This is a genomic window from Sulfuricurvum sp., assembly GCF_031427015.1.
GTDB lineage: Bacteria > Campylobacterota > Campylobacteria > Campylobacterales > Sulfurimonadaceae > Sulfuricurvum.
The window spans coordinates 460500-518170 of sequence record NZ_JASJOW010000003.1 but is presented as its reverse complement, the minus strand read 5'-3'; the positions used below and the strand labels follow the sequence as shown (position 1 = coordinate 518170).

Annotated in this window: 62 protein-coding genes and 1 other RNA gene (2 of these 63 cut by a window edge); 17 read left to right on the top strand and 46 right to left on the bottom strand. The window is 42.2% G+C overall.

Going from position 1 to position 57671, the window contains the following annotated elements; all coding sequences use genetic code 11:
• The 4 genes in view from RMO68_RS07890 to RMO68_RS07875 are tightly spaced (each overlapping or abutting the next) and all read left to right on the top strand, a layout consistent with a single transcriptional unit that may run on beyond the window.
• Window positions 1-155, top strand: the 3' portion of a protein-coding gene (locus RMO68_RS07890) for a DUF4118 domain-containing protein (protein WP_310440181.1). 871 nt of this gene lie to the left of the window's left edge; the window shows 155 of its 1026 coding nt (coding positions 872-1026); its start codon lies beyond the left edge, outside the window; its stop codon occupies window positions 153-155.
• Window positions 152-874, top strand: a complete 723-nt coding sequence (locus tag RMO68_RS07885; RefSeq protein WP_310440180.1) for a response regulator transcription factor — start codon at window positions 152-154, stop codon at window positions 872-874. The genes RMO68_RS07890 and RMO68_RS07885 overlap by 4 nt, the downstream gene beginning before the upstream one ends.
• Window positions 859-2199 (top strand): TrkH family potassium uptake protein, encoded by a 1341-nt coding sequence (locus tag RMO68_RS07880; RefSeq protein WP_310440313.1) that lies wholly within the window; start codon window positions 859-861, stop codon window positions 2197-2199. Before RMO68_RS07885 ends, RMO68_RS07880 begins: the two co-directional genes overlap by 16 nt.
• Window positions 2200-2850, top strand: coding sequence for a TrkA family potassium uptake protein (locus tag RMO68_RS07875; protein WP_310440179.1), 651 nt, complete (start codon window positions 2200-2202; stop codon window positions 2848-2850).
• Window positions 2851-2854: 4 nt separating this feature from the next.
• Here RMO68_RS07875 and RMO68_RS07870 read toward each other — a convergent pair whose 3' ends face one another.
• A complete protein-coding gene (locus RMO68_RS07870) occupies window positions 2855-4741 on the bottom strand; it encodes a PilZ domain-containing protein (protein ID WP_310440178.1) in 1887 nt (628 codons plus the stop codon).
• Between the two features lie 134 nt (window positions 4742-4875).
• Between RMO68_RS07870 and gltX the strand changes: the two genes are divergently transcribed.
• The 3 genes from gltX to RMO68_RS07855 are packed head-to-tail and all read left to right on the top strand — an operon-like array spanning window position 4876 to window position 8110.
• Entirely contained in the window at window positions 4876-6174 is a 1299-nt protein-coding gene (gene gltX, locus RMO68_RS07865) for a glutamate--tRNA ligase (protein WP_310440177.1), read from the top strand.
• Window positions 6171-6458: a YggT family protein gene (locus RMO68_RS07860; protein WP_310440176.1), complete on the top strand. Its 288-nt coding sequence runs from the start codon at window positions 6171-6173 to the stop codon at window positions 6456-6458. Before gltX ends, RMO68_RS07860 begins: the two co-directional genes overlap by 4 nt.
• Window positions 6455-8110, top strand: coding sequence for a transglycosylase SLT domain-containing protein (locus RMO68_RS07855; RefSeq protein ID WP_310440175.1), 1656 nt, complete (start codon window positions 6455-6457; stop codon window positions 8108-8110). Before RMO68_RS07860 ends, RMO68_RS07855 begins: the two co-directional genes overlap by 4 nt.
• On the opposite strand, the gene RMO68_RS07850 is transcribed toward RMO68_RS07855, so the two are convergent.
• Window positions 8019-8504 carry a hypothetical protein gene (locus RMO68_RS07850; RefSeq protein WP_310440174.1) on the bottom strand — a complete coding sequence of 162 codons (486 nt, stop codon included), beginning with the start codon at window positions 8502-8504 and terminating at the stop codon, window positions 8019-8021. The genes RMO68_RS07855 and RMO68_RS07850 overlap by 92 nt on opposite strands.
• 106 nt (window positions 8505-8610) lie before the next feature.
• Between RMO68_RS07850 and mobB the strand changes: the two genes are divergently transcribed.
• The 5 genes from mobB to RMO68_RS07825 are packed head-to-tail and all read left to right on the top strand — an operon-like array spanning window position 8611 to window position 13097.
• Window positions 8611-9117 (top strand): molybdopterin-guanine dinucleotide biosynthesis protein B, encoded by a 507-nt coding sequence (gene mobB, locus RMO68_RS07845; protein ID WP_310440173.1) that lies wholly within the window; start codon window positions 8611-8613, stop codon window positions 9115-9117.
• Window positions 9114-9959, top strand: a complete 846-nt coding sequence (locus tag RMO68_RS07840; RefSeq protein ID WP_310440172.1) for a class 1 fructose-bisphosphatase — start codon at window positions 9114-9116, stop codon at window positions 9957-9959. The genes mobB and RMO68_RS07840 overlap by 4 nt, the downstream gene beginning before the upstream one ends.
• Entirely contained in the window at window positions 9943-10134 is a 192-nt protein-coding gene (locus RMO68_RS07835; protein ID WP_310440171.1) for a hypothetical protein, read from the top strand. The genes RMO68_RS07840 and RMO68_RS07835 overlap by 17 nt, the downstream gene beginning before the upstream one ends.
• Window positions 10135-10146: 12 nt before the next feature.
• Window positions 10147-12096: a methionine--tRNA ligase gene (gene metG / locus RMO68_RS07830; RefSeq protein WP_310440170.1), complete on the top strand. Its 1950-nt coding sequence runs from the start codon at window positions 10147-10149 to the stop codon at window positions 12094-12096.
• The gene (locus RMO68_RS07825; protein ID WP_310440169.1) at window positions 12093-13097 is read left to right on the top strand and encodes a hypothetical protein; all 1005 of its coding nucleotides are present in this window, start codon (window positions 12093-12095) and stop codon (window positions 13095-13097) included. Before metG ends, RMO68_RS07825 begins: the two co-directional genes overlap by 4 nt.
• Here RMO68_RS07825 and RMO68_RS07820 read toward each other — a convergent pair.
• Together RMO68_RS07820 and queC are read right to left on the bottom strand one after the other, a co-directional pair.
• Entirely contained in the window at window positions 13094-13795 is a 702-nt protein-coding gene (locus RMO68_RS07820) for a SprT family zinc-dependent metalloprotease (RefSeq protein ID WP_310440168.1), read from the bottom strand. The genes RMO68_RS07825 and RMO68_RS07820 overlap by 4 nt on opposite strands.
• On the bottom strand, window positions 13725-14390 hold the full coding sequence (gene queC, locus RMO68_RS07815) for a 7-cyano-7-deazaguanine synthase QueC (RefSeq protein WP_310440167.1): 666 nt from the start codon (window positions 14388-14390) through the stop codon (window positions 13725-13727). The genes RMO68_RS07820 and queC overlap by 71 nt, the downstream gene beginning before the upstream one ends.
• Before the next feature lie 187 nt (window positions 14391-14577).
• On the opposite strand from queC, the gene ybeY reads away from it, so the two are divergent.
• Window positions 14578-15000, top strand: coding sequence for an rRNA maturation RNase YbeY (gene ybeY / locus RMO68_RS07810; protein ID WP_310440166.1), 423 nt, complete (start codon window positions 14578-14580; stop codon window positions 14998-15000).
• A gap of 3 nt (window positions 15001-15003) precedes the next feature.
• Here the strand turns inward: ybeY and mrdA are convergent, their stop codons facing one another.
• Genes mrdA through RMO68_RS07720 form a run of 18 tightly spaced genes read right to left on the bottom strand, consistent with a single transcriptional unit; the run spans window position 15004 to window position 31617 of the window.
• Complete coding sequence (gene mrdA, locus RMO68_RS07805; protein ID WP_310440165.1) at window positions 15004-16806, bottom strand: penicillin-binding protein 2; 1803 nt, start codon at window positions 16804-16806, stop codon at window positions 15004-15006.
• Entirely contained in the window at window positions 16803-17258 is a 456-nt protein-coding gene (locus RMO68_RS07800; protein ID WP_310440164.1) for a hypothetical protein, read from the bottom strand. The genes mrdA and RMO68_RS07800 overlap by 4 nt, the downstream gene beginning before the upstream one ends.
• Window positions 17225-17686, bottom strand: a complete 462-nt coding sequence (locus RMO68_RS07795; protein ID WP_310440163.1) for an N-acetyltransferase — start codon at window positions 17684-17686, stop codon at window positions 17225-17227. The genes RMO68_RS07800 and RMO68_RS07795 overlap by 34 nt, the downstream gene beginning before the upstream one ends.
• Window positions 17683-18294, bottom strand: a complete 612-nt coding sequence (yihA, locus tag RMO68_RS07790; protein WP_310440162.1) for a ribosome biogenesis GTP-binding protein YihA/YsxC — start codon at window positions 18292-18294, stop codon at window positions 17683-17685. Before yihA ends, RMO68_RS07795 begins: the two co-directional genes overlap by 4 nt.
• Complete coding sequence (gene lptA, locus RMO68_RS07785; RefSeq protein WP_310440161.1) at window positions 18291-18785, bottom strand: lipopolysaccharide transport periplasmic protein LptA; 495 nt, start codon at window positions 18783-18785, stop codon at window positions 18291-18293. Before lptA ends, yihA begins: the two co-directional genes overlap by 4 nt.
• Before the next feature lie 10 nt (window positions 18786-18795).
• Window positions 18796-19305: an LPS export ABC transporter periplasmic protein LptC gene (gene lptC, locus RMO68_RS07780; RefSeq protein WP_310440160.1), complete on the bottom strand. Its 510-nt coding sequence runs from the start codon at window positions 19303-19305 to the stop codon at window positions 18796-18798.
• Window positions 19306-19797 carry an HAD-IIIA family hydrolase gene (locus tag RMO68_RS07775; protein WP_310440159.1) on the bottom strand — a complete coding sequence of 164 codons (492 nt, stop codon included), beginning with the start codon at window positions 19795-19797 and terminating at the stop codon, window positions 19306-19308.
• Window positions 19794-20366 (bottom strand): imidazoleglycerol-phosphate dehydratase HisB, encoded by a 573-nt coding sequence (hisB, locus tag RMO68_RS07770; RefSeq protein ID WP_310440158.1) that lies wholly within the window; start codon window positions 20364-20366, stop codon window positions 19794-19796. The genes RMO68_RS07775 and hisB overlap by 4 nt, the downstream gene beginning before the upstream one ends.
• Before the next feature lies 1 nt (window position 20367).
• A complete protein-coding gene (locus RMO68_RS07765; protein ID WP_310440157.1) occupies window positions 20368-21171 on the bottom strand; it encodes a septal ring lytic transglycosylase RlpA family protein in 804 nt (267 codons plus the stop codon).
• Window positions 21164-22384: a lytic transglycosylase domain-containing protein gene (locus RMO68_RS07760; protein WP_310440156.1), complete on the bottom strand. Its 1221-nt coding sequence runs from the start codon at window positions 22382-22384 to the stop codon at window positions 21164-21166. The genes RMO68_RS07765 and RMO68_RS07760 overlap by 8 nt, the downstream gene beginning before the upstream one ends.
• Window positions 22385-22400: 16 nt before the next feature.
• A complete protein-coding gene (locus tag RMO68_RS07755; protein ID WP_310440155.1) occupies window positions 22401-23177 on the bottom strand; it encodes a TatD family hydrolase in 777 nt (258 codons plus the stop codon).
• On the bottom strand, window positions 23174-24715 hold the full coding sequence (locus RMO68_RS07750; protein WP_310440154.1) for an AAA family ATPase: 1542 nt from the start codon (window positions 24713-24715) through the stop codon (window positions 23174-23176). Before RMO68_RS07750 ends, RMO68_RS07755 begins: the two co-directional genes overlap by 4 nt.
• Window positions 24715-25569 carry an NAD(+)/NADH kinase gene (locus RMO68_RS07745; RefSeq protein ID WP_310440153.1) on the bottom strand — a complete coding sequence of 285 codons (855 nt, stop codon included), beginning with the start codon at window positions 25567-25569 and terminating at the stop codon, window positions 24715-24717. The genes RMO68_RS07750 and RMO68_RS07745 overlap by 1 nt, the downstream gene beginning before the upstream one ends.
• A 58-nt stretch (window positions 25570-25627) precedes the next feature.
• Complete coding sequence (locus tag RMO68_RS07740) at window positions 25628-26509, bottom strand: phosphatase (RefSeq protein WP_310440152.1); 882 nt, start codon at window positions 26507-26509, stop codon at window positions 25628-25630.
• Window positions 26510-28639: a hypothetical protein gene (locus tag RMO68_RS07735; RefSeq protein WP_310440151.1), complete on the bottom strand. Its 2130-nt coding sequence runs from the start codon at window positions 28637-28639 to the stop codon at window positions 26510-26512.
• A gap of 11 nt (window positions 28640-28650) precedes the next feature.
• A complete protein-coding gene (gene ilvA, locus RMO68_RS07730) occupies window positions 28651-29862 on the bottom strand; it encodes a threonine ammonia-lyase (protein ID WP_310440149.1) in 1212 nt (403 codons plus the stop codon).
• A 9-nt stretch (window positions 29863-29871) separates the two neighbouring features.
• Window positions 29872-30303, bottom strand: a complete 432-nt coding sequence (locus tag RMO68_RS07725; RefSeq protein WP_310440148.1) for a CoA-binding protein — start codon at window positions 30301-30303, stop codon at window positions 29872-29874.
• Window positions 30304-30348: 45 nt separating this feature from the next.
• A complete protein-coding gene (locus tag RMO68_RS07720) occupies window positions 30349-31617 on the bottom strand; it encodes a citrate synthase (RefSeq protein ID WP_310440147.1) in 1269 nt (422 codons plus the stop codon).
• A gap of 129 nt (window positions 31618-31746) precedes the next feature.
• Here RMO68_RS07720 and RMO68_RS07715 point away from each other — a divergent pair, with 129 nt between their 5' ends.
• Entirely contained in the window at window positions 31747-33252 is a 1506-nt protein-coding gene (locus RMO68_RS07715; RefSeq protein WP_310440146.1) for an FAD-dependent oxidoreductase, read from the top strand.
• Between the two features lie 26 nt (window positions 33253-33278).
• Here the strand turns inward: RMO68_RS07715 and RMO68_RS07710 are convergent, their stop codons facing one another.
• Entirely contained in the window at window positions 33279-33413 is a 135-nt protein-coding gene (locus RMO68_RS07710; RefSeq protein WP_310440145.1) for a hypothetical protein, read from the bottom strand.
• A gap of 109 nt (window positions 33414-33522) precedes the next feature.
• On the opposite strand from RMO68_RS07710, the gene RMO68_RS07705 reads away from it, so the two are divergent.
• Both RMO68_RS07705 and RMO68_RS07700 read left to right on the top strand, forming a co-directional pair.
• Window positions 33523-33768, top strand: coding sequence for a type II toxin-antitoxin system Phd/YefM family antitoxin (locus RMO68_RS07705; protein ID WP_310440144.1), 246 nt, complete (start codon window positions 33523-33525; stop codon window positions 33766-33768).
• Window positions 33765-34163, top strand: a complete 399-nt coding sequence (locus tag RMO68_RS07700; RefSeq protein ID WP_310440143.1) for a type II toxin-antitoxin system VapC family toxin — start codon at window positions 33765-33767, stop codon at window positions 34161-34163. Before RMO68_RS07705 ends, RMO68_RS07700 begins: the two co-directional genes overlap by 4 nt.
• A gap of 47 nt (window positions 34164-34210) precedes the next feature.
• Here RMO68_RS07700 and RMO68_RS07695 read toward each other — a convergent pair whose 3' ends face one another.
• From RMO68_RS07695 to mltG, 15 genes are all read right to left on the bottom strand, one after another.
• Window positions 34211-35308, bottom strand: a complete 1098-nt coding sequence (locus RMO68_RS07695; protein WP_310440142.1) for a hypothetical protein — start codon at window positions 35306-35308, stop codon at window positions 34211-34213.
• Between the two features lie 111 nt (window positions 35309-35419).
• Complete coding sequence (locus RMO68_RS07690; protein ID WP_310440141.1) at window positions 35420-35731, bottom strand: DUF2442 domain-containing protein; 312 nt, start codon at window positions 35729-35731, stop codon at window positions 35420-35422.
• Between the two features lie 10 nt (window positions 35732-35741).
• Window positions 35742-35999: a DUF4160 domain-containing protein gene (locus RMO68_RS07685; protein WP_299989990.1), complete on the bottom strand. Its 258-nt coding sequence runs from the start codon at window positions 35997-35999 to the stop codon at window positions 35742-35744.
• Between the two features lie 52 nt (window positions 36000-36051).
• Window positions 36052-36383, bottom strand: an RNA gene (rnpB, locus tag RMO68_RS07680) — RNase P RNA component class A.
• 83 nt (window positions 36384-36466) lie between these two features.
• Window positions 36467-37030 (bottom strand): 2-oxoacid:acceptor oxidoreductase family protein, encoded by a 564-nt coding sequence (locus RMO68_RS07675; protein WP_310440140.1) that lies wholly within the window; start codon window positions 37028-37030, stop codon window positions 36467-36469.
• A gap of 9 nt (window positions 37031-37039) precedes the next feature.
• Complete coding sequence (locus RMO68_RS07670; RefSeq protein ID WP_310440138.1) at window positions 37040-37894, bottom strand: 2-oxoglutarate ferredoxin oxidoreductase subunit beta; 855 nt, start codon at window positions 37892-37894, stop codon at window positions 37040-37042.
• Window positions 37894-39045 carry a 2-oxoglutarate synthase subunit alpha gene (locus tag RMO68_RS07665; RefSeq protein WP_310440136.1) on the bottom strand — a complete coding sequence of 384 codons (1152 nt, stop codon included), beginning with the start codon at window positions 39043-39045 and terminating at the stop codon, window positions 37894-37896. The genes RMO68_RS07670 and RMO68_RS07665 overlap by 1 nt, the downstream gene beginning before the upstream one ends.
• The gene (locus RMO68_RS07660; protein WP_310440135.1) at window positions 39045-39374 is read right to left on the bottom strand and encodes a 4Fe-4S dicluster domain-containing protein; all 330 of its coding nucleotides are present in this window, start codon (window positions 39372-39374) and stop codon (window positions 39045-39047) included. The genes RMO68_RS07665 and RMO68_RS07660 overlap by 1 nt, the downstream gene beginning before the upstream one ends.
• A gap of 23 nt (window positions 39375-39397) precedes the next feature.
• The gene (locus RMO68_RS07655) at window positions 39398-39697 is read right to left on the bottom strand and encodes a heavy metal-associated domain-containing protein (RefSeq protein WP_310440134.1); all 300 of its coding nucleotides are present in this window, start codon (window positions 39695-39697) and stop codon (window positions 39398-39400) included.
• On the bottom strand, window positions 39694-40569 hold the full coding sequence (gene sucD, locus RMO68_RS07650) for a succinate--CoA ligase subunit alpha (RefSeq protein WP_310440133.1): 876 nt from the start codon (window positions 40567-40569) through the stop codon (window positions 39694-39696). The genes RMO68_RS07655 and sucD overlap by 4 nt, the downstream gene beginning before the upstream one ends.
• A 3-nt stretch (window positions 40570-40572) precedes the next feature.
• Window positions 40573-41742: an ADP-forming succinate--CoA ligase subunit beta gene (gene sucC / locus RMO68_RS07645; protein WP_310440132.1), complete on the bottom strand. Its 1170-nt coding sequence runs from the start codon at window positions 41740-41742 to the stop codon at window positions 40573-40575.
• Between the two features lie 20 nt (window positions 41743-41762).
• Window positions 41763-43154 (bottom strand): class II fumarate hydratase, encoded by a 1392-nt coding sequence (fumC, locus tag RMO68_RS07640; RefSeq protein ID WP_310440131.1) that lies wholly within the window; start codon window positions 43152-43154, stop codon window positions 41763-41765.
• The gene (gene mdh, locus RMO68_RS07635; RefSeq protein WP_310440130.1) at window positions 43151-44113 is read right to left on the bottom strand and encodes a malate dehydrogenase; all 963 of its coding nucleotides are present in this window, start codon (window positions 44111-44113) and stop codon (window positions 43151-43153) included. The genes fumC and mdh overlap by 4 nt, the downstream gene beginning before the upstream one ends.
• Before the next feature lie 132 nt (window positions 44114-44245).
• The gene (locus RMO68_RS07630) at window positions 44246-46441 is read right to left on the bottom strand and encodes an NADP-dependent isocitrate dehydrogenase (protein WP_310440129.1); all 2196 of its coding nucleotides are present in this window, start codon (window positions 46439-46441) and stop codon (window positions 44246-44248) included.
• A 101-nt stretch (window positions 46442-46542) separates the two neighbouring features.
• A complete protein-coding gene (mltG, locus tag RMO68_RS07625; RefSeq protein WP_310440128.1) occupies window positions 46543-47433 on the bottom strand; it encodes an endolytic transglycosylase MltG in 891 nt (296 codons plus the stop codon).
• Here mltG and RMO68_RS07620 point away from each other — a divergent pair.
• On the top strand, window positions 47417-50575 hold the full coding sequence (locus tag RMO68_RS07620) for an AsmA-like C-terminal domain-containing protein (RefSeq protein ID WP_310440127.1): 3159 nt from the start codon (window positions 47417-47419) through the stop codon (window positions 50573-50575). The two genes, mltG and RMO68_RS07620, sit on opposite strands and share 17 nt — an antisense overlap.
• 1 nt (window position 50576) lies before the next feature.
• Here RMO68_RS07620 and RMO68_RS07615 read toward each other — a convergent pair whose 3' ends face one another.
• The 8 genes from RMO68_RS07615 to secA all read right to left on the bottom strand — a co-directional run.
• The gene (locus RMO68_RS07615; RefSeq protein ID WP_310440126.1) at window positions 50577-51779 is read right to left on the bottom strand and encodes an ArsS family sensor histidine kinase; all 1203 of its coding nucleotides are present in this window, start codon (window positions 51777-51779) and stop codon (window positions 50577-50579) included.
• Window positions 51780-51782: 3 nt separating this feature from the next.
• The gene (locus tag RMO68_RS07610; protein WP_310440125.1) at window positions 51783-52454 is read right to left on the bottom strand and encodes a response regulator transcription factor; all 672 of its coding nucleotides are present in this window, start codon (window positions 52452-52454) and stop codon (window positions 51783-51785) included.
• Complete coding sequence (locus RMO68_RS07605; RefSeq protein ID WP_310440124.1) at window positions 52447-52821, bottom strand: Spy/CpxP family protein refolding chaperone; 375 nt, start codon at window positions 52819-52821, stop codon at window positions 52447-52449. The genes RMO68_RS07610 and RMO68_RS07605 overlap by 8 nt, the downstream gene beginning before the upstream one ends.
• A gap of 11 nt (window positions 52822-52832) precedes the next feature.
• The gene (locus tag RMO68_RS07600) at window positions 52833-53936 is read right to left on the bottom strand and encodes a cytochrome b/b6 domain-containing protein (protein WP_310440122.1); all 1104 of its coding nucleotides are present in this window, start codon (window positions 53934-53936) and stop codon (window positions 52833-52835) included.
• 19 nt (window positions 53937-53955) lie between these two features.
• On the bottom strand, window positions 53956-54492 hold the full coding sequence (locus tag RMO68_RS07595) for a diheme cytochrome c (RefSeq protein WP_310440121.1): 537 nt from the start codon (window positions 54490-54492) through the stop codon (window positions 53956-53958).
• Window positions 54493-54507: 15 nt separating this feature from the next.
• A complete protein-coding gene (locus tag RMO68_RS07590; protein WP_310440120.1) occupies window positions 54508-54915 on the bottom strand; it encodes a DUF1924 domain-containing protein in 408 nt (135 codons plus the stop codon).
• A gap of 104 nt (window positions 54916-55019) precedes the next feature.
• Window positions 55020-56219 carry an ABC transporter permease gene (locus tag RMO68_RS07585; RefSeq protein WP_310440312.1) on the bottom strand — a complete coding sequence of 400 codons (1200 nt, stop codon included), beginning with the start codon at window positions 56217-56219 and terminating at the stop codon, window positions 55020-55022.
• On the bottom strand, window positions 56213-57671 hold the 3' portion of the coding sequence (gene secA, locus RMO68_RS07580; protein WP_310440119.1) for a preprotein translocase subunit SecA. 1109 nt of this gene lie beyond the right edge of the window; the window shows 1459 of its 2568 coding nt (coding positions 1110-2568); its start codon lies beyond the right edge, outside the window; the stop codon is at window positions 56213-56215. The genes RMO68_RS07585 and secA overlap by 7 nt, the downstream gene beginning before the upstream one ends.

Below are 57671 nucleotides of genomic sequence, written 5' to 3'. Positions count from 1 at the left end.
TCGGCGGCAGCGGTATCGGATTATCGATTTGCCGCGATATCGTGAATGCACATAGTGGGGTTATTGAGGCCTATAATGTTCAAAACGGTGTTTGTTTTGAAATCCGATTTCCCGTCAACAAATTGCCCTCAGAGGGATTAAAAGAGTTACTATGAGAGTTCAGGAACTGATTTTAATTATTGAAGATGATGAGGCAATCTCAAAAATGGTGAGTTTCTCACTTCATCAACAGGGGTATAAAACGCTCGTTACTTCCGATATTAAAAGTGCGATACGTTTATTAAACGCTAATAGCCCTGATTTGATTCTTCTCGATCTTGGGCTTCCTGATGGAGATGGAAAAGGGTTAATTAAAACTATACGAGCAGAACTCTCCATTCCGATTATCGTCGTATCGGCAAGACATGAAGAAAAAGAGGTGATCGCTTCCCTCGACGCAGGTGCGGATGACTATGTTATGAAGCCGTTCTCGATTGATGAACTGCTCGCTCGTATACGTTCGGCACAACGCCGATTTTTAGGTTTACAGCCTATGGTAAATGTTATACTATGCCATGATATAAAACTTGATATCGAACACCATCTTGCTTGGAATGGTGATGAACTTTTAAAGTTGACTCCGACGGAGTTCAATTTGCTCAAATATTTTATTCTTCACCGCAATCAGGTACTTCCGTATGCGCGTATTCTAAAAGATGTATGGGGTGTCGGCTATCAAAATGAGATGCAGTATCTTCGTACCTATATCAATACATTACGAAAAAAAATTGAAGCCGACACGGCGCGCCCTACCTATATTCAAACCGAATTGGGGATCGGATATCGGTTTATTTGTGAACATTTTGACAATACCATCTCATTAGAAAAGGATTAACAATACATACGCATGAAATTAAACTCATCGTTTACAGCTTTATCGGATTGATATTGCTAGGAACGCTACTGTTATTAATGCCATTTGCACATTATGGCGAGATTCGTTTTATCGATGCACTTTTCACCTCTACCTCGGCGGTATGTGTTACTGGGCTGATCGTTAAAGATACCCCAGTTGATTTTACCCCTATCGGGCAGGTCATTATCATGCTTCTAATACAAATAGGGGGGTTGGGGTATATGACCGCAGTCACCTTTTTAGCGGTAATGCGTCGTCAAAAACTCGGACATCGTGATCGTTTAATATTGCAAGAATCACTGAATTATCCGGGTATGGATGGATTGGTACGATTTTTAAAAATCGTTTTTGGCTCTATCTTTATTATAGAAGTGATTGGGATGATCGTCCTGACGCTTCGCTTTTGGATCGATATGCCGATTGAGAAAGCGGCATGGTTCGGTATATTTCATGCGGTATCGGCATTTAATAATGCCGGTTTTTCCCTATTTAGCGATAATATGATGGGATATCAGCGTGATATCATCATTAATATCACCATTCCTACTCTGATAATTTTAGGTGGTTTGGGTTATATGGTTTTACTTGAAATCTACAATTATAGACGCGGACAGTTAATCCGTATTTCTACCCATACGAAGATAGTTCTTATTATGAGTAGTATTTTGATTTTACTTGCAATGGGGTTATTATTATCATTGGAATGGAATAATGCGTTTAAATCAATGGCATCGCATGAGAAAGTTTTGGCAGCATGGTTTGCATCGGTCAACTATCGCACAGCAGGCTTTAATACGATAGATATTTCAACCTTAACTGACTCGAATCTATTTTTCGCCACTTTTTTCATGATGACTGGTGGAAGCCCAGGAGGTACTGCAGGAGGGATTAAAACAACCGCCGTTGCCTTAGCTCTTATCGGGGTATGGTATACACTACGCGGTAATACAAGTGCTCATGTTTTTCATCGCTCAATATCACCGTATCAAATTAATAAAGCATATGCCATCATTTTTGTAGCATCTATTTATGTCGTAGTCTCTACCATTATTCTTAGTGAGGTAGAACGTTTGCCATTTTTACGCATTTTATTTGAAACAACATCTGCCTTTGGTACGGTAGGATTATCAACAGGAAACGGGGGAGTTTTAAGTTACAGTGCTCTCTTTAGCGACTGGGGAAAATTCAATATCATTGTATTGATGCTAATGGGTCGTGTAGGAGTCTTTGCCTTTACAATTATCATTGTTGGGAAAGCGGTTCAAAGCCGCATAAAATATGCAGAAGGAAAGGTTATTATTTAAATGAATACATTCGCAGTTATCGGTTTAGGAAAATTTGGATTTCATGTTGCCAAGGGGCTAGCACAACAAGGGCTTAGCGTCATTGCCGTTGATCAAGATGAGGAGCAAGTTCGGGAAATTAATGAATACGTGCAAGATGCGATTGTGATGGATTCTACCGATATTCGGGCATTGCGTGAAGCGGGGATCGGAAACGTCGATGTTGCGGTTGTCAGTATCGGAGAAAACATCGAAGCAAGTATTTTGACCGTTATGGCACTTAAAGAGCTTGGGGTGGAGACGGTTGTAGCAAAAGCGATTACACAGGTACATGGGCAAATCCTCTCCAAACTCGGGGCGGCAAAAGTGATCTATCCGGAGATGGAATCGGCTAAAAAAATTGTTAAAAAAATGGTTCAGAATATGCATTACGAGACGATTGATCTCTCTATAACGATGAAAATAGCCAAACTTACCGTCCCATCTTTTTGGGTCGGAACTTCGATACTCTCTCCGATTTTTGAAACAGACTATGAGGTAAAACCTATCGCGTACAAACATCAAGGGGTATGGTATAGCTCGTTTGAAAAAGATGATATTCTTGAAAAAGGGGATATTCTAGTCGTACTGGGGAACAGTGCCCACATTGAGGCTCTGAGTAAGAAGATTTAATCTTTTAGAGTCTGTTGGCAATCGTTTTAATTTCATTGACGAGCGCTTGCTGACGGGCGTAAATATATTCGATCAGATAACTTTCATACGGTTCGGCGAGATTTAGATCTACGACTACTTTTGTGAATTCTTCACTTTCATGAATGTACTGCAAACTACCGGGAACTACCATGGTAACCATCCCGCCATCAAAACGATCGAGCGGAAGATTGAATTGCAAATTGACGTTGCTTCCTAAAACAAGCGGAACTTTCGATACGCTGAGTTTGCAGGCTATCGATTTGATCGAAATATCTAAAATGGTTCCTGACATCACACTTTTGGCGGCCGTAATGGTGACGTGCATTCGATGATCGCTTTGGATACGTATGTATTGACGGTTATTGCCGGAGGCTTGCAACGGCTCAAAGTTTGATAATACGGCAATTTTTTTCCCTACATCAACAATTTTTACATTGGCTAAAATATCGAAAGGCATATTTGCCCCTTGTATGACGACATTTTGCTCCAGTTTCATCGCATACCCTTGAATCTTTTCGATAGAGACGTACACTAAGTCGTTGGAAATTTTTACTATTCGTGCCGCCGTGCTGATACGAATCCCTTTGTAAAAATTCAGCAACTTAATAGGTGTTTTTGTCATAATCATTTTTTCGAGATAGTGAATCGCTTGATGGTAATTATCTTCTTCTTGCGGCGATGCTGAAATCTCAAAATGGACTAGATGAGCTAAATCACGAGAAAGGAGCTGCTTTTGATTGATATGGTCGATAATTCCGATCGCTTTGTTGAGCTCAACCCCTTGCATATCGATAAGAAAAGAGTCAATCATAGGCGAAGCGCCTTCGATTGAAATTTCAGCACTCAATCTCTCATGGAATTGTTCTAACTTATTTTTGAGTTCATTCAGTAAAATAGTCGATGAAATAAGGGTATAAATGTCTTTATCCCACTGGGCTATTTGTATGTCCAGATCAAAATGCAATTGGGCGAGTTTGAGGATCTCTTTACACACTTCGTTGTAAATATTTTCCCCCCGCATCTCAATGATTTTATCCGAGTTTTCAATATACATCACAATAACGGGAATCGATTCATTCTCTTTTTTATGAACTTTAAATGCATCGGTAAGGAGTTCGATGAAGCTCATTCGATTGTGAAGCTGTTTTTTAGACGTTTGTATCGGTTCTGTCAGAGGGATCATCGTTACAAGGAATTCTTCGTCTTTTAAAGGCTGATTGGTAACAAAAAACTCTTTGACTTCTCCGGATGCAGCTTTTTTGGAGATGATTTTTTGAGCTATTTCCACTTTTTTAAGGAGCGGCGCCATCTCCTTATCATTAAAAGATTGATCAAGTTCTGCCAAACTTTTGATTCCAAGTTCTCGTTTTAACGTATCGTTGGCATAAACCGCTTTCCCTTCTTTATGAATCCAAAAGAGGTTATTTGAGTATTCAGAGATAGTACGGTCGTAATTGTTCAGGATAGATTCGTTGTGCTTTTTAACCAGAGTAGAAAAAACGCCCATCATAACATTTACAAATTCATCTTCATTCGAAGGAATACTACTGACACTCGATGCACGAAGAGAAAGGGCAATTTTTAAAGCAGAAATATTGGTATTTTCAGGAGTCAGGATAATCAATTCAAGGTACTGAGAAGCAGCCAGAACATTTTTAATTACGGGAGACTTTAAAAAATTGCTCGATCCGCACAAAACAAATAGGTGAGAGTGCAAAGAGGTGGTTGCGTCAATGGCTTCGATCGGACGATAGTCCGATGTACGAAATACCGCATCTGCATATTCACGAAAAGGGAGTGAAGCCCCTTCTTCATAGAGTACAACGAGATCAAAATGTTGGGCATATTTTGATATTTTTTGAATGGACACCTGCATCCCTAATGTTGCGATATAATTTATAGTGATATTGTACCCTATTACGCTTTTTTCACCACTTAAATCCTGACAAAGTTAGCTTAAACACAGTTTCTGCTAATATTGCAAAAAAGTTTTAGGAAATATTTATGCTTCGTTTTGCCCCAAGTCCGACCGGTGATATGCACATTGGAAATCTTCGTGTCGCTTTGTTTAACTACATTTCCTCAGTACAGCGTGAAGAGCCCCTTTTGATTCGTATTGAAGATACGGATAAAGAACGCAATATTCCGGGAAAAGAGAAAGAAATATTTGAAATTTTGGCACTTTTTGGGATTGAACATCAAGAACAGCAGCTTCAAAGCGATAATTTACGATTTCACCGTGCAATGGCACTTCAACTACTTCAGGATAAAAAAGCATTTAACTGTTTTTGCAGTGCCGAAACACTTGAAACCAAGCGTGAAGCGTCTAAAGAGGGGAAAATCGCGTATCGTTATGACGGTGCATGTGAAAATCTTCGAGCCGAAGAGGTGATCGATAATCCCCTCCCCTTTACGATCCGACTTAAAAAACCAAACCATCCGATTACGGTAACCGATATTATCAAAGGTTCATCAACCTTTGCCCCGGATGATATTGACAGTTTCATTTTAATGCGTGCCGATAAGTATCCTACTTATAATTTTGCGTGTGCGGTGGATGACATGCTTGCCGATATTTCACTCATTATCAGAGGGGAAGATCATCTTAGCAATACCCCTAAGCAAATGGCAATCCATGAAGCGCTTGGATACACGAAAAAAATTGAATACGCCCATTTGCCGATTATCCTTGGAAACGAAGGTAAAAAGATGTCGAAGCGTGATGATGCTTCGAGTGTTAAATGGCTTTTAGAAGAGGGATTTTTGCCTGAAGCAATCACGAATTATTTGATTCTAATGGGGAATAAGACTCCTACTGAAATCTTCTCGCTTAAAGAGGCAATTAAGTGGTTCGATTTGAAAACAATCTCAAAAGCTCCCGCTCGTTTTGATATCGATAAACTGAAATTTATTAATCGTGAGCATCTTAAAGGGCTTGATCCCAAAGAGCTTTCCCGCTATGTCGGATTTGCCGATGAAGAGATCGGATTGCTTGCGAAAATATTTTTAGAAGAAGCGAGTACACTCAAAGAACTTCGAGAAAAAATCGGTGCGATTTTTGCCCCGAAAGTTGTCCCTGATGAGTACAAAGAGGGGTTTGATGTGTTGCGCGATTTAACCCTAAAAGCCCCACATTTTGATGACTATGAATCGTACAAAGCCTATTTGATGGAACACAGCGGTTTAAAAGGGAAAAGTCTCTTTAAACCGTTGCGAATTCTTATCGGCGGTGCCGAGCATGGACCGGAGATGAACGATCTCTATACCCATATTAAAAATTATCTGAAAGAGGTGGCAAAATGATGGAAGGAATTATCTCAGGACTTGGCGGTATTGTCCATTCGCTCCTAACAGTCTATACGTGGGTAGTTATAATCGGTGCTCTTTTGACGTGGGTACGTCCTGATCCGTATAATCCGATTGTTCAGATTATTTACCGACTTACCGAACCTGCCTATCGTGCAGTGCGACGAATTATGCCGACCGTTTTTAATGGACTGGACTTGGCACCGATTATTTTGATTATTTTATTGAATGTACTCGACGTTATATTGGTAAATGTCATCAATGCGGTGGTTATACCGTGAAATATTCATTCACTCTTGCCGTTTTTTTACTGGTAACCACTGTCCATGCGGTAACGATTGAAGAGATCAATGATAAACCCTCATCACGTGAAAAAAACTTTTTAATCTGGCAATATTTACGCCAAGACATCAATGCAACCCAAGCTTCTGAAGCCTTCTATCAAGTGGATACCGTAAACGAGCGATTTTTATTCGATTACGCTAAAAAGAGTGATGAGGCGGAGATTCGTTATACGGCTGAGTGTATGCAGAAAATTTCTACCGACTTGATGAATATTCAAGAAGATGATTGTCTTTATTTAGCCCTTTCTCCCATAAAAGCGCAACATCTTCAAAGTTACGAACGTGAATTAATTGCTACCCGTTTGGGTGAGCGTTTCGGCGATGTGCAGTGGCTTCGGACAATGAACCATAATAGCCATTTTTCACCGTTTAGCGATGCGGCATCGTCGTTAAAACTTTTTCTTATTTCCGGTGTGCAATACCGAGCGGAGCACTTTAACCATACTATCGATAATGAGATTTTGGGACAGCTCACTACGCTAAAAGGGTTTAATCATTTTGTTTATCTCAGTGCAACCGAACAGAAACTGGATAAAGTGCAAGAATCTCTCAGTAACGTGAGCGGCGGTGTTTACGATTCTCAAACCCATTTTTATCTTGGAATTAATGCACTAAAATTTAAACGTCCGGATAATGCACTTTTTCACCTTCGAGAAGCACGATTAAAAGCACTTTCCCCGATGGAACGGGATAAAACTATTTTTTGGTTGTATCGAATTACCCAAGAAGAAACCCTTCTTAAAGAGTTGGCGGAGAGTCTGGATATTAATATGTACACGCTGTGGGCAAAAGAGAAGCTCTCTATGGAGACGGAAAACTATTTTACGACACTGCCGACTCCTGATAAAGGGGGATTTAAAGGGGATAATCCGTTTGAATGGAATCTCCTCCATAAAGAACTGATGGAAACCCCTCCTGAAAAACTTTATGAAATCGTTGAGCGCTATGACGGTGAAGATTCACTGGCGGTACAGGCGTACATGATTGAGCGTGTGTATCAACCTTATATTCATAATTTTACGATGCCGTATGATCAATACATGACAACACTCAGTACCGATAAAAAAGCGATGCTTTATGCATTGATGCGTCAAGAAACTCGGATGATCCCCGGGTTAATTTCACGTTCATTTGCCCTTGGATTGATGCAGATTATGCCGTTTAATGTTGACTCAATTTCTAAAATTCATCCGATGAAGGTGACATCATACTATGATATGTTCAATCCGCAATACGGTATTGCTTACTCGATAGAACATATGAAACACATTGAAGCGACCCTGTACAATCCTGTTTTGATGGCGTATGCGTATAACGGAGGAATCGGATTTACAAAACGTTTATTACTAAGTGGCGGATATTTTAATGTCGGTGAGCATGAACCGTTTATGAGTATGGAACTGGTAGGAAATGCCGAGAGCCGAGAGTATGGCAAGAGAGTTCTTGCCAACTACGTTATCTATAAGAAAATTCTAGGAGAAAGTGTTTCAATAGCCGCTATTTTTGATAGCTTAACACAACCTTCCCTGTCTGATTATTTTCGAGCTGAAGAGCTAAAGAAGTCTCTCGTACTGAATCAAAGCGAATAAAATAGTACCGATTCCAATTATTTTGGATCGGCATAAGAGAGCGTCTCGGATCTTTTTCATCAAGAGGCTCAATAGCTGTCGCCTTTTTACCGTTTAATCTCAACTCATATCCGTTTGTTTCCAACTCTCTCACTTTAATCGTCCGGTTATCTTTTTCAAAATAGACCGAAACAATAAAATATTCCCCGTCTTTGTATTGAACCGGATCCATTTTGTTAAGATACAAAGAGGAAAAAATCGCTTTGGTCTCGAGTGAAAGGACTATCGAACCAGTGCGCAGCTGTTCTACGGCGCGTTCATGCGTATCATCCATCTTAAAAAGATCAAATGCCCCTTTTTGTGAACAACCGCTAAAGACCAATAAAGCAGAAATTGCTATCCATGAAAATCGCATTGTAATCCTTTTGCATCGAATAATCGTTATTATACGTCAACTCGCCTTAACCAACTTTCAATGATTGTTGACTATAATATCTCTAATTTTATTAGAGGTATGTTTTTTGAAAAAACGTTTAGCGATTGCATTCACCGGACCCTCCAACAGCGGCAAAACAACGCTGATTCTAAAAGTGGCACGAAAATTAATTCACGAACACAATTTAGAAGTTGCCATTATCAAAAATGACCCGAAAGATAAAGCTCAGTTTGATGTTCCGGGAAAGGACAGCTACAAGTTCAGTGATACGGGTGCTGAAGTGATTGTAACCTCCCCTACCCGCACCACCTATTTTTCACAGCGTCATAAAGAACTTGATGAGCTGATCTCCCTTTTCGGCGACTTTGATGTTCTTCTGGTCGAGGGGCTTAAAAATCTCCCTCTTCCGCGGATTAGTATTTTTAGAGGTTCCATTGATGCCGATTATTTCCCTTATATGAACGCATTGGCCATCGATGATACTATCGACACCGCACACTACTCTATACCCGAGGGGATCGATCTCCTCGATCTCAACAACCCCGATCAGGTGATCGAGTGGATTTTAGCTCATGCAAAGGTTATGAAATGAATGTTATTTTAGAAGCGATCCAAAAAAGTGCCATACGAATAAAAAATGCTATTGATGTGAAAGATATCGGCTATTCGCAAGAACAAAACAGTTCGGGTGAGACACAGCTTCAACTTGATATTCAAAGTGATTTGATTATCGAAGAGGAACTTAGCCGCGTTGAGGGGGTTCATACTATCGCCAGTGAAGAGAAAGAACACCCGATGGTACTGAATGAAAGCGGCCACTATTTTATCGCCTTTGATCCGCTGGATGGTTCCTCTTTGGTTGATGTTAACCTCAGTGTCGGGTCTATCTTCGGAATCTATGAGGGGTCTTTTACTCCAAGTAAAATGGTAGCTTCGTGTTACGTCGTTTACGGCCCTCGTGTTGAGTTGGTATTTGCGGATGAACATAATGTCTCTCTCTATCTTCTTCAAAACGGCGAGTTTGAGTTTGTTAAACATATCCAATTGAATGAAAAAGGGAAAATTATGGCTCCCGGCGGTACACAGCAGTACTGGGCACCGTATCATAAATCGATGATCGATAGCTTTTTTACACGCGGATATCGTCTGCGCTATTCGGGCGGTATGGTTCCCGATTTGCATCAAATCCTCCTCAAAGGGGGAGGATTGTTCAGTTATCCGGGAGCAAGCGATAAACCGGAAGGAAAACTTCGAATGTTGTTTGAAGTTTTTCCTTTTGCCTTTATTTTCGAGAGAGCGGGTGGTAAAGCGGTTGACGGCTCTGCACGTGTTCTCGAAAAAGAGCCGCGCCACGTCCATGATACCAGCCCATGTTTTTTCGGCTCATGTGATGAAGTAAACGAGGTATTGAGTGTCTATGCAGGACAACAGTGAATACGAAGTACGACTGGATGAAGCTATAAAAGTTCTCCAAGAGTGCCAAGAAGAAAAAAACGTAACGAGCTGTTATGTGTGTGAAAAATGTATCGGATGCGAGATTCGCACGAAATACATCCGAAGTGTGTATGAGAGTATGTCCAAGGGTGAAACCGGCGGATTTGATTTTTAACAAGGAAAATAAATGAAAAACTATATTACTACCCCTATTTATTACGTTAACGGTGAAGCCCATATCGGTCATGCGTACACAACGTTTATTGCCGATACGTTGGCACGTCATGGACGGCTTATCGGAGATGAGATCTATTTTCTTACCGGTACGGATGAACACGGACAAAAAATCGAAGAAGCGGCAAAAAACCTCTCAAAACCGACTCAGCAATTTGCCGACGAGATCAGTGCGACGTTTCGAAATTTGTGGGATGAATTTAATATTAGTTACGATCAATTTATCCGTACGACTGACAGTGAACATAAGAAAGGGGTGCAGGCCGCATTCTTAAAAATGTTCGAAAACGGCGATATCTATAAAGACTTTTATGAGGGGAACTACTGTGTCAGCTGTGAAACCTTTTTCCCTGAATCCCAGTTAATGGACGGCGGCGGCTGTCCTGATTGCGGCAGAGCGACCACTATCCTTAAAGAGGAGAGTTACTTTTTTCGCCTTTCAAAATATGAAAAACCTCTTTTAGAATATTATGAAGCGCATCCGGAATTTATCCTCCCTAAATCACGTCGTAATGAAGTGATAAGCTTTGTAAAGGGGGGATTAAATGATCTCTCTGTTACCCGTACCAGTTTTAGCTGGGGAGTGCACCTTCCTGAGTCGATGAATGAACCGAAACACGTGATGTATGTTTGGCTTGATGCCCTTATGAACTACGTCACGGCCCTTGGCTATGGCAGTGATGAAGCAAAAATGGAGTTCTGGCCTGCAAACGTCCAATTGGTTGGTAAAGATATCCTCCGTTTTCATGCTATCTATTGGCCGGCATTCTTGATGAGTTTAGGACTTCCGCTCCCTAAACATATCGGTGCACACGGATGGTGGACACGCGATGGCGAAAAAATGTCAAAATCAAAAGGAAACGTTGTTGACCCGCGTGAAGTTTCCAAACATTACGGTGTCGAAAACTTTCGTTATTTTATGATGCGCGAAGTTCCGTTCGGACAAGACGGCGATTTCTCTCAACGTGCTCTGATCGATCGTATGAATTCGGATCTAAGTAATGATTTGGGAAATCTTCTCAACCGTATTATCGGGATGAGCGAGAAATACTCCGACTTTGTCATCAACAGTTGTGATGTTGAGAAATACCATGCCAAAGAGTTGAATGACACGCATGCTATTTTGGGTTCTTTGGATACATATTTGAATGAATTGCAGCTTCACCGTTACCTCGAAGAGCTTTGGAAAGTATTCACTATCGGCAACAAAGCGATTGAAGAACATGCTCCGTGGGTGAAAATCAAAGAGGGGCGTAATGACGAAGCGCTCGCTACGGTCGCTTTGGTTGCCAACCTCTTAGCAAAAGCTTCCGTGATGCTACACTCTATTATGCCGAGTACGACATCAACCATTGCGGATGCGCTCGGATTCGAGATTACATCGCAGAGCTATACCAACCTTATTCTCAATAAAGGACTTTTAGATACCTTTACCATAAAAAAAATTCCTCCACTATTTCCGCGTGTGGATGAGCCGTTGATGCAAGAAGCTCCAAAAGCAATGATAGAAGAAGCTCCTAAATCGGAACCGAAACCTGCCATGGTAGATAAAAAAGAATCTACCATGTCTGAAGAGGGACTCATCACCATCGATCAGTTTTTCCAAACCTCGATTAAAATCGGAACCGTTCTGGATGCCGAAGAGGTTCCAAAAAGTTCAAAACTCCTGAAACTTCAAGTCGATTTGGGAGAAGAATCTCCAAGACAAATCGTAGCGGGTATCCGTGAATATTACAGTGCCCAATCACTGATCGGAACCCAAGTATGTGTGGTTGCTAATTTAAAACCTGCTAAACTGATGGGATTGCTCTCCGAGGGGATGATTTTAGCGGCAAAAGACACGGACGGGCTTTGTCTCGTCCGACCTGAAAAACCACGCCTCAGCGGAAGTTCGGTGGGATGAGACTCGAAAATATCCTCGCACTGAGTAAAGGGAACCTTTTAGGGGAACCCTCGGTCAGTATCTTTGAAAGTGTCGCCTTTGAACCTTCCAAAGTAAAGCGCGGATCTTTTTTTGTCGCTTATTCTCCTGAAGATATTCCCGAAGCGCTTCAAAACGGTGCGTACGGAGTCATGTTTGATAAGCCTACTCAAATCAGCGATAGTGAAATTGCTTGGATCAAAGTAGATAATATTGACAGTGCTCTCAAAAAGCTTCTTCGCTTTTATCTCCTTGAAAAAGAGTTGCAAGCGTACGCGTGTGACCCCATAACTTTACGTCTCTCTTCCATGATATCCACACCGCCGAACTTTTGTAACATAGAGGGGTCGATGCAAAATATTTGGGAAAAACTGTGGGTGTTAGAGAAAAAGTCGATAGTACTCTTCTCCCCTGCCCTTACCGACCCCGATATTTTTATTGAACACTCACAACTGATACGTGCTCAGGAAAGTACAATTACTATTATTGAGCAAACTTTGTTTGAGACCTCGTTTATCCACAATGATACTTTTTATGAGCGTCAGATGCTCTCACCGTTTTTCATCCCTTATTTAGAACATATCCTCTTTTTCTATACTTTTTTACGTATTCCTTTTCAGATACGCGGATTTAGTAAAATGGGGCATTTTATCCCTGTCTTTACCAATTCGAGATTGGAGAGCAAAGAATTCGGAAGCAGTGATCGTGTGGTAATATTTGAACCCCTTCTTGAGCTGATTGATGAGCAGATTGATTTTTTAGATGCGCAGGCAGCTTGGGCGAAAATAATTTATCTCCTTCCGGAGAGTATGCGTTCAAGTATAACAATAGGGGTAGACAATATCATTTTCTACCGTTATCCTGAAGAGGTATTGGCTATTTTACAATCGGCAGTTTTCCATTTTGCCCTTGTTGCAGGGGTGGATAAGGGAATATTAAACCCTACCCGATCTGCTATGAAACAGCTAGAACTTGAGTTTTAACCTATTCGAATTTGTTTTAGTTCACGACGTAACAGCTTCTCATTGCCTAAAATACTCCGTACCAAATCATGAAAATCTTTAGAATGGTTCATATGGCGTAAATGGGCTAATTCATGGACAATGATGTAATCGATATGTTCGTAAGTGAGCTGCATCATCATGGTATTAAGGGTCACGATTCCATCGCTATTACAACTCCCCCAGCGTCTGCGCATCTTTTTAAATCGTATCTCTTTTGGGTGCAAATTCATTTTTCGTGCATAATGCGATACACGTGAAGGAAGGGTTAAAAGGGCTTCATTTTTATAAAAATCATTGTAATATTTTTCAATATTACTACTATTTTTTACTTTTTGTATACTTTCTAAAAGATTCGGTAATTGCGCAAGAGGTATACATTCTCCTCTAAAGCGTATTGTTTCACCGAGGGTATGATGAAGTAGCGGAGCAGAGGCTATTGCAATAAGTTTAGAACGTATCCAACGCTCTCTTTCACGCAAAATTGTACGAATACGTTGCTCGTTTTTGATGGGAGTGCGTACACAGACTTCACCGTTATGGGTGATGGTGATATAGGTATTACGATTACGCGGACGGTAATGAATGGTTATCGGTGAATGATCGGCATTAAACATAGTCGATAGGATCAATAACTCCGGCACGTTCAAAGCCTCGAAGCCGCAACCGACAGCTGTCACACACACCGCATCCCTTATCGTCGTTTTGATAGCAGCTCCATGTCAGATGCAGCGGTGCGCCGAGAGCTAATGCTTCTTGGACAATTTGTGATTTTTGCAGATGCACTAGCGGCATCTCTATCGTAATGTTTGTGCTCTCTTTGGTTCCTAAATTTGCCGCTTTTGCAAATGTCTCGATAAAAGCCTCCCGACAATCAGGATAACCGCTGCTATCCTCTTCCACCACGCCGATTGCAATGGTATTACACCCCTCTTTTTCCGCGATAGCGGTGGCAATCGAGAGAAATATGCCATTACGAAACGGTACATACGTGATAGGAACTCCCGCTTCAATCCCACCTGTAGGAACTGTGAGCGTATGATCGGTTAGGGCTGAGGCTCCGATGGTTTTGAAAAAATCGAGATCGATCTCGTATTTCTCACTCACCCCTAAATCCTTACAGATAGTACGAAAGCATGAGAGTTCTTTATTTACCGTACGCTGAGCGTAATTAAAATGGAGTGCGACGATTTCAAAGCCGCGTGAGCGCATGATGTAAGCGACAAGAGTCGAATCCATACCACCGCTCATAATACATAGTGCTTTCTTTTTCATGGGAATAATTTTAGCAGGGAGTTGCTTAGGGAGCAATGGGAAGTCTAAAGATCCCCATCTCGTCCACTTCCGTGATTATTGTGTTACGATTTTCATGTTTCGGAAGTGTTTTCAATGAGGAAAGAAATTATAGACGTTTCGGCATCAAAATGGGATCAAAAAAGTACCCCTATGTTACAATATCGTCATGATAGAATTAGATAACCGAACCGATAAAAATTTTAATTTTGACCTGTTAGAGCAAATAGCCGATACGTTAACAACACAAGAGATTGAGCTGATACTCACCGATAATAGTGAAATCGCTGAAATTAATCGTGAGTTTCGAGGTATTAACAAAGAAACCGATGTGCTGAGTTTTCCAAGTGATCCATTTCCTAATGCACCGCTAGGGAGTATCGTGATTAGTGTCCAAAAAGTTGAAAGTGTCGCACAAACACTAGGACACACGGAAAACGATGAAATCGCCCTCCTCTTTATCCATGGAATACTCCATCTTCTTGGATTCGATCATGAGGTTGATCAAGGGGAAATGAGGAATAAAGAGGTAGAGATGATTGAAAAATTCAACCTTCCAAAAAGTCTGATTGTACGAACACTCGAAGAGTAACTATTACTCCTCTTTGGGAGCTTTTTTAATGTACCCCAAATCATCGAGCTTATTGTAAATCGATGAGACCATTCCTCCCGTTGCTTCACCGCCGTGTCCTCCGTGCTCAACCATAACCGTAACGATAAACTGTGGATTATCGGCAGGCCCATAGGTTGTAAACCATGCGTGTGATCGGCTAAAATAATCCATTGAGTGTTCATTTTGACGTTGTTTTACATTTTGTGCTATGCCCGTCGTCTGGGCAGTCCCTGTTTTACCGGCAATCGGAAATCGGGTGTAAACATAAGCCTTTGCCGTACCGCCAGGATCATTACATACCCCTCGCATCGCGTTTTGGATGATCGGAAGTTTCTCTTTTTCAAGGGGGGTTAGTACATCCAAAGGTTTGGGTGTATTAGGGTTATTTCCGATTCTTTTTGCAATGTGGGGAATGGGCAGCAATCCCGTAGCCATAAGTGCGGTTTGCTGTGCAATCTGCATCGGTGTGACGAGAAAATCCCCTTGACCGATCGAAGTATTAAGCGTTTCACCCTGATACCACGGTTTTTTAAACTTTTCTCGCTTCCATGCACGGCTAGGGACCGTTCCTATAAATTCGTTCGGTAAATCGATCCCTGTTTTTTTACCGAGCCCCATACGCATGAGCCCCGTACTCATCCGCTCGATACCCACTTGCAGCGATCCTTTGTAAAAGTAATCATCACAGCTTTGTGTAATGGCTTTCGGTAAATTTGTGGTTCCGTGTCCATGATTCTTCCAACAACGGAATGCACGGTTACCGAGTTTCATTGACCCGCTACACTGGACAGAACTGTGCTCGTTCAACATTCCGGAGGTAGTATAGATGAGTCCCATTTCTGTCTTAATGGTTGAGCCCGGAGGATAGAGCCCGTTAATCATTTTGTTGGTGAACGGGGCATCCACACTTGACATCAGGGCATTCCAATCGGTAGAACTAATTCCTGATACAAAGGTATTAAGATCATATTCGGGATAGCTTCCCGCAGCGTATACCGCGCCGTGAATATCCATAACGATGATGGCACCCACCCGCTTTTCAAAAGCCTGAGTAATAAAATTTTGGAGATTCATATCAATGTTGAGGATTAAATTACGATTCTCTTGCGTTGCACTTCGCCCTAATTCTTCGATTTCTACATTATGCGCATTTACTTTAATACGGCGTTCTCCCGCAACTCCTTGGAGATAACGGTTATAGTATTTCTCAATTCCGTTTTTACCGACGTGACCCAAAAGCTGCAATGAAGGATCGGCATTGATCTCTTTTTGGTTGGCTTTTGCCACATATCCTATGAAATGTGATCCAACAAGTCCATAAGGATAGAGCCGTTTCGGTGAAGGGGATATTTTAATCGTTTCACGTAAATTCATCAATGCATAGAGAGGAATGACCGTTTCATGCGGGACAAAATCAACGACATCGATAAATGCATGGTTATAGTAAGAATCTTGCTGTTTATAGGTTTTTGCAATTTTTTTGCCGTCCAATGTCGGGATCATTGAGAGTAAATAGGCGACCTCTTTGTCCAAACGCGTGGTGTCTTTACCTTTGGTTAAGTGGGGGGCAAAAGCGATTTTAAATCCTAACTCATTAATCGCGATAGGCTCATTGTTACGATCGAGTATTTCACCGCGTACCGGAGCCGAGAGTTCCGATTTTATACTATTGTTTTCTGAAAGATTTTCATAATAATCGTTAGATTGAACAGAGAGGTGAAATACCCGAACAATGAGCCCAATCCACACAATAATAAAAAAGGTCAATAAAATTCTAATTTTCATACTAACGCCGCAATTATTAAAAATTCTATAATCATATAGAGAATGGTATGCCAGTCAATGACAGGGACACTCAGTAAAAGCACTTGATTCACAAACCACATAAATACCCAATATCCGATGTACCCCAATGCAACAAAAATCCCTGCAATACAAGGTTTGCATTGAATAGTCTGCTCAACTTTCGGAAGCAGATAACGCGACAGAAGGGTGAAGAAAATAACGGTGCTTCCAAACCAAAACCCTTTTTCAGCTTCAAATACCAGAAGCATAATAATAACCGTCACTAAAGCAAAAAGATCATTTTTAGTGAGAGCGTCATAATAGAGAAAAAAAAGCAGTGCCAGTAAGGGCGGCAATAGGAGATACATGCTGCTAAGGCTAATGTAAATAACGAATAAGACGACTAAAAAAAGTCGACTTATAACGTTTTGATAAGAGAAACTTCGTTGCATACCGGAAAGTGTTTACATTTAATACAATCTGCCCAAATTTTATGTTCGGGGATAGACTCTTTTGGAATTTCAATAAATCCCAAACGTTCAAAAAAGCGTTGCTGATACGTTAACGCTAAAACCTCTTTTAATCCTAAACGACGACCTTCTTCACACGCATTCTCAACTAAAGTACTCCCAATATTACGTCCTCGATACTCTGTATCGATGATCATAGATCGAAGTTCCGCTAAAGAGGGAGAATGGATATGTAGCGCGACAAACCCGACTAATTTTTCTGCATCCATAGCTAAAAAATAAGATCGAATGTTGGTAGCGATCTCATCATTACTACGAGGTAAAATAACACCACTCTCGATTTCAGGCGCTACCAACAGCTGCATTGCGGGAATATCATGAAGGGTTGGCTTTTTATACGTAATACTCATACTTCATCGCTTTTCAGCAATCGGTAGAGATGTTCGACAATAGCGTCAACTCCGCGACGTTTTGAATTTGAGACCATGATGGCACCCGGAAACCGTTTTTTTAATTCATTAAGCTCTTTTTGATTCAATTTATCGATTTTTGTAAAAATGGTGACAATGGTTTGATCCGGAGTACAAATTTCATCTAAATAGGTGCTTACCGAGCGGTCAATCTCTAAATCAGGGTGACGGCAATCGATAAGATGGACAAAAATACGTATTTGTTTCCGTTGCGAAATAAAATCAGTGAGGTTACTTTCCCAATCGGTTTTTAAAGATTTTGCTACTTTTGCATACCCAAACCCAGGTAAGTCGACAAATTTGGCACTTAGGCGTTCATTGGTATCCCGATCGGTGAACAGTACATCGAAATAGTTGATTAAGCGGGTTTTACCGGGTGTCGCAGAAACTTTTGCAAGAGATTTACGTTTAGTAAGGGTATTAAGCAATGAGCTCTTTCCTGTGTTGGAACGTGCCATAAATGCCACTTCGTTCTGATACTCGTTCTCCGGTGTTAAACGGATATTCGGAGCCGATGTGACAAATACAGAGTCGATAATTTCAATCATTTAGCCGTACTTTTAGGTTTTGTTTTTTTATCTTCGAGGGTAAACGTCATCACTACCGGTTCATCATTAGCACTTTCAGCCGAAGCGTGTCCTTGGACGGTGTTAACGACCACTTTATCCCCTTTAACGCGACGATAATCGTCTATGCGGATCAAGTCAACTTTTTTGTAAAACTGGTATTCACTTTCAACCGGGAGATAGATAGCAGTCTGAGATTTACCTTTATATTTTTCACCCAGTTCCGTTACGATGTAAAAGGATACATCCCCTTCTGCAAAGTATTTCGTCGGTTTGTTCTCTTTATCCGTGTAGATAGTAACTTTAGTAGCGTTGAGTTCATCACGCCCTTTTGTTACTTTTACATTTCCGGTAAAGACAGAGACCCCTTTTTGTTGGTCTCCTTTAAAATTATCAGAAATAACTTTAAGCTCTTCGCTCCATGATAGAGCAAACAATAAGGGAGAAATGAATAGTAGATTTCGTATTATCATAATAATATTCCTATTTTAATTGGTAACTGCCGTGTACTTGATTCGCTGAAACGGTTTTGGCTTCCGTATTATAAAGCAATCCATTACCGTCGATTCGATTTTTGTTTTGGGTGATGACAAAAGAACCGCGGGTATCAATGAGGGAGGCTTTTGTATTGTAAATCCCCTCGTTTGAGCGAAATTCCAAACCGTCATCTCTCTTGTAATGAACATGTCCGTTAAGCTTGATAATATCATTTCGGTAATCAACATTATCGGCTTGGATAGTATGAAATAAATTTTTCGTATTATCGCTAAATTTAGCTGATGTTATCACATAATACTCATCAAACTTTTTCCCCTCATCCCCTTCTAAAATATGATCAATCCCTTTATGAGAAATTTCATACAGTGTAAAATCGATGAGTTCTATTTTAGGGACCTCTTTGACCTCATGAACAGCGGCATAATTCGGAGCGAAATAGCCGTACATTCCCAATAATAATCCAAGAATCAAAACAAAAAAAAGGTTAATCGACATTTAGATCCACAACGCTAAAAATTTTTCTTCTTCACCGTTACGACGAATCACTTTTTCAATCATTTCACGAACGCATGCATCACCGCCGCATCGATTCAAAACCTCCGCAAAGCTTTTTAGGTATTCTGAACCGTCCTGCGGTGTATACGCCTGCCCTGCCCATTGCAGTAGAGTGTAGTCATTGAGATCATCGCCGATAACCGCAACTTCATGTGGTTCAATCCCTAGCTCAGCACACATAGCTATTGCAACGGCACGTTTGTCTTTTATCCCTTGATGAAGATGTGCTATATCCAACTCTTTAGCTCTATGTTCAACGATTGTTGAGTTGCGTCCCGTGATAATCGCAACGCTGTGCCCCATTTTCACCCATGCTTTTATGGCAAATCCGTCTTTAACGTTGAAGTTTTTGAGTTCCAACCCATCCGCCGTATAAATGATTTTACCGTCACTCATACACCCATCAACATCTAAAATCAGGAGTTTAATCATAAAACGCCTTTGGTACTTGGAACACCTGAACGATCATTATGTGCCAGTGCACGGCGAAGAGCGACGGCCAAGGATTTAAATGCCGCTTCGATAATGTGGTGCTTGTTTTTACCCCGTTGCATAATAATATGCGCAGTGATCCCGGCATTAAAGACAACAGCACGAAAAAACTCTTCGGCCAGTTCGGCTTCAAACGAGCCGATTTTTCCGGATACGGGAACGTCATAGACTAAAAACGGGCGATTGCTCAAATCCAAATCACAACTTACTGCCGCTTCATCCATAACGATTACCGCACTTCCGAACCGCTCCACCTTTTCGATCGGATAGATCGCTTCACGCAGTGCCTGACCTAAGACAATACCGATATCTTCGACACTGTGGTGATCGTCGATATGAATATCCCCCTCACACGTTACCATCAAATCAATTTGAGCGTGTTTGGCAAAACTTTCCAACATATGATCCAGAAATCCCACTTTAGTCGAGATTGTACTTTTACCCTCTCCTGCAATGCGGAGTGACAAGTCAATATCGGTCTCTTTGGTTTGACGTTTCTTTTGGATCATCTTATTCCCTTATAATAAAGGAGCCTTCAAAATAGCCCCGTGAAATGAAATCGCGAGCTTCGGCTTCACTTTTAAATCCGCCGAGCCAGACACGAAATAGTCGTTTGTTATTATACTCTGTATCTTTAATGATTGCAGAATAGCCATTGAAAGAAGTGTACTTCTGCTTTGTACTTAGCGCACCTTCAAAGCGCTCAAATGATCCGATTTGAACAAAGAAAGCGTTTAATACCGACTCTTTCGGACCTTTTGCCAACCGTGTCATATCAATTGATCGCATATTCGTAGGCTCAAACCCTAATACTTCCAAAGTTACAGGTGCCGTCCCTTTTTTAGAAACGCCGATTTGCTCTGCGGCAGCGTAGGAGAGATCGATAATGCGGCTCTCGACAAACGGGCCACGGTCATTGATTCTGACAATCGTTTGGGCATTATTCTCCATATTGGTAACTCTGACAACGGTATTCATCGGGAGTGTTTTATGGGCCGCTGTCATGGCATACATATCATAAGCTTCTCCGTTAGAGGTAGATTTCCCGTGAAAATCAGGGCCGTACCAGCTCGCACGTCCGCTAAAAGTATCCCCTACCCTTACAACGGTAGGATAATACTCTTTTCCAAATACGGTATAGGGGCGCATAGTCGCATGAAGTTCCCCATTCTTTTTATAGACGTTTGAGGGAGCCATCGCGAGTTGTTCGGATGGGTATTTTTGGGAGGGTTTTGGCTGATAGGAGTAGGAACCGGTTTTAGTCGTACATCCTCCGAAAAAAACAATCAGCACCGCTAAAAGGGTTTTAATCACCAATTCGTATTTCCTCTCCTTCATGCAGCGCATTTGATATAAACGGATTTTTTAATTTAAGTTGTTCAAGAGTCATATTATACAATGTTGCTACTGAAGCAAGGGTTTCACCCGATTTAGCACTGTGCAGACGTGGATTTTTTAAAAATGGCTTATTAATAGGAATTTTAACCTGTCGATTGATCGTCCGTTCTTCATTATCTCCGATCATATTTTCCATCATTATTGAGGTTTTGGGGACGTTGTAGCGGCTAGAGAGCTGCTCTATCGTCTCTCCCGATTTTACCCGATGCATAACAAAATAGCCTCGCAACCCTTTTGGGCGAAACTTTTGGCGGAAATCATCCAGTTTTTCTTTGGGAATATAGACCGGATAGGATTGTTCATTCGGCGGTGTTACCCCTTTCTTAAGGTGGGTATTGAGGCTAAGAAGATTTTTTTTCGGCATTTCGAGCACGGCAGCAATCCGGTCAATTTTTTCACCTTCGGGAAGATAGACGGTTGCGATAGGATTTTCCGCTCCGTTAAGGGATGCGTCATATTGTATTTTGGATAAAAAAATCTCATCCGTTGCCAATAATGATAAAGAGACCACTTTGCGAATATAATTTCGGCTCTCTAAGGGAATCAAATTTCGTTTAGGATCGGTTAAAACGTGAATATCGTTTGTCCCTGCTTTACGGATTGCACGGGAGAGTCTTCCATCGCCACAGTTGTAAGCTATGAGTGCCAAATACCATTTTCCGAATTGTTTTTTCAGACTGCTTAAATAAGCGATAGCGGCACGGGTTGATTTGATATGATCACGACGCTCATCCACAAAAGTATTGACCCGCAGTCCATGCAATTTCCCCGTACTCTCCATAAACTGCCAAATTCCGGCAGCTCCGCGTGTTGATGTGGCACTTCCGTGCAACTGAGACTCGACTAGCGTAACAAATAAAAATTCACTCGGTAAATCGGATTGTGCGATCAAAGAGGAGAGCATCGGGATAAATACATCGGCATTTTCGGATAAGTCGGCAAACCCTTCTAAAATACATTCACGCTTTTTCTCTGCATAAATATCGTGCAAATACGGATCTTTCAAATAAGACGCGGGGATATCAAAATGGCGAAGAACCTCAATCATTTTTTTATCTTTAGGATCAAAACCTACACCATTAAGAGCTAAAGGGATAAGCAGTATCAATGCCAATAAATGATGCTTCATGTCCCTCTCCTCTTCCCTAGCCTAACGCAAACAGCTTTTTAGCGTTCAGTGTTGTAAGTGTCGCTATTTCAGCGCTATTTTTTCCTAAAAGCTCTCCCATTTTATCCGCGATGTAAAGGGTATAGGCACTCTCATTTCGGCTCCCGCGATGGGGATGAGGGGTAAGGTAGGGACCGTCGGTTTCGATCAAAAGTTTTTCAAGCGGAATACGCGGGAGAATGTTGATGAGTTTTTTGGCATTTTGAAAGGTAACTACGCCTCCGATACCGAAATAAAAGCCTTCACTCGAGAGGGATAAAAGCTCATCATCTGCGTTGTAACAGTGTAAAACACCGCCGATCTCACCGGCTCCTTCTTCGAGCAGTACGGTTTTTGCATCGTGACTAGCATCACGGATATGGACAATTAACGGTTTTTGAAAGCGTTTTGCCAGCCGAATTTGGCGGCGAAAAACATCATATTGGGCCTTTTTCTCAATATGTTTCTCTTCTTCTGACCCCTCAAGACGAAAATAATCTAACCCGCATTCACCGATAGCGACACATTTTTTATGAGATGCAAAAAGATCAAAATCGATAGAATCGATATTCTCCTTGTCGTAAGGGTGGACTCCGACTGCAAAATAAACATTTTCATATTGTTCACATATTTCTACGGCACGTTGTAAGGTACTAGGGTGGGCTCCAGGGATAATAAAAGCTTCCACTCCCGCATCATGTGCACGTTCCATCATGGCATCGAAGTCTTCCAAATAGCGTTCATCATCCAAATGAACATGCGTATCGATAATCATACTATTCCTCGTGAGCGTTCAAACAAATCGCGCGCAAACCCGCGTGCTTCTTCGCTGACACTATCGCCGCTGATAATACGGGCAATCTCTTCGATCCGCTCGTTTTCGTTCAGTTCGCGGACTCGACTTTCGTCGTCTTTATAGATTAAAAAGTGCTGCTGCCCCATTGAGGTAAGCTGTGGCTGGTGAGAGATAACGAAAATTTGATAACGGGAGGATAAATGGCGCAATACTTTGGCGACGCTCATAGACTCTTCCCCGCTCAAATTCGCATCAATCTCATCGAGCATCAATACTCCGCCGCTCCCTTCCATACTTTCAACCCCTAGTGCCAGTAATGCCAAGCGTAAACGGTTGAATTCTCCTGAACTGAGTTTATCCAGTTTTGTCCCTGAAAGACCGAGTAAGACTTTATCACTTCCGCTTGCATTGAGTGTGCAAGGGGCGAGTTCTAATGTGGCTTCACGCAAATAAAGCATTCCCAAATAGCCATTAAGGGTTGCAAGAGTTGCATTAAGGGTCTCAAGACGTGCACGAGAGAGTTCTTGTGCAGAGTGTTCTAGCGATCCTTTTAAGGTTGCGATACGTTTGATCAAATCGCTTTTAGAGTGTTCAATACTCTCATACGATTGAAGTTCATGAGCTTTTTGATCACGATACGCGAGAGCCTCTTCCACACTGCCATAGCGCCGCTTTAGCTCTGAAATCTGTTCAATACGGTCTAATACGGATTCGACGGAAATCTCTTCCAACTCTTCGAGACGTTCCATCGAACTTTCAAAGAGATTTCGTAACTCATTCATGGCATCATCGAAGAAGGCACTCTCTGCTTCTAATAAACTTAGTGCGCTACTGACATGCGATTCATGGGTGAAAATAGCCTGTGCTTGTGTGATAGCCGTTTCGATTTTCTCTTTTTTTGAGAGCTGTTTTTTGATTTGATTTAACTCTTCATCTTCCCCGATACACGGTTTGATCGCATCAATTTTAGTGATCTCGTAAAGGGCGAACTCTTTGAGTTCGGCAAGATTTTTTTCTTTTTCTTCAATAACATTCAGCTCATCACAGAGAGTTTTGTAATGGGTGTATTGACTGCAGTGTGATTCTAATAACAGAGTGTGTGCAGGTTGATGGATACCGATTCGCTCATCCAGCAAAGAGAGCAATGCAGAGGGTTCAAAATCACTGTAATCTTTGAGACTCAGATGTCTTAGATAGCCGGAGCTGATTGATTCCATTGATGATTTTGATGTGCTTTGGTTGTTGATAAAATAGCGGGTTTTCTCTTTTTTAACATGTCGAAAAATGTTGAGAGGTTCATTCTGCAGTCCGTAACGCTCTTCGTCGATACTCCATGAAACACTCGATTCACAAATCTGTGCCTCAACGTTTTCCAGTCCGACAGATGCCAAAATCGAACGCATTAGAATCGATTTTCCGCTCCCGCTAGGTCCCGTAAAGACAACCAGACCCGGATGAAATTCTAAATCGGCCTCTTTAAAGGTTAAAAATTCCTTGAGATAAAACCTCTCGATCATTAATTCCCCCACCCCAATTTTTCTTTAAGAACTTCAAAATAATTAAACTCTTTACGGTGAATTAAATGAGCCGCTCCGTCTGCTAGTTTAATATGTACCGTATCGCTATCGCTGATCTCTACCAAATCCTGTCCGTCGATAATGACCAACGCACTTGGATCGGGTGTTTTCATCTCAATCTCGAAATGTCCCGGCAATACCACAGGACGTTGGGTTAGAGAGTGAGGACAAATGGGGGTTAAGGAAAAAACTTGCGTAAGAGGAAAAAGTACGGGGCCTCCGGCTGAGAGATTATAAGCGGTCGAGCCTGTCGGTGTAGAAATAACCACGCCGTCGCCGTAATAGGTGTTAAAGCTGCGTCCATCGACAAATGTTTCGAGGTGAATCATTTTAGCAATGGAGGGGCGTGTCAAAACGATGTCATTAAATGCAAAAATTTCATTTTCACCGCTTGGGGTGACGATGGTTGCTTGTAAAACGGCGCGTTGATCAATGCGGTACTCCCCCGCTAACATTTTTTCCACAAAAGATTCAAGCTCAGAAAAATCGAGATCGGCTAGAAAGCCGAGTTTTCCGGCATGAATACCTAAAACTGGGAGTTGATAGCGATACGAACGGCGAACGGCGGATATTAGGGTTCCATCTCCACCAATGGTTACTAGAAAGTCGGAATTTTGGCACATCATTTCAAAAGGCTGCCCCATTGACCCGATCATCCCACCGCTGATGTTATCGATGATAACCTCTATACCTCGTGATTCGAAGATTCGCTTTGCTTCAAAAAACATATCTTTTAGCTCAGGGGTTGAGGGGCGTAAAAGGATTCCGACACGTTTAATATTAGTTAATTTCAATATTCCGCCCCCATTTTTTATTTTCTATTATAGCTAACTTCGCGGGATGGTCAAAATTTTAGTGCACTTTGTAATATTCTAACGCTATCCCTTCTCTTAATCCATCATCAATAATAATGGCTTCTTGAGTATGAAGCACCTCATAGATTGCCGTTACCATTAAAATACCGGCAATAATAAGATTTTCTCTCCCTACCCCCACGTAACGTGCTCGTGTTTCCTCATCCATCTTTAATAGATCATTATAGACGCTGTAGCAAGCGGGTAGTGATAGGACATATCCATTTATTTTTTTTGGATCATAACTTTTATAATCCATTCCGTTCAAATAAGCGGCGATTGTTGTGGGGGTTCCTGCCGTAAGGACGAGCTGGAGCAGTTTGGATAAGTGGAGTGACTCTCGGATTTTTGATTTAAAAATTTGAATTTTTTCCTTGAGCTGCGATTCGGTAAAGACACTTTCTGAGAGGGTTACGATTCCGATATTTAAACTTATGGAGTGAGAGGTATCGTTTAGGTATTGTATGAGTTCCGTAGACCCACCGCCGATATCGGCGAGAAGAAACGATACAGGCTCAAGTGAGAGCTGATGTAGACGATAACGAACGGCACTCAAAGTAAGTTCAGCCTCTTTTTCAGAGGTAATGATTTTAAATACGATACCGGTTTCAGTTTTGATCTTATCAATGATATCGTGACTGTTAGAGGCGAGCCTCATGGCAGCGGTAGTGTAGGCTTCGACACTTTGATGGGAAAAATCGATATGGGCTTTGGCTTCATTGATCGCATCAATAATCCGATGAAGTGCCTGATCTGAAATTCGATTGGTATTTTGGAGCGTTTCTGCGGTTCTTACAATTTTTTCAAAACTTTTTCCCCAATAAACACCGTCATATTCGATAAATCGGATCGTATTCGATCCCAAATCAACGGCGATCATTTAAACTCGCTGTGTAATGTCGTGTAAGATATTAGAAGGGATCCATGCTTGCAAGGAGCCTTGGTTGAGCTGTTCCAGATCAAGGGTGGGTTGATATAACAATTTAAAATAATCGCATACACTTCGGATACCCTCATCGATTCCGAAGATTTCAACATAATTTTGTATACCGTTTTCAATGATCTCTTGAGGGAGTTTGAATTGGATTTTTTGCTCGAGCTGAACACAATAGGCTTGTGAAATTACCGCTGCCATAGCCGCATATTTGTCCCGTACGTCAAAATAAGGCTGAAAAATTTCAAGTGTCTCCTGCGCGCTCCCGATAGAAGCAAATCGTCGTGCATCATCGACAATCTCATTCCATTGATGTTCTAATAATTTAGCCTCAGGAACATCATACAGCAGAGGATAAGTACTGAGATAAGAGAACGCATTGGAGAGGTTTTTTGATGTTATGGCATCGTAAAAAAGGTGTTTTACACGTATGGTATCTTCCATTTCCTGAGCCTCTTTTGCAAAGTCAGGAAAAGAAACTAAAATTTTACACGCTTTTTTAGCCGTCGCATAATCACCGTTGTTATATGCTTTTTGAGCTTGAAAAAAAAGCATATTGGCGTACTCCATGACGGAAGCGTATTCTGCAAACTCTTTCAAAAATGGGTGCATTTTGACAAGAGCAAAAAATTTCGCATAATCATGTTGTCCAAGAATCTTTTTGATATAGGCGTACATTTTACGTTGTTCAAAGAGCTGTTGAATGAGTACGGTTTTTTCTGATATTCCTCGGAATGGGGACAATAACTGTCGTGCCTGCTCATCGCCTCTTGTCTCTAAGATAAGCTCTTGCGCCTTGAAAAATAACTTTTTCCATCTTCGTTCTAATTTTAGATAGAGCTCTGTCTCTTGCAGTGCAGGATATTGTTTGGCTAAAGAATAGGCTAGAGGAAGATGCCCCTCCATCACATAAGTTTGGAATTGCTCATATTTTTCATACGAGCTGAGTATTTGGCTGATAATGGCATTTTTTTTCGGAACTTCGCTGTAGAGAGAGAATAGATCTATGAGTTTTTGACGTTCACTTTTTTCAATGCAATGACGAGCTTCTTCAAGAACTTCTAACCATATTTGCTCTGCAAGTACGTAAGCCTCTGAATACAGGAGCATCGGATTTGCTTCGACTGCGGCATAAAACGTATTGTATTGCTGCTCACGAATCATCTGCGTATACTTCGCTTCATCTTCTTTAAGGGCATAAATACGGATTTTACCCTCTATGGTGCCGACAGCCAAACGGAGCGGATTCTCTAAGAAGGTAAGTGAAGTTATCTCTTCACTCTCTTTAATGTAGCGGGGAGTAATTTGTTCCATGCTCTGCATATCGTAGAGTCCGATATAGCCGAGTTTAGTCCCGACGAAAACGAACTGTTTATCGGAACTGATACACATCGAGGTGACATCATCATTCATTTTAGGGAGGCGTTTGAAAACTTTAGCGCTGTTCATATCCCAAACAATCAACCCGCCCTCACGTTCGACGGAGAGAATATGGGCATGCGGTAAGAAGATAATCTCCACAATTTTACTCGAATGTCCGAGCAGTTTCATCGACTGTTGCATGGTCGAGGTATTAAGCAGTTTAATGCTTTTATCATAGCTTCCCGTAGCAACCCATTGTCCGTTATCATGAAATGAAACCGTACTGATAACGTCGGAATGTTCAGGAAGGGTAAACGCCAAACGTGAAGTTTCTATTACCCATGCGAATGCTTTGCCGTCTTTTCCGCATGTAACGCAATAGCGCCCTTCGGGATCGAACCCGACACTCTCCACTTCACCGTCATGTCGCCCTACTTTATTAAGAAGCCCTTTTTTGGATAAGCTAAATAATGAGGCTTGATTGGTTCCCGATACCGCCGAAACGGAGTGCTCCCCATCAAGGGAGATATCCGTAAAACAGCCGCTATAGCGTTCATGAACTATCTTTGTTTTGAAGCCGTCAATAACGCCATAGTTGCCTGCATGGATAATTCGTAGGGTGTTTTGGGCATCAATAACGCCCAAATTTCCATTTAAAAGTGTTTTTAGAAGGAGTATCGGTTGTTTAAAATCGAATAATTTTAGAACCTCCATCCCCTCAGTCCTTAATGCTCTTCGCTACTGAGATAGCGGTGTTCTTTTAATAATGTACGAATTTGCTGCTGATGCTCTTGCCCTTTGGTCTCCAAATGGATCATAACATTGGCATCACCGTACGCCAGTGTCGTAGAAGTACGATCATACGCGATATGAACGATATTGGCGTTAAGTCCTTGCAGCATCTCTGTGAGGTGCATCAATGCACCCGGCTTATCGACCAGTGTGACCGTCAATTTCATCTTTCGACCCGATTTGATAAGCCCTTTTTCAATAATAATCGAGAGAAGCGTAACGTCCATATTTCCGCCGCTGAGGACAGTTCCTACTTTTTTGCCCCGATAGTGGCTCAGTTTGTCATGCAGCAATGCCGCAACCCCGACAGCACCCGCCCCCTCAACCACAAGTTTCTGACGCTCTAGTAAAAACAAAATCGCATTGGCGATCTCTTCATCATCAACACTAACGATTTCATCAACCGTCTCAAGAATATGTCCTAACGTAATAGGTGAAGTATCACGAACCGCGATCCCATCGGCTATAGTACGAACCGCAGTGCTGTCTATGGGTGTTTTAGCTTCATACGATTCTCGCATTGCGGGAGCCCCCACTGCGTTAACACCGATAACACGGATATGCGGCGCTAACGCTTTAATGGCGGAAGCCATACCCGAAATCAATCCCCCTCCCCCGACGGGGATAATGATCGCATCCAAATCTTTGATTGAATCAATCATTTCCAATGCGATGGTTCCCTGCCCAGCCATAACCGCTTCATCAGCGAACGGATGGACAAATACCATACTGTGCTTTTGCCCGTAGGAGGATGCATACGCATACGCTTCATCATAATTGCTCCCGGCCAAAATAACTTCGGCTCCGTAATAGCGCACCCCGTTAATCTTAGTCAACGGAGTCGATTCCGGCATTACAATTAAAGCTTGGATACCGAAGATTTGAGCGGCCATAGCCACGCCTTGCGCATGGTTCCCCGCACTTGCGGCAATAACTCCCTGAGCACGTTCGGATTCGCTCAAAGTAGCGATTTTGTTGTAAGCGCCGCGAATTTTAAATGCTCCGGTCACTTGGAGATTCTCTTTTTTGAGATAGACTTCAATACCGCATTGTTCGCTCAATCTCGGAGCATAGGCGAAAGGGGTTTTAACAACGGTTCCGCGTATCCGTTCATGCGCTTCGTATATTGTGTTTAATTCGATCAATTTTTCCCTTTAACCGTGTATCAGTCGATGTTCGACCATACTGCAGTGATTTTGTACGACATCCATACCGGCACTGCGTGCTTTTTCGGCAGCTTCATTATTGACTATCCCTTTTTGTGCCCAGAATACTTTAACATCACCGCGTGCGATACACGCATCAGCAATGGAATCCAATGCATCGGGTTTACGGAAAATATTGACCATATCAACCGCATATGGGATCTCCGCGAGTGAACGGTATACCTTTTCCCCTAAAATAGTCTCTTCTTTAGGGTAGACCGGGATAATCGTATAACCCGCATTTTTGAGATATTCGGCAACACGGTAGCTGTCTTTGCTCGAATCGGGAGAGAGCCCTAGAACGGCAATCGTTTTTACTTTTTCTAAAATCATTTTTATTTCATTATCGGTTGCATTAACAGTAGGAAATTCACACTCCATAAAGGCTCCTAAAAACATATAAAGTTTCTTATTATAGCAAAATCTTTAAAGACCTTTTTTCACCTCGCCGGTGTAACGCTGACGCGGACGCGCAATCTTCATTTCCGGATCGTTTTTGAGTTCGATCCATTGGGTGATCCATCCGACCGAGCGACCGATCACAAATATGATGGTGAACATCGATTTGGGTATTTTGAGAGCCGTCAAAATCAATCCTGAATAAAAATCAATATTCGGATAAAGTTTGCGCTGAATGAAATACTCATCCTGAAGCGCAATCTGTTCAATTCGCTCGGCAATTTTCAATAAGTCATTATTGACACCCAGCTCATCTTTAAGCTGATCGAGGAGATTTTTGAGAATTTTGGCACGCGGATCAAAATTTTTATAAACCCGATGACCGAATCCCATCAATTTGAAATCATCATTCGGATCTTTGGCCCGCGCAATAAAATCATCCACTTTATCAACGCTTCCGATGTATTCGAGTTGGGCGATCACCGATTCATTTGCGCCGCCGTGCGCTCTCCCCCAAAGGGCATTGATTCCGGCAGATAACGATGCATACGGGTGTGCTCCCGTAGAGGCAACCGCTCGTACAGTAGAAGTGGAAGCATTTTGTTCATGATCCGCGTGGAGGGTGAAGATCGTATCAAGTGCTTTGACCTCGACATCGCGAATTTCAAGATTTTCTCCCGGATACGCGCGCATCATGTAAAGAAAATTTTCGGTAAAAGGGCGTTCAATATCGGGATAAATATAAGGGATTCCGAACATTCGTCGATGGGTAAATGCAGCTAATGTCGGGATTTTAGCGATAATTCGACGTGCCATTACTTGAGCCTCTTCATTCGTCGTCACGTTGAGATGTTCAAAATAAAAAGTCGAAAGTGCCGATACGGCGGAAGACATCATTGCCATCGGATGGGCTTTATCAGGAAAGGCGTCGAAAAGACGTTTTAGCCCTTCATGGACAAAGGAGCGCTTCCGTAATTCGATATCGAATTCCGCCCTCTCTTTTTCATTCGGAAGCTTTCCGACCAAAAGGAGATAGGCGACATCCAAATAGGTTTTTTTGGTTGCCAAATCGCTAATATCATATCCACGGTAGAGCAACTCCCCTTTTTCACCGTCAATATAGGTAATTGCGGAACTACAGCTCGCAGTAGAGGTAAACCCGGGATCGTAGGTGAACATCCCCGTCTCTTTGTAGAGGGTACGAACATCGATAACATCAGGTCCTACGCTAGGGTGAAGAATGGAAAACTCATAACTTTTGCCGGTGCGGTTATCGGTGAGGGTAACGGTGCTCATACCATCTCCTTTTTCAGATTACGTTAAGAGGTAATATAACATTTTTTCCCGTAATTTTTCTGTTACAACAACTTTTTGATCTTTTATAGTATAAAATAACCTTATTTCTCACGTAATTGAAAGGGTTTTATGAAAGAAAACCATTATGAAGTTATTATCGTCGGAGCGGGAATATCGGGATGCGCCTTGGCATATGAGATGGCGCGCTATACCGATATACGTAAAATCGCTGTTATTGAAAAATACGGCGACATTGCAACCTTAAACTCTAAAGGAACCGCCAATTCCCAGACGATTCATGTCGGTGACATTGAAACCAACTATACCCTTTCCAAAGCCTCTATTACCAAACGAACCGCCAAAATGGTCGAGAAATATTGTCTTCAATACGGTTATCAAAACAGCATTATTTTTTCCCATCAAAAGATGGCACTCGGTATCGGCGAAGAAGAGGTGGAATTTCTTCTACACCGTTATGAGGAGTTTTCTGAACTTTTCCCTTATCTCGAAGTATGGGATAAAGAGAGGCTTAAAGTCCTCGAACCCCGCGTCGTTTTTGATGATGAGGGAAACGAACGCCCTGATACAATCGTCGGAATCGGAGCGATCGGTCAGTGGACAACGGTCGATTACGGCAAAATGGCGCAATCGTTTATTACCAATGCTAAAAATGAGCCGAATACAACCCTCGATCTCTTTTTAAACGCTCCCGTAAGCGGCATCGAAAAAAATCCCACACGGGGATATACCGTCCGAAGTAAAGCGGGAGAGTTCAGTGCTGATTTTGTTGTCGTGGATGCGGGAGCCCATAGCCTCTATCTCGCACATGGAATCGGTCATGGTCTTGATTATGCATGTCTTCCTGTTGCGGGGAGTTTTTATCTCACCTCCCAACATATTCTAAACGGAAAAGTTTATATGATCCAAAATCCGAAGCTCCCTTTTGCGGCGTTGCACGGTGATCCCGATATTCTCGCAAGCGGAAATACCCGTTTTGGCCCTACCGCCCTCGTTCTCCCGAAGCTAGAACGCTTTAGCAAAGGAACCTATCTCGATTTTTGGAAAACACTCCGATTGGATCGTAATGTTATCATCGCATTGTGGAAGCTGATGCGCGAGAGTGACATTCGCAACTACATCTTCCGCAACTTTCTCTTTGAGCTTCCCTATTTTAACAAGCGTCTCTTTCTAAAAGATGCCCGAAAAATCGTCCCCTCATTACGTCTTGATGAGTTTGAGTACGCACACGGTTTCGGTGGGGTACGGCCGCAAGTTATCGACAAGAAACAGCAAAAACTTCTTCTCGGCGAAGCCTCTATCAACACAGGAGAAGGGATAATCTTTAATATGACCCCCTCCCCCGGCGCAACAAGCTGTCTGGGTAATGCCGAGCGTGACCTTCGCTACGTGGTTCAGTATTTAGGAAAAACATTTGATGAAGAGCGGTTTAATAATGAACTGACCGATGGAGAGTATTGCGTCCTTACCGCGCCGATAGAAGCAGAAAAACGGACGGTAAACGCTATCCGTGACGCGATGCAGCAACATGAAAAAGAGTATTATGAAGAGATTCATGTAGGAAAGCCGCACGAATCGTTTTGGAGCCGTCCCCACAGTTTGTGGAAAAGAAAATAGATGCGAGAATGGGTAGAGAGTAAGAGTTAGAAAATCTTATCTGCCCATACTTCGCCGAAAATTTCGATGTATTCATAGATAGCCGAATAAACACTGTATAAAGCGATACCCATAACAATTCCTTGATCGAATAATATTATCAAGGTATAAGCAAAATTCATTCCTAAATTGTAGACCTACCCAACTCAAAAAAGAATATTTTCTTAAAGAGATAACTTGACAACTTGTCAATTAAGTGTTATTATAATCGAAAATAGAAAAGGTTATACCATGCAATCGATACAGGTAGGACAATTAAAAAGTGATTTTTCCAATATTTTGCATTTGGTTCAAGAAGAGGGAGAAACGTTTATCATTGAGTATGGAAAAAACCATAAAAAAGTAGCGATGATAGTCCCCTACGATCCCTATATTGAGAATAAAGAAGAGCGAAAATTCGGTTTGTACAAAAATAAAGGAAGTGTCCGTTTCAGTGATGATTTTAGTATGAGCGACGAGGAACTTTTATCTTTATGAAATACGTCATCGACACCCATATTCTCTTATGGCTTATATTTGACCCAGACAAGATAGATACGAAAAAACTGGAGCTTCTCAAAAATCCAAAAAATGGTGTCTTTGTCACCAATATCAGCTTTTGGGAAGTTGCTTTAAAATACGGCTTGGGAAAACTGGAGCTTGACGGGTTAGTTCCCGATCAACTGCAAGACGTTGTCAAACAAATGGGGATTGAAGTCCATAGCATTGATCCTCTGAGTATGTCTAGTGTTTATAAACTTCAAAAAATGGAGAACCATCGAGATCCGTTTGATCGACTGATTATTTGGGACTGTATTCAGCAGGGATATACGTTGGTTTCGGATGATTCTAAATTCAAGCAGTATGAGGATGTGGGACTCAAATTAATCTGAAATTAAAGCAAACGTAAAAGTGAAGATTGAATAGCTGACCCCTATTTTTATTTTTTAATGGCTTTAGAGAAACTTTCAACGAAGGTAATAATATTTGGCAAATCGGGGACATCTTTTAAATTTGGAGATATCTTTGAAAAAACGACCTCTTCAAATCTTTCTAACTCGTCTTTTGTTAGGTTTTTATCCTTTTTATAATCCACATAGCTTTCAATGAATTGCATAATTGCTTGTTTTGTTTCTAATTGAACGATTTGATCAACCAAAGAGTTGTATTTGTGTAAGACTATTTTAAACAGATATATAAGTATGGCTTCGATAAGAAGTATTGGAATGTATTGAGACATCTGAATGAAGAGAGGCGCGTTTTCTTGTCCTTTTAAACTTAGATTAAAATCGTTGAAAGCTCCTTGTATTGTTAATGCTTGCTCATAAGAATGATATGGGATGTAGAGAATTAAGCTAACCAATATACATAATAATGTCAATACTATATATTTTGACTTTGTTTTGCTTTCTTCTAGTGTGGAAAATGCTTTATTCAAAGTAACAAAACTAAACTTTTGCTTTTGGTCTTTTAGCACTTGAATTGCTTCTGCAATAAAGCCTTTAAGTTCATTGATTTCTTTTTTTTCTATGGGCAGGTCTTCACTTATAATCTTTTTAATCTCATCTTTAAATCCATTTTGTATCATCTCTAAACTGTAATTATTTTTTATCTTGATAATTTCATATGGCATTACATGCCATGTAAAGTAGATTTGGTCATTGATATTTTCAGGGTAATCTTCTGATACTGCTGAATATTCCTTTAATAACTTAGCGCCACTAAGTGGTAAGTTTGATGCTGCGTTTATTTCATATTCCTTGGCTATTCTTATCAAGAATATGAGAACATTTTCATAAGTCTCATTAGAGTATGTAGTGTCTGATATATCCTCTATAAAGTTTTGTCCAATGAGTTTAAGATTATATGAACAATTCGCCGCAAAAGATAATCCGTGAAAACTCTCATTGATACTTTTTAAAAAATTACTACAAAGCTGTAGGTTATATTTCTTGTACTCAGGTTGGTCACTTATCTTTGTTGTAAAGTTAATAAACTTCTCTATAGCCACCTTATTGTGTTTAAAAAAATCCTTCATGTGCGCACTTTGTATTAATTTATCTATGACTTCTTAAATATAATAGATATATAAGTATATCTAGCTTTCTAGTCAAATCAAATCAAAAGCAAAAGGGGACAGGCTACTTTTTTATCCTACATTACCCAACGAATAAAGCCCACTCACTTTATTCTCCATCTCTACTTCATCATCAGAAATCTTTTCCCCTACCCTTTGCGATATAAAGAATAGATATTCAGGGGCGATGTCAGCTCCATTTTTCCAACTGATCGTTCCGCAATCGATGAAGAAAGATCTGAAATAATCTATATCATGCAACGGTTCAAATATTTCACCCTCCAGCTCATGTGCTAAATCAACAACACGCTCGATTGTATGATTAAAAACCAGTTTGAGTTTATATCCGTCTAAATAGGTTGCATGTGTTACTTCTAAAATCATACTATGCTCCTTATCTAAGAGGTTCAATTTTTTGTGGTAGTTTTTTATCCATCGCCAAATTCCAATCTGCGATCAACTCATCTTTGTGAAGTTCTGCCCATTCCAAAAGCATTTGCAAAGCACGTTTCGGAAATTTACCCTCTACGATCCAACCATCAAGATAGACAATGATTTTAAATTCGGCATATTCTGCATGAAAATGGGGAGGATTATGTTCACGAAAGTTGATATATACACGAATACCGTAAAAGCTACTGATTTCAGGCATATCAACACTCCTAATCATAAATAAAGATTTGATTATTGTATCATAAGAAACGTAAGTAGGTACAACGTAAGCCGGGTTCTGGATGAAGTGATAATTAATCTACTGCCTAGATCACTCTAGGCCTCTAGCGAAACAATAGCGATGTAGGACGCTAACCATCTGTTTCTTGCTGCGCGGTTGGGTTTACATAGCTCTCACAGTTACCCGTGAGACTGGTGGGCTCTTACCCCGCCGTTTCACCCTTACCTCTTGCGAGGCGGTATACTCTCTGTTGCACTATCCCTCATGTTACCATGGCCATCCGTTAGATGGAACCGTGTCCTACGGCAGCCCGGACTTTACCTCTTGGGATTACTAGTTCCAAGCTATCACCTGTTGTACCTGCTGAAATTATAAAAGAAAATGGATTAGAAAGGGCTTGAAAAGAGTTTGGTAGAGATTCTCCCGAAACGGGAGAGAGGGTGGAATTACATTCCGATTTTTGCTTTAGCTTCTTTGGCGTATTTGATACCCAAATCCCAAGCTTTATTGTTAACTTCGTGCACTTTTTTCGGAACTTTTGAAAGCATGACTTCTTTCAATGTTTCAGGCTCAAGAACACCCGTAAATTCATTGGTAATACCCAAAGCAACAACCGATTGAGTAATAACATTACCAACCTCTTCTTTTGCAATGGTAATGATCGGAATCTCTACGATGATCCACTTTTTGCGGTCTTCTTCCGTTGGATGAACCAAATTCGGCTCAACAACGATAATCCCACCCGGTTTAACACCGTTTTTGAATTGTTGGTAACTCACGTTAGCAACGGAAAGCATGAAATCGATCTCACCCTCATTTGCGTACGGGTAAAAAATCTCGTTATCATCAAGGGTGATATCAACAACCGTTGCCCCACCACGAACTTGTGAGGTATAGGTAGCTGTTTTAAGCCCGTGCCCGCCGAGTTTGATTTTGGCTGCTGCCATGATCTCACCGGCAAGAAGAACCCCTTGTCCACCGACGCCTGTAAATCGTATCGTATGTCTCATGGTTTTTCCTTAGATTTTTTTCGCAAAATCGTCTTGCGTGATTTTTGCACGTTTTCCTTGTGCCGCTTCGATGACCATGTCATACATTTCACAATATTCCGCTTGCTCAACTTCACGCAATACGCCCGTAGGGAACTTATTCATTTGTTCTTCCGGTGAAAGTGCTTCCCATTTTTTCAATGGAGTCGTAATGCTGTCAATCCACTCAAGGTTTTCCATAGCACTTGCCATTTTGTTTTTACGGCCAAGGTTAATATGGCAGTTAGACATAATGTCGAAGAAAGAGAACCCTTTATGTGAGAACCCTTTCACGAAAACTTTTTCAAGTTTTTTCGGATCAAGCATCGTCTCACGCGCTACGAATGAAGCACCCGCACCGATAGCAAGCTGACACGCATCGAAAGTTGGATCGATATTCCCGTTTTGCGCCGATACACACCACATACCTTGTGGAGTTGTCGGAGAAATTTGAGAATTGGTCAAACCGTAAATAAAGTTATTGATAAGAATAAAATTCAAATCAATGTTACGACGACATCCGTGAATCGTGTGGTTACCGCCGATAGCAAGTCCGTCACCGTCACCCGCTACAACGATAACGTGTGCATCAGGGCGAGTTAGTTTGATCCCCGTAGCGTACGCAATCGTACGACCGTGCGTGGTATGAACCGTATTACAGTTGATATAAGAACTAAAGCGGCCTGAACATCCGATACCGGAAACAACACACACTTTGTCCATATCCCAACCCATTTTGTCAATGGCGCGGATAACCGATTTAAGGATAACACCGTCACCACAACCCCAACACCAAAGTGTCGGCATTTTATCTATACGTAAATATTGATCGTAATTGAAAGCCATTAGAACATCTCCTTAACTTTTGCTACCATTTCAAGCGGTGCGATTGGACGACCATTTGCTTTGTGAAGCGTACCGAAATCTCTTCGACCCGTTACACGTTCGATCTCTTTGAGGTATTGACCCATATTGAGTTCGGTTACGAATATTTTCTTATATTTGTCGCCGATCTCTTTGAGTTTTTTCTCAGGACTTGGCCACAATACGATTGGACGGAAAAGACCTGCTTTGATCCCGTCGTTGCGAAGTTTCATTACCGCTTCTTTCGCACCGCGAGAGATACTTCCGTATGCGATCATACATACTTCGGCATCCTCCATCATAAACTCTTCGTAATCGGCTTCATCATCTAACCCGTCATTTTCTGCCGCAACGGTATTGATTTTACCGACAAGACGTTCAATATTGAACTGACATTGTGCCGCATCTTCCGTCGGGAAACCGGTTGGCCCGTGGTGAAGACCCGTAAAGTGGAAACGGTACCCTTCAAACATCGGGTTCAATACCGCAGGAGTGTTCATAGGAACATCGTACGGACGATAATCTTCAGGTTTACCGTCATATCGTTTACGAGTGACAATTTTAGCTTTTACCTCTTCCAAATCAGGAAGAACCGCTTTACCGTGCATGTGACCGACCGTTTCATCCAAGAGGACAAATACCGGAGTCATATATTTTTCTGCCAAGTTGAATCCGCGTACCGTTTGGGTGTAACACTCTTCAAGTGAACCCGCACACAAGGTAATTGACGCATAGTCACCGTGGGTAGGATATTGCGCTTGACCGATATCAGCTTGGGATACACGAGTCGGAAGACCGGTTGAGGGGCCTCCACGCATTACGTTGACGATAACGAGAGGAACTTCCGCGATAAAAGCCAAACCGATTTGTTCAGCTTTAAGAGAGATCCCCGGACCTGACGTTGCCGTCATCGATTTTGTACCGGCCATCGATGCACCGAGTGCAACCGAAATACCGGCAATTTCATCTTCCATTTGGATAAATTTTCCGCCGACTGTCGGTAGAAGATCAGACATTTCGTGCATTACTTCCGATGAAGGTGTAATCGGGTATCCGCCGAAGAACATACAACCTGCATCAAAAGCACCGAGTGCAGATAATTCATTACCTGTAGAAATTACTTCTCTTGCCATTATTTCACTCCTGCTTGGTCTAAAGACATATATTTATTCGCGATGACGGCAGCTTGACGTGTTTTTGCTTCATCCGTTAATTTCGCAAATTTAAAGTCGCTTTTATCGGCAACATAAATTGCGAAGTCAGGGCATGAAAGTTCACACTCATTACAGCCGATGCACGATTCCGGATGATCGACTGAGATCATTGCACCCAATGTCGATGTTGGCTCGTAACGCATACCGAGTACACCTGATGGGCACACCGATACACAAATATCACATGCTTTACAGTTATCGGTATTTACCCATACAGGGACGTTACCGGGGTTGATCGTTTTAAACATCTGTTCTCCTCACAATTTTAAAATTAATCTGATTCTTTATCAGTTGAAAATTTACCCACGGCACAAGAGACAAAGCTCTTGAGCTTCAGAGCGGCGTTATCGAGCGCACCCTCTTCCTCTCCGATTAGAGGATAGCCGAGTCGTCTTAATACTGCCTTAAACTGTGCTAGTTGCGCCTCATCAAGAATATCAACTGTTACTTTGCGAGGCTCGCACGAAAGGTCAACGCTGACCTCATTAAATCCTGCTTCTTTGAGGGATGACGTAATCGTGTTGGCGCAACCGCCGCAACGAATATTGGCTACCTCAAAAACAGTAATCATTTTTTTGCCATTACTTCAGCAATAGCTTTACCGATATCCGCCGGAGAAACAACAACTTTTACCCCTGCCGCTTCGAGTGCCGCCATTTTTTCAGCTGCCGTACCAGCACCGCCGGAGATAATAGCCCCCGCATGTCCCATACGTTTTCCCGCTGGTGCCGTTTGACCCGCGATAAAAGCAACTACCGGTTTCGTGATGTGCTCTTTGATGTACGCCGCCGCTTGGATTTCTAAGTCCCCGCCGATTTCACCGATCATAACGATGGCGTGCGTCTCAGGGTCTGCTTCGAACATCGGTAACAATTGTTTATAGCTCAACCCGATGATCGGATCACCGCCGATACCGACCGCCGTGGTAATACCGAATCCCTCTTTAACCACTTGGTTCGCAGATTCATAGGTCAATGTCCCTGATTTAGAGATAAGACCGATATTCCCTTTTTTGAAAATGAACCCCGGCATAATTCCGATTTTACACTCATCCGCCGTGATGATTCCCGGACAGTTCGGCCCGATTGTCATCATGTCTTTTTTAACCGCGTAGGCTTTTGCAAACATCATATCTTTTACGGGTGCCCCTTCGGTAATAATTACCGCAAGGCTGATCCCCGCATCTGCCGCTTCCATAACCGCGTCAGAGACGAAAGCCGGTGGAACGAAGATCATAGAGACCGTAGCGCCCGTAGCACGTACCGCTTCTTCTACCGTATTAAATACCGGCTGACCAAGGTGTTCTTGTCCTCCCTTGCCCGGAGTAACTCCGCCGACGATTTTTGTACCGTAAGCTAGACATTGCTCAGCGTGGAATGTACCCTCTTTACCTGTAAAGCCTTGAACGATTACTTTCGTATCTTTGTTAACCAAAATAGACATATATTATTCTCCTTTCGCTGCTGCTACGGCTTTTCGTGCACCGTCTGCGAGATCCGTTGCCGCTACAATATTAGCGATACCGGCATTGTTTAAAATTTCTGCTGCTTCAATAGCGTTGGTGCCGTCAAGTCGTACAATAACCGGAACGTTCACGTTGGTGATTTTTGTCGCTTCGATAATACCGTTCGCAACGCGGTCACATCGAACGATACCGCCGAAGATGTTGACGAAAATTGCTTTAACGTTCGGATCTTTCAAGATAATATCAAATCCTTTTGCAACGGTTTCCGCACTCGCCGAACCGCCCACGTCAAGGAAGTTGGCAGGTTTACCGCCCTCATAGTTGATCGTATCCATTGTCCCCATTGCAAGACCAGCACCGTTAACCATACAACCGACATCACCGTCAAGTTTGATATAGCTGAGTCCGAATTTTCCCGCTTCGATTTCCGTCGGCTCTTCTTCGCTCAAGTCTCGCATCTCGTTCACTTGTGACTGGCGGTAAAGGGCATTGTTATCGAATCCCATTTTCGCATCAAGAGCCAAGAATTTACCGTCACCCGTTTTTACCAACGGATTGATTTCGATCATCTCAGCATCGTGATCCATATAAACATTATAAAGTGCCGCGGCAAATTTGATAAACGTATTGATCTCTTCGGTCGGTAATCCTAAACCGAAAGCTAATTTACGTCCGTGAAAGCTTTGAAAACCAGTCAACGGATCAATAGAAACTTTGATAATTTTTTCAGGCGTATTATGGGCAACCTCTTCAATCGCCATACCGCCCTCAGTAGAAGCCATCATGATCGGCATCTCGAGCGCACGGTCAAGCAATAGTCCGAGATAGTACTCTTTTTTAATGTCGGCACCCTCTTCGATGTAAACTTTTTGAACCAGTTTACCCTCAGGCCCTGTTTGGTGTGTTACGAGTTGCATCCCTAAAATTTGAGCTGCCATTTCACGTACTTCAGAAGTTGAACGAGCTAGTTTTACCCCGCCGCCTAAACCGCGTCCACCCGCATGAATTTGAGCTTTAACAACCCAAATATTTCCGCCGAGTTCTTGAGCCGCTTTTACCGCTTCATCGGGTGTAAATGCAATATGACCGCGCAAGGTCGGTACATTGTATTTTTTGAATAATTCTTTTGCTTGATATTCGTGAATATTCATCTGTTTCTCCTATTATAAGTTTACGCTATTGGTCTTGTCATCTCTTCAGGGATGACGTATTTATCGAACTCTTCAGCACTGAGGAGACCGAGTTTGATCGCGGTCTCTTTCAGTGTTGAGTTTTCTTTGTGTGCTGTTTTGGCGATTTTAGCCGCGTTTTCATATCCGATGTACGGGTTAAGAGCCGTTACCAACATCAACGAGTTATTCAAATACGCATCGATTTGATCACGTACCGGCTCGATCCCTACCGCACAGTTATCGTTGAACGACACGATAGAATCAGCGAGCAAACGAACCGATTGCAAAAAGTTATAGGCGATTACCGGTTTGAATACATTAAGCTCGAAGTTCCCTTGGCTTGCCGCGAAACCGATACATGCATCGTTCCCCATAACTTGGCAGGTTACCATAGTCACCGCTTCAGATTGGGTCGGGTTGACTTTACCCGGCATGATCGAAGAACCCGGCTCATTTTCAGGGATAGTGATCTCACCGATACCGCAACGAGGACCTGATGCCAACCAGCGAACGTCATTGGCAATTTTCATCATATCCGCCGCAAGGGCTTTTAGTGCGCCGTGTGCAAATACAAGCGCATCATGAGAGGTCAACGCGTGAAATTTATTCGGTGCCGTAACAAATTGATGACCTGTAAGTTCACTCAATTTCGCCGCTACACGTGATCCTAATTCAGGATGCGCATTCAATCCCGTTCCGACCGCTGTTCCGCCGAGGGCAAGTTCACGAACCGATTCTAGGGAATCTTTCGCCATTTTTTCACATTTGTTAAGCATCTCAACCCAACCGCTGATCTCTTGACCGAGTGTCAACGGAGTAGCATCTTGGAGGTGTGTACGACCGATTTTGACGATGTCGCTGAATGCTTCGCTTTTAGCGATCAATGTTTTGCGCAAATGATCGATAGCCGGCAAAAGACGTGTCTCAACTGCAATAACCGCCGCTACGTGCAACGCTGTCGGATAGGTATCGTTCGAGCTTTGTGATTTGTTAACGTCATCGTTCGGATGGACTAATTTTTGAGTCCTGAAATCACCGCCGAGAATTTCGGTCGCACGGCTTGCCAAAACTTCATTATTGTTCATATTCGACTGAGTACCTGATCCCGTTTGCCATACTACGAGAGGATAATGCGCATCGAGCTTACCGGAGAGCATCTCATCCGCAGCCTGAGCAATCGCATCGGCTTTCTCACGTGATAGCATTCCCAAATCACAGTTGACCAACGCAACCGCTTTTTTGAGATAGGAAAATGCTCTTGTAATTTCGTACGGCATTTTCTCTTCGCCGATTTGGAAGTTCTCCAATGAGCGCTGAGTTTGTGCCCCCCAATAGGTATCGTTCGGAACCCGAACTTCTCCCATCGTATCTTTTTCGATGCGATAACTCATACTTTAGCTCCTTCAAAAAATTTATTAGCATTCAAGGTATCAATCAACCCTTGAACCGATGCACATGATGCGGCAAACATCGCTTTTTCACTCTCATTTAAGGTTACTTCGATAATTTTTTCGGCACCGTTGGCTCCCAACATGACAGGAACACCGCTTACAACATTATGAAAACCGTATTCACCTTCAAGATACACGGCACACGGATGGATCTGTTTGGTGTCTTTCAAGATTGCTTCAACCATAATCGCCGTTGATTTTGCCGGTGCATAGTAGGCTGATCCCGTTTGGAGAAGCGCTACGATTTCCGCTCCCCCCTTGCGGGTGCGTTGTACGATCTCATCGATCTCTTCTTGTGTCAGAACATCGGAGAGCGGAACCCCCGCAACCGTGGAATAACGCGGCAGAGGAACCATATCATCCCCATGTCCACCCATAACCGAAGCACGAATCTGTCCGCCGCCGTATCCAAGTTTCTCTTGAATAAATGCCGCCATACGTGCACTGTCTAAAACACCCGCCATACCGATTACACGGCTACGATCAAAACCGCTCTCACGCAATGCGACATAGGTCATTGCATCCAGAGGATTTGAAACCATGATAATAATAGCATTGGGTGAGTATCTGGCTACCCCTTCGATTACTTCACGGGTTACTTTTGCATTGATCATCAATAAATCATCACGGCTCATCCCCGGAAGACGCGGGCTTCCCGCTGTAATAACAACCACATCACAATCGGTCATATCTGCCATACTTTCGGCAACGATAACCGTTGAGTGTGATCGTACAGCGGCAGCGGCTTGAGACATATCAAGCGCTTTTCCACGAGCAATTTCGATTTTGTTATCACGCAAAATAATTTCATGGCACGAACCAAGCATTGCAAGTGAGTAGGCAATCGTCGATCCGACATTTCCTGCCCCTACGATCCCGACGCGTTTTCCTTTTACCATTTTCCTACTCCTTGTGTCATACTGCTATTGCTTTCCCTAGATAAGAAAGCAATTACAAGACGATATCATCGCCTTTACTCTATAGAGCCGACTCTACAGAGTAAAAACGTTTCCGGCAAATGCCGGAAAAATTTAGATTGATGCGATAATTGCGTTAAGCGTTGCACTCGGACGCATTGCCGCTGTTACTTTTGCAAGATCAGGGTGATAATAACCACCGATATCTTGAGGTTTTCCTTCTACAGATATAAGTTCTTCCATAATTTTAGCTTCATTTTCGCTCAATGTTTTAGCTACTGAAGCAAATTTTGCCGCAAGTCCTGCATCAGTCGTTTGCTCCGCCAACGCTTTTGCCCAGTATTGTGCCAAGAAAAAGTGACTCGCTTTATTATCCGGTTCACCCGCTTTACGTGAAGGCTCTTTGTTGTTATCCAAATACGCCGCGTTTGCTTCGTCCAATGCCGCTGTAAGAGCGCTTAGCTTGTTATCTTTTTTCGTTTTATTGATGTGACGTAGTGACTCTGCAAGCGCCAAGAACTCACCCAATGAATCCCAACGAAGGTGACCTTCGTTTACGAATTGCTCAACGTGTTTCGGAGCCGATCCGCCCGCACCGGTTTCAAACAATCCACCGCCTGCAAGAAGAGGAACGATAGAGAGCATTTTAGCCGAAGTTCCAAGTTCCAAGATCGGGAACAAGTCAGTCAAATAGTCACGAAGAACGTTACCCGTTGCTGAAATAGTGTTTTGACCCGCACGTACGCGTTTCAAAGAGAACGCCATCGCTTTTTCAGGTGCCAAAATATGGTATTCAACACCTGATTTATTAAACTCAGGAAGATACGCGTTCACTTTTTTGATGATCTCAGCATCATGAGCACGATTTTCATCTAACCAGAACACAACCGGAACGTTTTCGATCTCTGCACGCTCAACCGCAAGACGTACCCAGTCTTTGATCGGGATATCTTTTGCTCTCGACATACGCCAGATATCACCTTTTTCTACGTTGAAAGTCATCAATACGCCGCTATCATCGCTAACAGTAATAACACCGTCTTCTGCGATTTCAAACGTTGTCGGGTGAGAGCCGTACTCTTCCGCTTTTTGAGCCATCAAACCGACATTCGATACAGAACCCATAGTGGTTACATCGAATTGTCCGTTTTTCTTACAATCTTCAATGATTTCAGAGTACATTGTTGCGTAACAACGATCCGGAATCGTAACGATACATTGCTCAACTTTTCCTGCCGGATTCCACATTTTACCGCCGTCACGTACCACAACCGGCAATGAAGCATCAATAATCACGTCGTTTGACGCGTGTAAGTTTGTAATCCCTTTATCCGAATCTACCATCGCCATTGCAGGTTGTGTAGGATAAACCGCCATAATAGCCGCTTCGATTTCCGCTTTTTTATCAGCGGGGAGTTTTGCCAATTTTTTGTACAAATCGCCAAGACCGAGGTTCGGGTTAACACCGATCTCTTTGAAATCTGCTCCGTATTTTTCAAATACATCTTTAAAGAAGACAGATACCGCATGACCGAACATGATCGGATCGGATACTTTCATCATCGTTGCTTTGAGGTGGATAGACCAAAGGATGTTTTTCTCTTTTGCCTCTGTAATCGATTCAGTCAAAAATGCACGTAGCGCTTTTGCAGACATAAATGTACCGTCAAGTACTTCGCTATCAACTGCATTGATCTCTTTTAAAGTTTTGCCGTTTAGTGCGATAACAACTTTACCGTCACCTTTTTTAGTAACGGATTGCTCATTGGCATAAAAATCGCCGCTGTTCATGTGAGCAACGCGAGTTTTAGAGTCAGATTCCCACGCACGTAGTTTGTGGGGATTTTTCTTAGCAAAGTTTTTAACCGCAACCGCCGCACGACGATCCGAATTTCCTTCACGAAGTACCGGATTAACCGCAGAACCGAGACACGTTGCGTAACGTGCAAAAATCTCTTTTTCTTCATCTGTTTTAGGCTCTTCCGGATAATTAGGAAGATCGTAACCTTGAGATTGAAGCTCTTCAATACACGCTTTAAGCTGTGGAATCGAAGCAGAAATATTAGGAAGTTTAATGATGTTACCATCAGGCTGAGTTGCAATTACACCTAATTGTGCAAGATTGTCAGGAATGCGTTGAGCATCGCTCATTCTTTCTGGAAAAGTTGCGATAACACGACCTGCAAGTGAAATATCACTTGTTACGACTTCTACACCTGCTGCTTGTGTGAATGCATTTACGATCGGAAGTAGCGAGTATGTCGCTAATGCCGGAGCTTCATCAATTACTGACCAAATGATTTTTGCCATCAGGTTCTCCTGTCATTTTTTTTATACGAGCATCATAACACTCTCGCAAGTGTTTTTTTCAATTTAACGCTCTAAACGGGAGAAGAAGTTCCAATTATGTTTCATTTTGTAGCATTTACTATGTTTTTACGGTGTGTAGAAAAGTAACTACTATAGATATGCTCTCCATTTTTACCTCGTACGAAATAGAGGTAATCCGTCTGTGTAGGGTTGAGTGCGGCGTCAATGGCTTCTTTGGAAACATTACATACGGGATATTGCGGTAAACCTTTGTTTTTATACGTATTATAGGGAGTTCTATCGGTTCTAATGCGACGAGCCGTAACTTTTTGATGAGAGAATTCACCGTAATTAAGTGTCCCGTCCATTTGCAAACGCATCCCCTCTTTTATCCGATTATCGATTACGGAGCTTACATAAGGCATATCGCTAAGAGATGCTGCCTCTTTCTGTATTACGGAGGCTTTTGTTACAATTTGTAACCATTTTTCTCTGTTGTACTCTTTATTATACTCTTTTGCCCAGCTTTGCATCTTCTTCTCAGATTCATTTAGGAGATGTAAAATCAAATCTTCTTCACTTATTCCGTTTGGAATACTATACGTATCGGGGACAAAATTTCCCTCTTTATAAGGGGCATGTTTTTCATATGCCGATCTTAGCTGCTCTCGATCAAGCGAGAGTGTTTCGGAAAGCTGTTGAAGAAAAACGGTACTTGTTTCTCCCGGAATCAGCGTAATCACTCGTGTTGCGGCTTTGGCGGTAGTGAGACGGTACAAATAGGATAAACGAGACATTTTTTCTTCTTTTATATCGATCCATCCCTGTTGAGGCTTACCTAATATTCGTAAAATAAATGCATCGATTTTATAAAGATTTACCCCTTCGCTTTGGAGGTGTGATATACTTTTAAAGACGGAACCTTGCGGTATATAGACGATTTTAGGTGATGTAACGCTAGTGAGCAGGTAGGTCATGAAAGATACAATCATCACCAAAATTATTCCGAAAACCCACAAAAGTGTTCTACTTTTTTTACTCTTTACTTTTTTTCTCGGTTTTTTCATATTTATCACTTTATTAGAAGGTTTGCGTATTGACTATCTCACCTTAGGTGGGGTCAAAGTTGAGAAATTATACCTAAAATGGGACAAAGCCCTCCATATAAAAGCTTCAAAAATCGATTTTACCGATCTTGCCGATGACGATACCCCTCTAACTCTGGAACCACTTTCAAGATTGCCCCGCATTATTAATATTACGAAGGTTTGGATCGATTCCATTCAAATAGATATCATTCAATATAAAGGGTATCGCGGATCTTTACTTTATCGTAAAAACGAACTTGGGAAAATAACGTTAGGGGCAAGCAGCGGAAATTTTCTCATTGATGAAAAAGAATTTCGCCTCTCATTGCCCGAATTAATAATTGACGATTCTAACATTTCGGCTAATTTATATATTAATCTAGCCAACCAACATCTTATTTCAAATATTTCGCTCACGCTCCCTCAAACCCCGCGTATAGAATTCTCTTTTTTCGGTGATACCGATACGCTTCGTTTTAGTGCTAAAACAAATGGAGTGCTGGTGAGCGTTAAACCTCTTATCGATTTTTTACATATGGACCCTGAAGTGACCCCGTGGATTGTCGAGTATGCTAAAGCATCTTCTATTCAACTTAATCGCTTTGAGGGGGTCTTTCATTATGATAAGCCCGAAGAATTACTCACAACACTTATTGCCGATGCTACGGTACTTGAGGGTGCGTATACGTTTGCACTCGGCTTTGAACCTATTTATGCGCCTCAAATTGATTTACACTTAGTAAAAGGGAAACTCCATATATTTCCTAGAAGCGGTACTTTTTATTCTCTTCCGACACAGCAAAGCCACGTGGTCATTGATTTTACGACACCCCATACCATGCTTGACGCCTATATCAAAACCGATAAAGGTAGATTAAATGATCCTATTTTAGCCCTTTTGGATTTTTATGACATTCATTTACCGATCAAGCAGAACAAAGGCGAATGCAAGGTTGATTTGCATCTATCTATCAATTTGTATGATTTAGAGACCACTGTAAAAGGGGTATTTCTCCCTAGTGAATCTGAAATCCTTCTTGATAAAATTCCACTTGAAACACAAGGCGGGATTGTCAAAGTTGACCGAAATCATGTTATTTTTGAGAACTTTATTGCCCATTACGGAGAAGATATTGCACATGCACGTGTTGATGGGGAATATGATGCCTCTAGTGAGAGAGGTATCGTCTCTATAAACGCCTACGCCGTTACTCCTCTGGAGAAAAATCTAGCTCTTTTCGATACTCGTGATCCGTTGAGGGTTACTTATATTATTGCACCGGAGGGAGATATCCTCAATGTCAATAAGTCCAATTGGAATCTTGCGGGAGAAAAACTGACCATAGAGGGTTTTCGTGCACCGTTTGATTATCGACGTGCCTTCGCGACGATCCAATCCATCCCTTTTAGTATTTCTAAAAATATTAAAGGAACCATCAACGCTACCTTTAACGGCAGTGAAAAGAGAACCGATCTAAAGCTCCGTTTACAAGAGTTTAAATTGGGAGAAATAAAACTCCAAAACGCTCCGTTTGATGTCGATATGCACTACATCAATGAAACGGCTAAAATCACTATTAAAGAGCCTTCGGCTTGGTCTGTGCATAAACTTCCCCTATTGATCTCCCCTTTTAATGCCACCTTTAAAAATGATCTTATAACCTTTGATCAAATTGATACGGTTTTTGGAGATCTTTTTAAAGGACGTTTTAGCGGGATGTATCGTATGGATACTGAAAAAGGGGCTATTCGGCTGAGTAATATGGTTCCGTTATCACCTAAAATGATCCCTATTATCGAATCAAAAGAGTCTCTAGATCTTATCATCAATACTCAAAATGATACGATTCGTATTGATGCTCCGACACTAAAAGCACATTTCACTACCGTTTTAAATGGATGGAAAATCGGGTTGGGTGATATCTCACTGCTCTCCAATAAATCCCCTATTTTAAGACGCTATAACATAAACAACGGCTATCTGAATCTCTACTATACGGGGAAAAGTTCTCTTTTTCATTTTAATGGAGAGATAGACTATCTTTATCCGCTTATGGTACTCAATGATGTTCCTATTTCTCATTATCGATTTAGCGGAACACATCAGGATGATACCTCAAGCATACGGGTAAATGACCGTTTGGTAATCAGCCAAACACCTACTGATCTCTACATCAGAGGCAATAATACGGGGATTAATATTCCGGTACTCTTTAAATTTCTTTCTGAGCATACGGACAAAAATGACGTCTCTTCCAAAACAGATGCCTCTCTCCCTATCCGAATTCATGCTACAAACTCCTATTTATATCTGATGAAAGGGAGAAAAATTGTTGCCGATACCCTTGATGCAACGGTAAATAATGATAATTTTGATGCAACGCTACGCCATATGGATGGATCGGCCGTCCTCAAGATTAGAAATAATCTTTTTTCAATCGACGGAGTAGGATTTAATGATAAATTCATGGGGCATCTCTTTGCCCTCAGTGATTTCAGCGGAGGGAACTTTTCATTCCAAGCCAAAGGAAAAACCGATTCGTTTGATGGATTAATGAGGGTTGAAAACACCATACTCAAAGATTATAAAGTTTTAAATAATGTATTGGCATTTGTTAATACCGTCCCCTCTTTAGCTACTTTCTCACTTCCGAATTATAATTCTAAAGGGCTACCCGTGAATGAGGGGTACGCTCATTTTGCCTATCAAAAAGGGGTTGTTTCGGTAGATAATTTTACCCTTAACTCCCCTGAAATGAAAATCACGGGGACAGGTCGTGCCGATTTTAATTCCAATCAGCTTGACGGCATTTTAACCCTCAAAACCGATTTAGGTTCTGCTCTTGGAAAAGTGCCGATGGTAGGGTACATTTTACTCGGAGATGATGGGTCTCTTGCAACAACACTTACCATTAGTGGAAAGCTCGATGATCCCAAGATCGATACCGCTATTGCAAAAGAGATTGTAACCGCCCCTTTCAACATTCTCAAACGAACGCTGGTCTATCCGTTTTTATGGATGATGGACGATAAAAAAGAAAAGTAATCTATTTCACAAGGATCGAAAAACAGTGTCGAGAATTCTCATAAGTGTATTCAAGTGTATATCCGTGTTTTGATATGATCTTACTGACTATATTCAGCCCCAGACCAAACCCCTCAGAGGAGCGTGAGCGTTCCTGACGGGTAAAGGGGGTGAGAAAATAGTTGAACTCTTTTTCGAGCGGCTTCCCGTGATTGAGTACACTGATACGATTAGAATCCACATCCAAAAGGATCGGAAATTGATCGGCGTATTTCAACGCGTTATCAAGGAGATTTTTGAGTGCTAACGATAGGTAGTGCAAGTCCCCTCTCAACGTAAAATTATCATTGATTTTGACCACAATCTTCGATTCATCATCGATATAGAGTTTCGAAAGTGCTTCCATAACGAGTGTTTCAACGGTGAACGGCGTTGATTGCATCGTATCGGTTGCTTGGAGCTTTTCAATCTCCAAAAGTTCACGTGTCAGCTGATCGAGCTCTTTGAATGAGTGTTTTAGTGTCTCACGTGCGCTTGATTCCTCAACCTCTTCTAGGGCAAACATCCCACGTGCAATGGGGGTTCGCAGTTCGTGGCCGACATCACGCAATAACTCTTCACGTGAGAGGATCATATTCTCAATGGTTCGTGCCATATCGTTATAGCTTCGTGCCACCTCCCCTATCTCATCATGAGAGGTGATGGTGCTTCGGCTGTGATACTCTCCGAGGGCAAAACGGCGCATACTTCCCGTAATTGAGTTCAAAGGGGATAACATACGTAAAATCAGAACAAATATCACCGCCAAAACAACCATGTCGGCGACTACCAATGCGTTGAGAATCCACCCCTCTCTGAGCAATTCTTGGAGGGTTGTGTCCCGAAGAAAAATATCATCATCGATATAGCGGATGTGGAGGATATATTCGCTCTTTTCATCTTTGAAAATTTCAATCAGTCCAAACGTATGCGACTGGCGCATAAGGACTTTTTTGGGTGTTACGGGAGCGATTTTCACCAGATTCAGTGTCCGAAATTCATCTTTTAGCTCATCGGCGGTCGATGTCGCCATCCATCTGAATATCTTACGACCGTCGAGAAGGTATTTTTGCAGAACAATCGCTTCGTATTTTTCGGTATTGATCGTATCAATCTTGTACCCGATACCCACCATAAGGGTAAGACTGATGAGAAATAAAAGGGTGATTTTGGTAAAAATGGACATATGTTAACCCATAAACTTGTAGCCGATGCCCCACACCGATTTGATGTAGCGGGGTTCTTTGGCATCATCGCCGATTTTAAGGCGAATATTACTGATGTGCATATCGATAGTGCGGTGTTTTGTATCGTCACCAAGCCCCAAAGAGCCGATGATTTGGTCACGTGAGAGATTTTTACCGCGATGTTTGAGCAACAGGAGAAATATATCGAATTCAATCCGTGTTAAATCGATCGGATACCCCTCCATCATGAGTGATTTGTTCGATTCATCAATCGTAAAGTCCGATACGACCAGCTCGTTTTTTCGACTGTATCGGCGCAGTACCGCTTCAATACGGAGCACCAACTCGCGAGGTTCATACGGTTTATCGAGATAATCATCGGCACCCAAATCGTATCCATAGATTTTGTTGCCGATGTCGGTTCGTGCGGAGGAGATGATGATCGGGATGTCAAGGCGGCTTTTGATCATTTTAGCAACATCAAACCCGTCCATCCCCGGTAACATCAAATCCAAAACGACAATGTCAAACACCTCTTTCGTTTCCAACAGACACGCTAACGCGGCTTTCGGATCAGCATACACGGCTGTCTCAAAGTCGTATGATGTTAAAAAAGAGCTTATTAACTCTTGGAGTGGGAGATCGTCTTCGATCAGAAGCACTTTTCTAGTCATTGTCCCACTCCTCCAGATGGTGAACGTATCGACGTTTTTGCTCAGGGGTCAAAACACTATGGAGCTTCTCAAGTAAGCGAGTCCGAATCGCAATCGACGCTTTCTCCCTCTCCAAACTTTTTGCTCGAAAAGTTTCCGCATCAAACGACGAACTTAAAAACAGGGCATTGAGTGCCTCTTGATCTTTTTTACTTTGATGGTGGAATCGGCGATTTGAATATTGGTACTCTTTCATCGCCTCTTCAACGATCCGAAGTTGTTGCTTTGTCAGAGCCAAATCATGCAGATCCATCGGAAACCGATGATGATCGTCATCCCCATAAGCGCAGAGGGAGAGGAACATCGCCAACACTATAATCCACTTCATGGTAACCTCACTTAGAGCGCTTTAATCGTGCTATCTTCGATTCTCCCCTGCTCTACATCGCTATGGCAGGCTTTGCAGTTTGCACGACTTTTTACTTTTTCGCTTTTAAAAATCTCTTCGGAAATATGACGGTGTCTTTTTTTCCAGAATGGGGTTTGTGTTATTGCTATCATATCGCGTTTTTCGAGGCTTTGCAGCATTTTGAATGACATCTCCTGAGTAGAGGTTTCTGCCGAATGCGCCAAAAGATACTCACGTATGGATTGCTCATCGGCGGGATCTAGCGAAGCATCATCGCCGAAATGGTTCGATAAATCCCCCATCAATTTACTCCACCCCTCCTTCGCTAGTAACGTCGGAAGATAGAGGGTATGGCATGAACCGCATTCATTGACAAAAATGGGGTTGATTTTTGCGTAATCAACCTTTTGATTGTACCCCGCGACAATAGGGTTATTCGGTATGCTCAGAGCATAGATGAGAAGTGCAATCGCACCGCCGATACCAAAAGCAGCGAGTATTTTTTGGTACCACGATAAAACGGCACTCTCCCCCTCCATATTTTTGTGTCCGTCGATGATAGAGGTGAGGGTACGATCCTCTTTGTGCAAGAGTCGATCAACCAACACTCCCCCCACATGTGCCGCGATCAATACCCATAAGAGATTGACGAAAAACTCGTGAATCTCTTCAAATACTTCCATCTCCCTAAAAAGCCCTGAATGCAAAAATGCCAACACACCTCTGTTTTCCGCAACACCATAGGCAATCATGCCGCTGAATGTGGCAAGAACTACCGTTATGAGCATCGCAACCATCACATAACTTGCCGCCGGATTGTGCCCGATATATCGACGCGAGGGGTTCAAAAGGGAGGTGAGGTACTCCCTCAACGCATCCAAAGAGAGATTAAAGTCACCAAAACGGGAATATTTCGGTCCTATTACCCCCCACACGATCCGAAAGAGTACCAATACACCGATGGTACTCCCGATCGCAGCATGGGTATTTAACCATCGATCTTCTTCACTGCTGATCCAAGCAGCTACGATTCCTACAACAAACAGCCAATGGAATATCCGAGTAGGAAGTGTCCATACATATAAGCGTTTCATCGTTGACTCCTATAGCCTATCAATCTTCCCAGCGTCCGTAATTAGGGATACGGATTTCACGTTCACGGTAGCTTCCATTGAGTGCTTGAGTATGACAAGCATTACAATTGGCGAAACTTTTGACCTCTGGCTGTGTCACCATTTTTTTCGTCACTTCTCGATGTTCACGAACAAAATAGGGTGTTTCAGATATCCGTAGAGCTACGGCACCTCTCACATCTACTACCTGATCGTTTTTAGACGCATGGGATGCCAAATAATTTTGAATGGTTTTGTGATCCTGTGGATCCAGGGAAGCATCGGTTCCAAAATGGTTATCCAACGTCTTCATCGTCTTATCCCACGAACGTTTCGGCAAAAACTGCGGCTGATACGCCATATGGCACGCTCCACACTCTTTGGTATACAACGCAACGGTTGATTTTTCCTGTGGAGTCATCGGTTTTGCGACAACGGCAGAACGTTTGTGCTCATGCTCTTCGTGTTCATCCGCATACAGATAAACTCCGCCAGCTAATAAGAGCGCCGCAACGCTAAGGTTTACTATTTTTGTCATCGGGTATCCTTTTGATTAATTTTTCATGATATAGGTGAGAACATCACCTTTTTCTTGTGCACTTCCCTCACGGGCATACACATCCATAAAGTTGCGTTTAAGCCATTTCGTAACCTCTTTGGTACTGGTAAGACGCTGAGGATTGGCGCGAGGAGAGAGCGGATCGATCACTTTTCCCGTTAGAGAGTTTTTACCGGCGTTGGCGAGGTTAACAGTATGACACGAGGTACACGCCATCGGTTTGCCTTGTTTACCCGTATGGGTCGAGGTAAAAATCTCTTTACCTCTAGACACATCAAATCCGCTGAATGAGCTGTTTTGCGCTTTTGCCGTTTTGGAAAGTTCATTCATATACTGAACCACTTCGGGGGATGCCGCCATCAGCGACGTTGAGAAGAGTAATGCAATTGAGAGGTATTTCATAACCTGCCTCCTAAACTTTTGATGTTCAAAGGTTAGGATAAAGATGTCAATAGTTCACGGTGATGTTATTGACACTTTCTTGACAATTAGAAATATTATTTTTACTATTCGTTCCGTAAAACGGTCAGAACATCCACTTCGGAGGCTTTTTTCGCAGGATACCATGCAGAGAGCAATACGATAACAAACGCACCGATAATGATAGAAAAGAAATCGATAACACTCAAATCAAGCGGTAGCGTAGAGGTCGGATAGACATCGGCAGGAAGTGAAATAATTTCAAAAGTTCCCAGAATCCACATCCCTAAAAAGCCTAAAATAGCCCCCGTCGTAATTCCTAATACGCCGATCACGATCCCAAGGATCAAAAATATTTTTTTAACCTCTGCTTTAGACGCCCCGAGTGAGATAAGAAGTGCGATCTCACTTCTTCGGTTCATTACGGTCATCAGGAGTGATGAGATTATATTAATCGCGGCAATCAAGATAATAAGCATTAATACGATAAAGAGTGCCATCTTCTCCATTTCAAGAGCCGCAAAAAAGTTTCCGTTATCTTCCCACCACCCGCGAATCGATACGGTATCAGGTAAAACCGCACTAAGACGGATAATATCGGCTTCAGGATTAGGAGAATGGACATGGATACCGTCATAAAGGTTTTCCGGTATACCCAAAATACGCTGTAGTGACTCCAAAGAGGTATAGGAGAACCCTTTATCATACGCACTGAGTCCTGAGTTAAACGTTGACACAACTTCAAAACGTTTGATTTTAGGGGTAAGCGCTAACCCGCCCGGCTCCATTTGGGTGAAAATATAGGTAAGTTTATCCCCACTCTCTAGCATAAACTGCTCTTTAAGCGTTTGCCCCACCATCACTTCAAATTTTTGAGGGACTCCGGCACTCAAACCTTCCGCGACAATGCGGTTAACTTTTGCTTCTTGTACAAAATCAACACCGAAAAGATATCCCCCCTCCATCTGATCACCGCTACGGGAGAGTACAGCTGACGTTACATAAGGGCTGAATGAGAGCTCAGGGAATTTTTCACGAAGCTGCTCAACAAGTGCACTATCGCATGTTCCAAAAAATTTTGGTTGAATCGTAAGGGGATAGTTCATCACCGTAAGCTTCTTTTTGAACTCGTTGTCAAATCCGTTCATAAGTGCCATAGCAATGATAAGTACCATTACCCCTAAAGCGATTCCCGAAAATGCAAGGAGTGCAGAGAGGAAAATAAAAGGCTGCTCTTTGTCAAAGCGTAAAAATCGTTTGACAAGAAAAGAGACGATATTCAAGATGCAAATACCCCTTTTTTAGGTCCTGATTTTCCGCAGCAATTTTTGTATTTCATTCCGCTACCGCAAGGGCATTCGTCATTGCGTGAAACTTTTTTCTCTTCATTCTCATGCTCTTGATGATTGAGGCTCATTCTCATCGCTTCTTGCTTTTTTTCTAATTCAAGTTGACGTGCAAAGGCTTCGGCCTCTTCTTCAACACTCTCGACTTTGAAACGGATAATGTGCAATGTTTTGATCGTATCGTATTTGATCGTCTCCACCAGCTCACTGAAGAGATTGTAGCTCTCTTTTTTATACTCTACCAACGGATCTTTTTGGTTATACGCACGTAGACGGATTCCCGTTTTCATGCTGTCCATTTGATAAAGATGCTCACGCCATGCACTATCAAGAGATTTCAGATAGATTTCGCGCTCGATTTCACTGCGTAGTTTTTCATCGACTACCGACATTTTTTCATCGTACTGAGTTTTTAATGCGTTAAGGAGGGTATCGTGAATCGTAACAAAAGATTTTTCTTCAAAAAGATTGGTATCAATATCGGCATTCATCTCTTCTTTGATCGTCAATACAAGGCGTTCTAAATCGATTTCTTCTTCGCTAATACCGTCAAAGATACCGGTAAATGCCAACGTACGGTTAACGTATTCACCACGGATAAGATTAATCTTATCCGCAATCGCGTATTGAGGGTCAAGCAACTCTCCACGGAATTTATAGACAATTTTACGCTGTTCGTTTGCGACATCATCGTATTCCACGATACTTTTACGCCCTTCGAAGTGCATGTTTTCCACTTTTTTCTGCGCTTTTTCAACGGCACGGGTTACCATAGCCGATTCGATATATTCACCGTCTTCTACACCCAAACGTTCCATGATCGATTTAATCTTATCGGAACCGAAAATTCGGAGAAGATTATCTTCGAGTGAAAGATAAAATTGAGACGTTCCCGGATCACCTTGACGCCCTGCTCGTCCGCGAAGCTGATTGTCGATACGGCGATTTTCATGCCGCTCCGTTCCGAGGATGTAAAGACCGCCGAGCGCTTTGATCTCATCGCTGACTTTAATATCAACCCCGCGTCCCGCCATGTTGGTTGCAATCGTGATAGCACCCTTCTCACCCGCATTTTTAATAATTTCACCCTCTTGCGCATGATTTTTTGCATTCAATACGGTATGAGGAATTTTTTCGGCTTTTATAAGTGCATGCAATTTTTCTGACTTTTCAATCGATGCGGTACCGATCAAGATCGGCTGACCTTTGGCATGCAACTCTTTTACTTTTAGTATAACTGCCTCAAATTTTTCGGCTTCCGTTTTATAAATTAAATCGTTTAAATCTTGACGGATAACGGGAACATTGGTAGGGATTGAGATAACATCAAGACTATAAATTTGTGCAAACTCAGTTGCTTCGGTTTGTGCCGTTCCCGTCATACCGCCAATT

Coding starts and splice junctions, on each gene's coding strand:
- mltG (WP_310440128.1), bottom strand. CDS start 47,433: ATGATTGTATCTTTCATGACCTACCTGCTCACTAGCGTTACATCACCT.
- mrdA (WP_310440165.1), bottom strand. CDS start 16,806: ATGAAAATTAGAATTTTATTGACCTTTTTTATTATTGTGTGGATTGGG.
- RMO68_RS07655 (WP_310440134.1), bottom strand. CDS start 39,697: ATGATTACTGTTTTTGAGGTAGCCAATATTCGTTGCGGCGGTTGCGCC.
- RMO68_RS07835 (WP_310440171.1), top strand. CDS start 9,943: ATGCAGGACAACAGTGAATACGAAGTACGACTGGATGAAGCTATAAAA.
- RMO68_RS07700 (WP_310440143.1), top strand. CDS start 33,765: ATGAAATACGTCATCGACACCCATATTCTCTTATGGCTTATATTTGAC.
- RMO68_RS07795 (WP_310440163.1), bottom strand. CDS start 17,686: ATGAGTATTACGTATAAAAAGCCAACCCTTCATGATATTCCCGCAATG.
- RMO68_RS07800 (WP_310440164.1), bottom strand. CDS start 17,258: ATGCAACGAAGTTTCTCTTATCAAAACGTTATAAGTCGACTTTTTTTA.
- RMO68_RS07735 (WP_310440151.1), bottom strand. CDS start 28,639: ATGGAGGTTCTAAAATTATTCGATTTTAAACAACCGATACTCCTTCTA.
- RMO68_RS07715 (WP_310440146.1), top strand. CDS start 31,747: ATGAAAGAAAACCATTATGAAGTTATTATCGTCGGAGCGGGAATATCG.
- metG (WP_310440170.1), top strand. CDS start 10,147: ATGAAAAACTATATTACTACCCCTATTTATTACGTTAACGGTGAAGCC.
- RMO68_RS07630 (WP_310440129.1), bottom strand. CDS start 46,441: ATGGCAAAAATCATTTGGTCAGTAATTGATGAAGCTCCGGCATTAGCG.
- yihA (WP_310440162.1), bottom strand. CDS start 18,294: ATGATTGAAATTATCGACTCTGTATTTGTCACATCGGCTCCGAATATC.
- RMO68_RS07710 (WP_310440145.1), bottom strand. CDS start 33,413: ATGAATTTTGCTTATACCTTGATAATATTATTCGATCAAGGAATTGTT.
- lptA (WP_310440161.1), bottom strand. CDS start 18,785: ATGATAATACGAAATCTACTATTCATTTCTCCCTTATTGTTTGCTCTA.
- RMO68_RS07590 (WP_310440120.1), bottom strand. CDS start 54,915: ATGAAATACCTCTCAATTGCATTACTCTTCTCAACGTCGCTGATGGCG.
- sucD (WP_310440133.1), bottom strand. CDS start 40,569: ATGTCTATTTTGGTTAACAAAGATACGAAAGTAATCGTTCAAGGCTTT.
- fumC (WP_310440131.1), bottom strand. CDS start 43,154: ATGAGTTATCGCATCGAAAAAGATACGATGGGAGAAGTTCGGGTTCCG.
- RMO68_RS07600 (WP_310440122.1), bottom strand. CDS start 53,936: ATGAAACGCTTATATGTATGGACACTTCCTACTCGGATATTCCATTGG.
- RMO68_RS07825 (WP_310440169.1), top strand. CDS start 12,093: ATGAGACTCGAAAATATCCTCGCACTGAGTAAAGGGAACCTTTTAGGG.
- RMO68_RS07860 (WP_310440176.1), top strand. CDS start 6,171: ATGATGGAAGGAATTATCTCAGGACTTGGCGGTATTGTCCATTCGCTC.
- RMO68_RS07620 (WP_310440127.1), top strand. CDS start 47,417: ATGAAAGATACAATCATCACCAAAATTATTCCGAAAACCCACAAAAGT.
- RMO68_RS07705 (WP_310440144.1), top strand. CDS start 33,523: ATGCAATCGATACAGGTAGGACAATTAAAAAGTGATTTTTCCAATATT.
- RMO68_RS07690 (WP_310440141.1), bottom strand. CDS start 35,731: ATGATTTTAGAAGTAACACATGCAACCTATTTAGACGGATATAAACTC.
- RMO68_RS07740 (WP_310440152.1), bottom strand. CDS start 26,509: ATGATCGCCGTTGATTTGGGATCGAATACGATCCGATTTATCGAATAT.
- RMO68_RS07850 (WP_310440174.1), bottom strand. CDS start 8,504: ATGCGATTTTCATGGATAGCAATTTCTGCTTTATTGGTCTTTAGCGGT.
- RMO68_RS07885 (WP_310440180.1), top strand. CDS start 152: ATGAGAGTTCAGGAACTGATTTTAATTATTGAAGATGATGAGGCAATC.
- RMO68_RS07840 (WP_310440172.1), top strand. CDS start 9,114: ATGAATGTTATTTTAGAAGCGATCCAAAAAAGTGCCATACGAATAAAA.
- RMO68_RS07875 (WP_310440179.1), top strand. CDS start 2,200: ATGAATACATTCGCAGTTATCGGTTTAGGAAAATTTGGATTTCATGTT.
- queC (WP_310440167.1), bottom strand. CDS start 14,390: ATGAAAAAGAAAGCACTATGTATTATGAGCGGTGGTATGGATTCGACT.
- RMO68_RS07670 (WP_310440138.1), bottom strand. CDS start 37,894: ATGGCTTTCAATTACGATCAATATTTACGTATAGATAAAATGCCGACA.
- RMO68_RS07615 (WP_310440126.1), bottom strand. CDS start 51,779: ATGTCCATTTTTACCAAAATCACCCTTTTATTTCTCATCAGTCTTACC.
- RMO68_RS07775 (WP_310440159.1), bottom strand. CDS start 19,797: ATGATTAAACTCCTGATTTTAGATGTTGATGGGTGTATGAGTGACGGT.
- RMO68_RS07695 (WP_310440142.1), bottom strand. CDS start 35,308: ATGAAGGATTTTTTTAAACACAATAAGGTGGCTATAGAGAAGTTTATT.
- RMO68_RS07660 (WP_310440135.1), bottom strand. CDS start 39,374: ATGTTTAAAACGATCAACCCCGGTAACGTCCCTGTATGGGTAAATACC.
- RMO68_RS07605 (WP_310440124.1), bottom strand. CDS start 52,821: ATGAAGTGGATTATAGTGTTGGCGATGTTCCTCTCCCTCTGCGCTTAT.
- lptC (WP_310440160.1), bottom strand. CDS start 19,305: ATGTCGATTAACCTTTTTTTTGTTTTGATTCTTGGATTATTATTGGGA.
- RMO68_RS07665 (WP_310440136.1), bottom strand. CDS start 39,045: ATGGCAAGAGAAGTAATTTCTACAGGTAATGAATTATCTGCACTCGGT.
- RMO68_RS07760 (WP_310440156.1), bottom strand. CDS start 22,384: ATGAAGCATCATTTATTGGCATTGATACTGCTTATCCCTTTAGCTCTT.
- RMO68_RS07725 (WP_310440148.1), bottom strand. CDS start 30,303: ATGGAGTGTGAATTTCCTACTGTTAATGCAACCGATAATGAAATAAAA.
- RMO68_RS07675 (WP_310440140.1), bottom strand. CDS start 37,030: ATGAGACATACGATACGATTTACAGGCGTCGGTGGACAAGGGGTTCTT.
- RMO68_RS07750 (WP_310440154.1), bottom strand. CDS start 24,715: ATGATCGAGAGGTTTTATCTCAAGGAATTTTTAACCTTTAAAGAGGCC.
- sucC (WP_310440132.1), bottom strand. CDS start 41,742: ATGAATATTCACGAATATCAAGCAAAAGAATTATTCAAAAAATACAAT.
- RMO68_RS07720 (WP_310440147.1), bottom strand. CDS start 31,617: ATGAGCACCGTTACCCTCACCGATAACCGCACCGGCAAAAGTTATGAG.
- ybeY (WP_310440166.1), top strand. CDS start 14,578: ATGATAGAATTAGATAACCGAACCGATAAAAATTTTAATTTTGACCTG.
- RMO68_RS07610 (WP_310440125.1), bottom strand. CDS start 52,454: ATGACTAGAAAAGTGCTTCTGATCGAAGACGATCTCCCACTCCAAGAG.
- gltX (WP_310440177.1), top strand. CDS start 4,876: ATGCTTCGTTTTGCCCCAAGTCCGACCGGTGATATGCACATTGGAAAT.
- RMO68_RS07595 (WP_310440121.1), bottom strand. CDS start 54,492: ATGACAAAAATAGTAAACCTTAGCGTTGCGGCGCTCTTATTAGCTGGC.
- RMO68_RS07685 (WP_299989990.1), bottom strand. CDS start 35,999: ATGCCTGAAATCAGTAGCTTTTACGGTATTCGTGTATATATCAACTTT.
- RMO68_RS07755 (WP_310440155.1), bottom strand. CDS start 23,177: ATGATTATCGATACGCATGTTCATTTGGATGATGAACGCTATTTGGAA.
- hisB (WP_310440158.1), bottom strand. CDS start 20,366: ATGATCCAAAAGAAACGTCAAACCAAAGAGACCGATATTGACTTGTCA.
- mdh (WP_310440130.1), bottom strand. CDS start 44,113: ATGGTAAAAGGAAAACGCGTCGGGATCGTAGGGGCAGGAAATGTCGGA.